The sequence below is a fragment of the Bradyrhizobium sp. Ai1a-2 genome (assembly GCF_000426245.1).
GTDB lineage: Bacteria > Pseudomonadota > Alphaproteobacteria > Rhizobiales > Xanthobacteraceae > Bradyrhizobium.
The window spans coordinates 57,176-114,846 of sequence record NZ_AUEZ01000002.1; the positions used below are offsets into that span (position 1 = coordinate 57,176).

General features: G+C 62.1%; 55 protein-coding genes (1 of these 55 cut by a window edge). 25 read left to right on the top strand and 30 right to left on the bottom strand.

Annotated elements, in window-relative coordinates:
• Together K288_RS44360 and K288_RS0101795 are read right to left on the bottom strand one after the other, a co-directional pair.
• Nucleotides 1-770 carry the 5' portion of a phosphotransferase family protein gene (locus K288_RS44360; protein ID WP_051334295.1) on the bottom strand. 322 nt of this gene lie to the left of the window's left edge, so the window shows 770 of its 1,092 coding nt (coding positions 1-770); it begins with the start codon at nt 768-770; the stop codon falls past the left edge of the window.
• 344 nt (nt 771-1,114) lie between these two features.
• Nucleotides 1,115-2,287 (bottom strand): nucleotide disphospho-sugar-binding domain-containing protein, encoded by a 1,173-nt coding sequence (locus K288_RS0101795; RefSeq protein ID WP_343207714.1) that lies wholly within the window; start codon nt 2,285-2,287, stop codon nt 1,115-1,117.
• A gap of 374 nt (nt 2,288-2,661) precedes the next feature.
• Here K288_RS0101795 and K288_RS0101800 point away from each other — a divergent pair, with 374 nt between their 5' ends.
• Nucleotides 2,662-3,948, top strand: coding sequence for a multidrug effflux MFS transporter (locus K288_RS0101800; RefSeq protein ID WP_084799441.1), 1,287 nt, complete (start codon nt 2,662-2,664; stop codon nt 3,946-3,948).
• 64 nt (nt 3,949-4,012) lie between these two features.
• Here K288_RS0101800 and K288_RS0101805 read toward each other — a convergent pair whose 3' ends face one another.
• Nucleotides 4,013-5,128: a branched-chain amino acid ABC transporter substrate-binding protein gene (locus K288_RS0101805; protein WP_027578037.1), complete on the bottom strand. Its 1,116-nt coding sequence runs from the start codon at nt 5,126-5,128 to the stop codon at nt 4,013-4,015.
• Nucleotides 5,129-5,399: 271 nt separating this feature from the next.
• On the opposite strand from K288_RS0101805, the gene K288_RS54605 reads away from it, so the two are divergent.
• The 3 genes from K288_RS54605 to K288_RS44365 all read left to right on the top strand — a co-directional run bounded on the left by K288_RS54605 (nt 5,400) and on the right by K288_RS44365 (nt 7,997).
• The gene (locus K288_RS54605) at nt 5,400-5,804 is read left to right on the top strand and encodes a DUF1127 domain-containing protein (RefSeq protein WP_244443028.1); all 405 of its coding nucleotides are present in this window, start codon (nt 5,400-5,402) and stop codon (nt 5,802-5,804) included.
• 919 nt (nt 5,805-6,723) lie between these two features.
• Entirely contained in the window at nt 6,724-7,632 is a 909-nt protein-coding gene (locus K288_RS0101820) for an aliphatic sulfonate ABC transporter substrate-binding protein (protein ID WP_244443044.1), read from the top strand.
• Between the two features lie 155 nt (nt 7,633-7,787).
• The gene (locus K288_RS44365; RefSeq protein WP_043159186.1) at nt 7,788-7,997 is read left to right on the top strand and encodes a hypothetical protein; all 210 of its coding nucleotides are present in this window, start codon (nt 7,788-7,790) and stop codon (nt 7,995-7,997) included.
• On the opposite strand, the gene K288_RS0101830 is transcribed toward K288_RS44365, so the two are convergent.
• The 11 genes from K288_RS0101830 to K288_RS0101880 all read right to left on the bottom strand — a co-directional run bounded on the left by K288_RS0101830 (nt 7,989) and on the right by K288_RS0101880 (nt 18,576).
• A complete protein-coding gene (locus tag K288_RS0101830; RefSeq protein ID WP_027578041.1) occupies nt 7,989-8,678 on the bottom strand; it encodes a DUF2848 domain-containing protein in 690 nt (229 codons plus the stop codon). The two genes, K288_RS44365 and K288_RS0101830, sit on opposite strands and share 9 nt — an antisense overlap.
• 37 nt (nt 8,679-8,715) lie before the next feature.
• On the bottom strand, nt 8,716-10,386 hold the full coding sequence (locus K288_RS0101835) for a thiamine pyrophosphate-binding protein (RefSeq protein ID WP_043159189.1): 1,671 nt from the start codon (nt 10,384-10,386) through the stop codon (nt 8,716-8,718).
• A 39-nt stretch (nt 10,387-10,425) separates the two neighbouring features.
• Entirely contained in the window at nt 10,426-11,928 is a 1,503-nt protein-coding gene (locus tag K288_RS0101840; protein ID WP_027578043.1) for a tripartite tricarboxylate transporter permease, read from the bottom strand.
• On the bottom strand, nt 11,925-12,377 hold the full coding sequence (locus tag K288_RS0101845; RefSeq protein WP_027578044.1) for a tripartite tricarboxylate transporter TctB family protein: 453 nt from the start codon (nt 12,375-12,377) through the stop codon (nt 11,925-11,927). The genes K288_RS0101840 and K288_RS0101845 overlap by 4 nt, the downstream gene beginning before the upstream one ends.
• 38 nt (nt 12,378-12,415) lie before the next feature.
• Nucleotides 12,416-13,381, bottom strand: coding sequence for a tripartite tricarboxylate transporter substrate binding protein (locus K288_RS0101850; RefSeq protein WP_051334296.1), 966 nt, complete (start codon nt 13,379-13,381; stop codon nt 12,416-12,418).
• Between the two features lie 41 nt (nt 13,382-13,422).
• Nucleotides 13,423-14,844 (bottom strand): UbiD family decarboxylase, encoded by a 1,422-nt coding sequence (locus K288_RS44370; RefSeq protein ID WP_051334297.1) that lies wholly within the window; start codon nt 14,842-14,844, stop codon nt 13,423-13,425.
• A 108-nt stretch (nt 14,845-14,952) separates the two neighbouring features.
• Complete coding sequence (locus K288_RS49370; protein ID WP_051334298.1) at nt 14,953-15,528, bottom strand: TIGR02444 family protein; 576 nt, start codon at nt 15,526-15,528, stop codon at nt 14,953-14,955.
• Entirely contained in the window at nt 15,525-16,130 is a 606-nt protein-coding gene (locus tag K288_RS0101865; protein ID WP_051334299.1) for a UbiX family flavin prenyltransferase, read from the bottom strand. The genes K288_RS49370 and K288_RS0101865 overlap by 4 nt, the downstream gene beginning before the upstream one ends.
• Nucleotides 16,120-16,500 carry a cupin domain-containing protein gene (locus tag K288_RS0101870; protein ID WP_027578047.1) on the bottom strand — a complete coding sequence of 127 codons (381 nt, stop codon included), beginning with the start codon at nt 16,498-16,500 and terminating at the stop codon, nt 16,120-16,122. The genes K288_RS0101865 and K288_RS0101870 overlap by 11 nt, the downstream gene beginning before the upstream one ends.
• An 18-nt stretch (nt 16,501-16,518) precedes the next feature.
• A complete protein-coding gene (locus K288_RS0101875) occupies nt 16,519-18,018 on the bottom strand; it encodes a 4-hydroxyphenylacetate 3-hydroxylase N-terminal domain-containing protein (protein WP_027578048.1) in 1,500 nt (499 codons plus the stop codon).
• A 27-nt stretch (nt 18,019-18,045) separates the two neighbouring features.
• A complete protein-coding gene (locus K288_RS0101880; RefSeq protein WP_027578049.1) occupies nt 18,046-18,576 on the bottom strand; it encodes a flavin reductase family protein in 531 nt (176 codons plus the stop codon).
• A gap of 55 nt (nt 18,577-18,631) precedes the next feature.
• Here K288_RS0101880 and K288_RS53450 point away from each other — a divergent pair, with 55 nt between their 5' ends.
• From K288_RS53450 to K288_RS0101895, 4 genes are all read left to right on the top strand, one after another.
• Nucleotides 18,632-18,841 (top strand): hypothetical protein, encoded by a 210-nt coding sequence (locus tag K288_RS53450; RefSeq protein WP_160168910.1) that lies wholly within the window; start codon nt 18,632-18,634, stop codon nt 18,839-18,841.
• On the top strand, nt 18,825-19,340 hold the full coding sequence (locus K288_RS53455; protein ID WP_051334300.1) for a MarR family winged helix-turn-helix transcriptional regulator: 516 nt from the start codon (nt 18,825-18,827) through the stop codon (nt 19,338-19,340). The genes K288_RS53450 and K288_RS53455 overlap by 17 nt, the downstream gene beginning before the upstream one ends.
• A gap of 132 nt (nt 19,341-19,472) precedes the next feature.
• Entirely contained in the window at nt 19,473-20,054 is a 582-nt protein-coding gene (locus K288_RS0101890; RefSeq protein WP_027578051.1) for an amino acid synthesis family protein, read from the top strand.
• A 22-nt stretch (nt 20,055-20,076) separates the two neighbouring features.
• Complete coding sequence (locus tag K288_RS0101895; RefSeq protein ID WP_027578052.1) at nt 20,077-21,273, top strand: amidohydrolase family protein; 1,197 nt, start codon at nt 20,077-20,079, stop codon at nt 21,271-21,273.
• A 15-nt stretch (nt 21,274-21,288) separates the two neighbouring features.
• Here K288_RS0101895 and K288_RS0101900 read toward each other — a convergent pair whose 3' ends face one another.
• On the bottom strand, nt 21,289-22,791 hold the full coding sequence (locus tag K288_RS0101900) for a 4-hydroxyphenylacetate 3-hydroxylase N-terminal domain-containing protein (RefSeq protein ID WP_244443029.1): 1,503 nt from the start codon (nt 22,789-22,791) through the stop codon (nt 21,289-21,291).
• Nucleotides 22,792-22,987: 196 nt separating this feature from the next.
• Here K288_RS0101900 and K288_RS44380 point away from each other — a divergent pair, with 196 nt between their 5' ends.
• From K288_RS44380 to K288_RS0101940, 8 genes are all read left to right on the top strand, one after another.
• Complete coding sequence (locus tag K288_RS44380) at nt 22,988-23,665, top strand: MarR family transcriptional regulator (RefSeq protein WP_051334301.1); 678 nt, start codon at nt 22,988-22,990, stop codon at nt 23,663-23,665.
• Nucleotides 23,666-23,832: 167 nt separating this feature from the next.
• Entirely contained in the window at nt 23,833-25,056 is a 1,224-nt protein-coding gene (locus K288_RS0101910; RefSeq protein WP_027578054.1) for an ABC transporter substrate-binding protein, read from the top strand.
• 72 nt (nt 25,057-25,128) lie between these two features.
• Entirely contained in the window at nt 25,129-26,007 is an 879-nt protein-coding gene (locus K288_RS0101915) for a branched-chain amino acid ABC transporter permease (RefSeq protein WP_027578055.1), read from the top strand.
• Complete coding sequence (locus K288_RS0101920; protein WP_043159192.1) at nt 26,007-26,843, top strand: branched-chain amino acid ABC transporter permease; 837 nt, start codon at nt 26,007-26,009, stop codon at nt 26,841-26,843. Before K288_RS0101915 ends, K288_RS0101920 begins: the two co-directional genes overlap by 1 nt.
• A complete protein-coding gene (locus K288_RS0101925; protein WP_027578057.1) occupies nt 26,840-27,592 on the top strand; it encodes an ABC transporter ATP-binding protein in 753 nt (250 codons plus the stop codon). The genes K288_RS0101920 and K288_RS0101925 overlap by 4 nt, the downstream gene beginning before the upstream one ends.
• Entirely contained in the window at nt 27,589-28,299 is a 711-nt protein-coding gene (locus K288_RS0101930; protein WP_043159194.1) for an ABC transporter ATP-binding protein, read from the top strand. The genes K288_RS0101925 and K288_RS0101930 overlap by 4 nt, the downstream gene beginning before the upstream one ends.
• The gene (locus K288_RS44385) at nt 28,296-30,011 is read left to right on the top strand and encodes an FAD-binding protein (RefSeq protein ID WP_043159197.1); all 1,716 of its coding nucleotides are present in this window, start codon (nt 28,296-28,298) and stop codon (nt 30,009-30,011) included. Before K288_RS0101930 ends, K288_RS44385 begins: the two co-directional genes overlap by 4 nt.
• Nucleotides 30,008-30,331 carry a 2Fe-2S iron-sulfur cluster-binding protein gene (locus tag K288_RS0101940; protein WP_027578059.1) on the top strand — a complete coding sequence of 108 codons (324 nt, stop codon included), beginning with the start codon at nt 30,008-30,010 and terminating at the stop codon, nt 30,329-30,331. The genes K288_RS44385 and K288_RS0101940 overlap by 4 nt, the downstream gene beginning before the upstream one ends.
• A gap of 58 nt (nt 30,332-30,389) precedes the next feature.
• Here K288_RS0101940 and K288_RS0101945 read toward each other — a convergent pair whose 3' ends face one another.
• On the bottom strand, nt 30,390-31,334 hold the full coding sequence (locus K288_RS0101945) for an alpha/beta hydrolase (RefSeq protein WP_027578060.1): 945 nt from the start codon (nt 31,332-31,334) through the stop codon (nt 30,390-30,392).
• Nucleotides 31,335-31,636: 302 nt separating this feature from the next.
• Here K288_RS0101945 and sdhA point away from each other — a divergent pair, with 302 nt between their 5' ends.
• The 3 genes from sdhA to K288_RS0101965 all read left to right on the top strand — a co-directional run bounded on the left by sdhA (nt 31,637) and on the right by K288_RS0101965 (nt 37,036).
• The gene (gene sdhA / locus K288_RS0101950) at nt 31,637-33,433 is read left to right on the top strand and encodes a succinate dehydrogenase flavoprotein subunit (protein WP_027578061.1); all 1,797 of its coding nucleotides are present in this window, start codon (nt 31,637-31,639) and stop codon (nt 33,431-33,433) included.
• A 334-nt stretch (nt 33,434-33,767) separates the two neighbouring features.
• Nucleotides 33,768-34,076 (top strand): hypothetical protein, encoded by a 309-nt coding sequence (locus tag K288_RS0101960; protein ID WP_027578062.1) that lies wholly within the window; start codon nt 33,768-33,770, stop codon nt 34,074-34,076.
• Between the two features lie 260 nt (nt 34,077-34,336).
• Nucleotides 34,337-37,036: a cache domain-containing protein gene (locus tag K288_RS0101965; RefSeq protein ID WP_244443045.1), complete on the top strand. Its 2,700-nt coding sequence runs from the start codon at nt 34,337-34,339 to the stop codon at nt 37,034-37,036.
• Between the two features lie 232 nt (nt 37,037-37,268).
• On the opposite strand, the gene K288_RS0101970 is transcribed toward K288_RS0101965, so the two are convergent.
• Nucleotides 37,269-37,994 (bottom strand): GntR family transcriptional regulator, encoded by a 726-nt coding sequence (locus K288_RS0101970; RefSeq protein WP_152535345.1) that lies wholly within the window; start codon nt 37,992-37,994, stop codon nt 37,269-37,271.
• 81 nt (nt 37,995-38,075) lie between these two features.
• Between K288_RS0101970 and K288_RS0101975 the strand changes: the two genes are divergently transcribed.
• From K288_RS0101975 to K288_RS0102000, 6 genes are read left to right on the top strand one after another with little or no spacing between them, the layout of a single operon-like run.
• On the top strand, nt 38,076-39,044 hold the full coding sequence (locus K288_RS0101975; protein ID WP_027578065.1) for a tripartite tricarboxylate transporter substrate binding protein: 969 nt from the start codon (nt 38,076-38,078) through the stop codon (nt 39,042-39,044).
• 56 nt (nt 39,045-39,100) lie between these two features.
• Entirely contained in the window at nt 39,101-40,240 is a 1,140-nt protein-coding gene (locus K288_RS0101980; RefSeq protein ID WP_027578066.1) for a mandelate racemase/muconate lactonizing enzyme family protein, read from the top strand.
• A gap of 60 nt (nt 40,241-40,300) precedes the next feature.
• Complete coding sequence (locus K288_RS0101985) at nt 40,301-41,152, top strand: fumarylacetoacetate hydrolase family protein (protein WP_244443046.1); 852 nt, start codon at nt 40,301-40,303, stop codon at nt 41,150-41,152.
• On the top strand, nt 41,145-42,107 hold the full coding sequence (locus K288_RS0101990) for an NAD(P)-dependent oxidoreductase (RefSeq protein ID WP_027578068.1): 963 nt from the start codon (nt 41,145-41,147) through the stop codon (nt 42,105-42,107). Before K288_RS0101985 ends, K288_RS0101990 begins: the two co-directional genes overlap by 8 nt.
• 9 nt (nt 42,108-42,116) lie before the next feature.
• Nucleotides 42,117-43,256: a mandelate racemase/muconate lactonizing enzyme family protein gene (locus K288_RS0101995; protein WP_027578069.1), complete on the top strand. Its 1,140-nt coding sequence runs from the start codon at nt 42,117-42,119 to the stop codon at nt 43,254-43,256.
• On the top strand, nt 43,249-44,283 hold the full coding sequence (locus K288_RS0102000) for a tripartite tricarboxylate transporter substrate binding protein (protein ID WP_051334303.1): 1,035 nt from the start codon (nt 43,249-43,251) through the stop codon (nt 44,281-44,283). Before K288_RS0101995 ends, K288_RS0102000 begins: the two co-directional genes overlap by 8 nt.
• 7 nt (nt 44,284-44,290) lie before the next feature.
• Here the strand turns inward: K288_RS0102000 and K288_RS0102005 are convergent, their stop codons facing one another.
• From K288_RS0102005 to K288_RS0102070, 13 genes are all read right to left on the bottom strand, one after another.
• The gene (locus tag K288_RS0102005; protein WP_027578071.1) at nt 44,291-44,473 is read right to left on the bottom strand and encodes a hypothetical protein; all 183 of its coding nucleotides are present in this window, start codon (nt 44,471-44,473) and stop codon (nt 44,291-44,293) included.
• Nucleotides 44,474-44,544: 71 nt separating this feature from the next.
• Nucleotides 44,545-45,510 carry a hypothetical protein gene (locus K288_RS0102010; protein WP_244443030.1) on the bottom strand — a complete coding sequence of 322 codons (966 nt, stop codon included), beginning with the start codon at nt 45,508-45,510 and terminating at the stop codon, nt 44,545-44,547.
• A gap of 158 nt (nt 45,511-45,668) precedes the next feature.
• On the bottom strand, nt 45,669-45,962 hold the full coding sequence (locus K288_RS0102015) for a hypothetical protein (protein WP_244443031.1): 294 nt from the start codon (nt 45,960-45,962) through the stop codon (nt 45,669-45,671).
• A 26-nt stretch (nt 45,963-45,988) separates the two neighbouring features.
• Complete coding sequence (locus K288_RS0102020) at nt 45,989-46,438, bottom strand: hypothetical protein (protein WP_027578074.1); 450 nt, start codon at nt 46,436-46,438, stop codon at nt 45,989-45,991.
• Nucleotides 46,439-46,450: 12 nt separating this feature from the next.
• Nucleotides 46,451-48,493, bottom strand: coding sequence for a sigma-54-dependent Fis family transcriptional regulator (locus tag K288_RS0102025; protein WP_244443032.1), 2,043 nt, complete (start codon nt 48,491-48,493; stop codon nt 46,451-46,453).
• Between the two features lie 121 nt (nt 48,494-48,614).
• A complete protein-coding gene (locus tag K288_RS0102035) occupies nt 48,615-49,109 on the bottom strand; it encodes a hypothetical protein (protein ID WP_027578076.1) in 495 nt (164 codons plus the stop codon).
• A gap of 312 nt (nt 49,110-49,421) precedes the next feature.
• Nucleotides 49,422-51,053 carry a molecular chaperone GroEL gene (locus K288_RS0102040; protein ID WP_027578077.1) on the bottom strand — a complete coding sequence of 544 codons (1,632 nt, stop codon included), beginning with the start codon at nt 51,051-51,053 and terminating at the stop codon, nt 49,422-49,424.
• 90 nt (nt 51,054-51,143) lie between these two features.
• A complete protein-coding gene (locus K288_RS0102045) occupies nt 51,144-51,989 on the bottom strand; it encodes an iron-sulfur cluster assembly protein (RefSeq protein WP_027578078.1) in 846 nt (281 codons plus the stop codon).
• Between the two features lie 5 nt (nt 51,990-51,994).
• Nucleotides 51,995-53,017 carry an amidohydrolase family protein gene (locus K288_RS0102050; protein WP_027578079.1) on the bottom strand — a complete coding sequence of 341 codons (1,023 nt, stop codon included), beginning with the start codon at nt 53,015-53,017 and terminating at the stop codon, nt 51,995-51,997.
• A gap of 123 nt (nt 53,018-53,140) precedes the next feature.
• A complete protein-coding gene (locus K288_RS0102055) occupies nt 53,141-53,512 on the bottom strand; it encodes an MmoB/DmpM family protein (protein WP_027578080.1) in 372 nt (123 codons plus the stop codon).
• 6 nt (nt 53,513-53,518) lie between these two features.
• The gene (locus K288_RS0102060; protein WP_027578081.1) at nt 53,519-54,589 is read right to left on the bottom strand and encodes an aromatic/alkene monooxygenase hydroxylase subunit beta; all 1,071 of its coding nucleotides are present in this window, start codon (nt 54,587-54,589) and stop codon (nt 53,519-53,521) included.
• Between the two features lie 56 nt (nt 54,590-54,645).
• Nucleotides 54,646-55,686 (bottom strand): 2Fe-2S iron-sulfur cluster-binding protein, encoded by a 1,041-nt coding sequence (locus K288_RS0102065; protein WP_027578082.1) that lies wholly within the window; start codon nt 55,684-55,686, stop codon nt 54,646-54,648.
• Between the two features lie 83 nt (nt 55,687-55,769).
• Nucleotides 55,770-57,440, bottom strand: a complete 1,671-nt coding sequence (locus tag K288_RS0102070) for an aromatic/alkene/methane monooxygenase hydroxylase/oxygenase subunit alpha (RefSeq protein WP_027578083.1) — start codon at nt 57,438-57,440, stop codon at nt 55,770-55,772.
• Nucleotides 57,441-57,671: the final 231 nt, after the last annotated feature.

Sequence of the window (57,671 nt, forward strand, 5' to 3'; positions counted from 1 at the left end):
GCCAGATCGAACAGCGGATCGCCCCGCGTGCCCATGTCCCAGTCGACCAGCGCGACCGGCGAGCGGCTCTGCGGATTCAGGATCAGATTGTCGAGCTTGAAATCGCAATGCAGCAGCGTCGGCCCCCGCTCGCGGAATGTCTGCCGCGACAGCCACTGCGAGATGTCCTGCAGCAGACCTCGCAACGCGCCGTCCTCAGTAACCAGCGCGCCGCGTTTCGACCAGCCGGCAATCGCGCGGGCGATGAAACCCTCGGGGCGGCCGAGATCCTCAAGTCCAACCGCGCGCGCATCGACCCCGTGCAGCGCGGCCAGCGTCGCCACCATCATCTCCGAGAGAACTTCCGGCGCATCCGCGCGTCGCTGCAGCGGCGACAGATCCGCGCCGCGGATGACGAGCCCGGCGCGATATTCGATCAGTTGGAAGGGAACGCCGATGACGCCGCGGTCGCCGCAGTAATGCAGCCCTCTTGCGATGAACGGAAGCGCATCGGCAAGCCGCGACAGGATGCGATGCTCGCGCGCCATGTCGTGAGCACCCGGCGGCAGATCGCCGTCCGGCGGACGACGCAGGACGGTCGGCGCGCCGTTGACGATGAGGAGATAGTTGCGATTGGCGAGGCCGCCGGCAAACTGCCGGATCGGCTGCGCCAGATCGACGCTCATGCCGTGCGCTTCCAGGTAGCGCGCAAGGCGATCCCAGTCGGACGGCGCGGTCTCCGCGGCCGACAACAGCCCCGGATTTTCGGGTGGCGACGGATCAGTCGGCACGCGCCCTGGCCTCCCCAAATTGGGGTCCTCGCCTTACCGCCGGTCGAACGGCGCGAGGACCATTATTGTCGGACCAAAATTAGCGCCAATGCTCCCAGACTTGCAACCGGGTAGAGAGCAAATTCAATAACGGCGATACGACTAGCCCATAATAATTTGTAATTGCTCAGTATTTTTCGAAGGACGTTTGAACCGCTCCGTTCCTTGTTTTGTCGGACAATTCGTAGGCGTGGTTTCGATCCGGAAGCGTCGCGCGAGCGTTGTTGGACTCATGCGCGCCTGATCGGCCAGCGCGCGCGGTCCGGCCAACACCGATAATCTCTATGTGGTGGTGGCTCGCAGCGTTAGCGCCGCGCGGCCTTCTTGGCGCGTGGGCGATCCTGAGAGGATGTCGCGATCGGTTCTCGAAGAATCCGGCGGATCTCCGCTGCGGTATCGATCTTGCGAATGTCGTCCGCCAACGAAGCCGCGCGCTCGCGATATTTCGGATCATCCAGCACCGAACGTACGGCGGGGCGCAATTGCTCTGCGGTGGGTGCGCTGGTCGCCAGATTGATGCCCACTCCCGACCAGGCGATGCGGACGCTGACATCGCCGCGGTCGCCTCCCGTTCCCGCCACGACGATGGGAACGCCATAACTCAGGGCTTGATTGACACTGCCGTAGCCGCCATTCGTGACGAATGCATCGGCTTTGGACAATGCCCACTCGAACGGGAGATACTGGGCAACCCGCACATTTCCAGGCAGCGTGCCGCTGAGCGCATCGATCGAACGTCCGCCGGTCGTGACCATGACGAGAACATCCGGCTCGTTGGCCAGCGCCTGCACCGTCGGCAGGACCAGTTCGCTGAAGTCGTTATTGGTCAACGTGCCCTGGGTGACAAGGACGACTTTGCGTGACCCATCCAATTCGTAGGCCCATGAGGGCACTGGCGCCTGGTTCGGCGTGATCGGCAGCGGGCCGACGAAGTGTACCGAACCCGGCAGCCGGCGACGCGACAGCTCGAACCGCGGCACCGTCAGCTGCAGATAGATATCTGGCAGCTCCACCATCGCGTCATATAGATTCAATCGCAGCGGCCTGCTCCCGATCTGGGCCAGGTACTCGTTCACGCATCGTCCTGCCGGACCAAATACCGATTGTTCGTAGGTTTGGAAGAGCGCGGCATACTCCCTTTGTTGCTGGTCGTTGCGCGCGGGCGGAATGCCTGCATCGTTCGGGGCGCCGTCATCTCGACGTGACAGAAGATAAGTCGTTCCAAGCAAGGCGACGGGCGGCCGCTGCGCGCGAGGACCGAGCAGCATCGGCAACACACCCAGCATGAGATGATCGCCGATGATGATGTCCGGAGGAAACTCCCGCATGACGGTCTCGATGCTCTCATATTGAGGCAGCATGAAATCGGCAAAACCCTGCTCCAGGATCAGCCGCAGCTGCTGTGCGCCGGGCGCTGCTCTCCTGATTTCAGGAAATAACTCGGCGGCGTTTCGCGTATCGATGTCGGCCGCCGGCACGAAACTGCGGAATGTGGCGCCGATCGCTTCGACGCGGTTTCGCAGATAGCTCGATGTCAGGCCCATGACCTCCCAACCGTCGGCGATCAGTATCCGCCCGACACCCAATACCGGATGGAGATGCCCCATCATCGGGGACGAGACGAGAAGCGCCTTCATGAATGGTCTCCGTTGAGCAACCGAGCTTACTGATGGCCCGTCGGCTGTGACGGCGCCAAGCGCGCGCGTCATTATTGTTCGATCGCTGTTACGGTTAGGTCACCGGAGCAGACGAACGCGTTACATCCGCAACAAATCCCCGTCGAAACAGCCTTCGATTACGGAAGTAACAGAGCAGGTGCCAACTGAAATCCGCGCGCAATATTCCGGTGACAATGTCGATCGAGATGCCTCGATCAACCGCTCAGCGGACAACAAACCCTCCGACAAGCTCAATCCAAATGACGGTGCCTCCAGGCAAAACGGACTCGATCGCATTCACCTGTCTGCTCGGTTTGATGGCCACGCTTCCGGGCTTCGGCACCGACATGGCGTTGCCGGCCCTTGCGGACACGGCCACTTCCCTAGCGGTTCCTGTACATAGCGCCGGCCTGACGATCAGCAGTTACATGATCAGCTTCGGCCTTGCGCCGCTGGCGTTCGGACCACTGTCCGATCGATACGGTCGCCAACCGGTGGTCGCGCTCGGCTCCATCATCTTCGTCATTGCCTCGGTCGGATGCGCGCTGGCGCCGTCGCTACCGGTGTTGATCGCGTTTCGCATCATCCAAGGGATCGGCGCGGCAGCCATGACCCTCGCGATCGCGATCGCCCGTGACACGTTCGACGATAGCGTCGTCCGCCAAAAACTGTCGAACATCGTCATGGCTATATACGTCTCCCCGATCGCCGCGCCGATGGTCGGAGCGGCCCTGCTCCAGCTCACGAGCTGGCGCGCGATCTATGCAAGCCTTGCGGCGCTCGGGATTCTCTTGCTGATAGGCCTGCGCTTTGGTCCTGATTACGGCCGGAAGCCGCGGCCGACGGCCCGCTTCAGCCTCCTGGCGCTTGTCGGAGATTATCGCTCCGTCCTGTCGCATCCGACCTGTCGCGCATATCTCTTTGCCGCCGCGGCATCCTTCGGAGTTCTCGCCGCCTATGCGACCGGATCGGCGCTTTTCCTTGTCCAGGTCGCGGGGCTGAGCTCAACTCAATACGGAATCATATTCGGACTGACTGCATTCGCCGGAATGGCTGGAGCGTTCGTCGACGGCCGACTCAACGCGCGTGGCGTCCCTTCACATTATTCCTTGTCGATCGGATTTACCATCCAGGTGCTTACATCGTCGGTCCTGCTGGCCATGACACTGCTCAACTGGACGCCAACCCCCATCGTTATCCTGCTATTCGTCATGCTCACATTCAGCGGAGGACTTGCGGCGCCAGGCCTCATGCAGGGAGCGCTGCAGCAGCTGCCGGAAATGGCGGGCACCGTCAGCGCCGCAACCAACAGCTTTGTGATGATATCAGGCTCAGTGACCAGCGCGCTTACGGCTGTTCTCTTCGACGGCCGGACGGCACTTTCGATGGCCGGCGTGATGGAATTCTTCTCCCTCCTCGCACTGCTGTTCTTGACCATGGCAATCGGGCGAGTCAGGCAACAGGCCCTGATGTCGTCTTGAGACGGGCATCCAAAAAGGGCCAACGAGCGAAGCTCGCCCGTTGGCCCTTTGACATCGGGCTACCTTACAGCCCCTTGTCGACCTGTGCATAGCCGCCCTTGGCGTCCCACTTGTAGACGACATAATCGATCGCCTTGATGTCCCCCTTCGAGTCGAAGGCTAGCTTGCCGAGCACGGTGTCCCATTCACCAGCCTTGATGGTATCGCTCACCTTCTTCGCGTCGGTCGTTCCAGCCTTCGCCACTGCCTGCGACCATACCTGGAATGCCGCATAGGTGTAGAGCGTATACCCCTCCGGATCGATGTTCTTGGCCTTGAACTTCTCGACGATCGCTCTTGCGGTCGGCTTTTCACGTGGGTCGGGACCGAACGTGAACAGCGTGCCTTCTGCAAGGGGACCGGCGATCGAGGCGAATTCCCGGTCGTTGATCGAGTCACCCGCCATCAGCACCGTCTTCAGGCCCTGATCCCGCATCTGACGCAGGATCAGGCCTGCTTCCGGATGATAACCGCCGACGTAGACCAGATCGATGTTGTCGCGCTTGAGCCGCGACACGATGGAATTGAAATCCTTATCGCCCTTATTATAGGACTCGAACATCTTCTCGGTCACGCCGGCCTTGTTGAGCGCCTTTTTGGTTTCCTCGGCGATTCCTTTGCCGTAGGTCGTCTTATCGTTGAGAATCGCGATGTTCTTGCCGGCGTAATTCTTGGCAATATAGTTCGCGGCGACCACCCCTTGCTGGTCGTCCCGGCCGCACACCCTGAACACGTTCGACAGCTTGCGCTCCGTGAGCATCGGATTGGTCGAGCCCGGCGAGATCTGCAGCACGTTGCCGTCGGCATAGGCTTCCGACGCCGGGATCGACGACGACGAGCAGTAATGACCGGCGACGAACGGAATTTTTGCACTGGCGATTTTCTCGGCGACCGAGCGCGCCTGCTTGGGGTCGCAGGCGTCGTCGTTGACATCAAGCACAAGCTTCCTGTTGAGGAGACCGCCGGCGGCATTGATATCGGCCACTGCCTGCTCGGCGCCATTCTGGAACTGGCGCCCGAACGCAGCTTCGCCGCCGGTGATCGATGAGGCCACCGCCACCCTGATGTCCTGGGCCAGCGCTGCAGAGGACAGCACAAGTGACATACCTAGTATAAGACCGAAGAGCTTGACCACTTTCATGCGAAAGTCCTTGGTGTTGTTTAGAGAGACGGCGACTACGCCGAATTCTTCATAGCATGGTCGGCTCACATCGGCGCGATGTCCCCTGCATTTTTTTCCAAGGGCGCCGGCTCCATCGAGAGGAGGTGGCGCAACCTCTGTGATCCGTGACTAACCAGGAAAGCAGCCACGGCGCGGTGTTACGGCCGTAGCCATATTTTCCGCCGTCGGAATGCTCCGGAAACATGGACGCGTCAGAGTCCTGCAGCTTGATATTTTCCGGGAGATATCGATGCTGTACACAGAACAACTGCTCAATACTCGACCCCAGTCGCGGAGTCGCGCGCCATACCGCAATGATCGACGCGCCGCGCTGGAACGATCGTCCAATTATGACTCCAATTATGACAAGGCGCAGATCTTACTGCCGTGGCGAGACCTAGCTCAGCCGGATCGACAGTCCGGTCAAGAGGCGGCGGTTCGCGCGGATTACCCGACACAGACGCAACAGGCGCCAGAGGTTCGGCGATGGTACGTCTCGATCGGCGCGATGGTGATGTTCGTGCTGTCCAAGATGCGCGACGAGCTGGAGATACGCCGGGCCATGGCGGAGCTCCGGGAGCTCGACGACCGAATGCTGCGCGATATCGGGCTATCCCGCTGCGATATCGCTTCCGTCCGCAGGCGCGAAATCTAGCGGATCGCGCAGCGCGCAAAGACCACTATCGCTGATGATCAACGTCGGGCGCCATGCGCCCGCCGAGGTCACGCGCTGAGGCGGTTTGCGTTTAAATAGGACAGCACCACCATGATGCACAGACATATGCGATGGATCCCGGCCGCACAACCGGGCGGAAATCGGATTCCGACCTCGAGCCTGGTACGAAGATTGGTTCGCGCCCAGAACGACCCGGCGAAGCAACGTATACGCGCATGGCTCACGAATATCTCTGACGAGAAACTCCTGAACTTCGGACTCTCGGCAGCCGATATCGCGCTCTTGCGTGCGCCGAACCGCAACGAGGCTCCTCCGCCAACAGAGCAGATGACAACAAGGGCGACGCGACCGGCGTTGTTCTGAAACGCTTGACGCGAAACGCAGGCGTTGACGGACCGTGAGCAATCCTCAGCGGAGCGAATCGCGCCGACGCTTCATCGCGGCCGAAGTCGATCGGCTTCGTCTGGCCGAAATCGGGTAGCGGCACTCTCCGGTTACCGCTACCGAACCGACATCGATCGTGCGCAAGTCGTCCTGAACAAGCAGGTGGCCCTGACGATTGACCCGGCCAGGATGAACGCCGGCCGCTTCCCCTCGACGAATTGCTTCACCTGCGGCGAGTTGAAGACCTCAAAGGGCGTTACGTGAAACGCAATTCTCGTGACTTCCGCTCTCGGAGAATTTTGCACCACATCGGACGATTTCTCCGCAATTGCCAGCGAGCCGCGATTAATCGCAAATGACATCCCGGATTCATCTGCCGGATCTGGATTGACGCATTATTTTGGGAACTAACGACATGCTGTTCTCGCCTCGCCCGCTCCCGCAAATTCCAGCCGCATCCCGGATCACATCCGTCACGCGCCGGCTCGCCATCGGCGCGCTTGGCTTGCTGGCGATGGTCTCGCTGGCGCGGCCTGCGATCTCGGAGGAAATCCGGATCGGATATCAGAAGTCTTCCACGCTCACCGCGATCCTCAAGACCAATGGTGAACTGGAGAAGGCGCTCGCGCCGCTCGGCATCACCGTGTCCTGGCACGAATTCACCAGCGGATTGCCGCTGCTCGAGGCCATCAATGTCGGCAGCGTCGATTTCGGCGCCGACGTCGCCGACACCGTGCCGATCTTTGCGCAGGCCGCGGGCGCCAAGCTTGCCTATGTCGCTGAAGAAGCCGCATCGCCATCGGCGCAGGCGATCCTGGTTCCGAAGGACTCGCCCGTCAAAGCCGTGACTGATCTCAAGGGCAAGAAGGTGGCGGTGACGAAAGGCGCCGGCAGCCATTTCCTGTTGCTCGCCGCGCTCGCCAAATCCGGTCTCACCTTCAAGGACATCACGCCCGCCTATCTGACGCCGGCCGACGGCCGTGCAGCGTTCGTCAGCAACAATGTCGATGCCTGGGTGGCCTGGGATCCCTTCCTCACCAGCGCAAGCCGCCAGTCCGGCGCGCGCGTCCTCTCCGATGGCGGCAACGGCCTTGCCAGCTACAAGCGCTATTATGTTGCCTCAGCAGTGTTCGCCGATCGTCGTGACGACGCGCTCAACGTGATCTTCAGCAAACTTGCCGAGACCGGCAAATGGGTCAAAACCAACCCCAAGGACGCGGCCACCATTCTCGCCGGCCTCTGGGGCATCGATGCCGCGGCGGTGGAAGAAGCCAACAGCCATCGCTCCTACAAGGTCGGCGCGGTCACCGTCGCTGGGCTGTCGGAGCAGCAGCGCATCGCGGATGCGTTCGTCGCCGAGGGGCTGATCCCGAAGAAGGTCGATACCAGCAACGTCAAGATCTGGGCGCCGAAGGGGTTCTAACTAGCGCCATCCGGACCCGCCGATCGAGAGGTGCTGCTACGCACGGCTGGAACCCGCTTCGACTTTGAGCTCCAGATGTGATCTCGATCACACTGTAATCGAGCCAACCGCGCTAACGTCTCCCGCGCCTACCGAATGCGTGCGGGGACAAATCGATGGACGACGAGTTTTGCAGAGAAAGAGCGCGCGCGGTTCGCGCGATTGCGGAGCAAGCGGATCCCTTCATCAAGCGGCGCCTGCTCCAGTTGGCTCACCACTATGAGCGGCGCATCCGGCTGTCCGAAGGCGCCAAGAATGATGGAGACTCAGAGCACAAGGCGCCGACCGAGTTCGAGATGAAGCTCGGGCGCGGGGATCTAGCCTAGCACCGGCAGGGTGATGATCTCATACCCGTGGCTGATGCTGCGCTTCAGGACGGGATCTTCGATCACATAGTCGAAGCGGCTGGCCGGGCGGATGCCACCCTTGGCGGCGAAGGTGCCGCAGAACATGGCGCAGCCATCGGGCAGTCCGGCACTGCCAAATCCGCCCTCGATCAGATCTGACACCGGCAACATTCCGCTTAGCGCGCCTTCCTGATAAAGCACACGCTCGCCGTCGATCGTCGCCCAGGATCGCAGCATGATCTGGTCCCAGTGGCCTTCGATTTCAGCGAGATCCCACAGCATCGGCGCAACGGGCTTGTCGCACATCTGCTTGGACACCGTGATGTTGTAGGTTTCGACCTTGCGGTCAGTGTGATCAGAGCCGACGCCGACGAGCGTGCGGCCTTCGAAGCCAAACAGCACGAACTCGACCTCTCCGCTCGAGTCGGTGCCGGTGCATTCGATGCTGCCGGCGGTCGTCAGCCTGCGCGCGGCACATCGGTAATAGATCGGGGTCGAGGCCGGGGGCGCGATGCCGATCGCTGCGAGCTCGGCAATGTGCTTGTCGCGCGCGACCGGATCGCGCCCGGTCCAGCCGGCGATCACCGCCTGTGTAATCGACAGTTTGAGCGGCGTCGCGACGTTGTTGGCAAGCAAAGTGAATTCGATATCGTTCTTCATGTCTCTTCCATGTGGGCGCGATTTTTTAGCCGAACTTTTACAGGCTGCGATCCGGGGTGAGTTGATTGCGATTGACGCGCAATTCGATGATGGTCGGCCGATCCGCTCGGGCCGCCCGCGCAAAGGTATCGGGGAACTGCTCGTGGTGATCGACGATCTCGCCATGCGCCCCATACGACTTAGCCAAGGCAGCGAAATCCGGATTCAGCAGATCCGTACCGCTCGGACGATTCGGGAAATGATTTTCCTGATGCATCCGGATCGAGCCGTACATGCCGTTGTTGGCGATGATGACAATGATCGGAAGCTTGTGCTGAACCGCGGTCGCGAACTCCTGTGACGCCATCATGAAGCAGCCATCGCCGGCAAGACAGACCACGGTCCGGTTGGGGTAACGCAGCTTCGCTGCGATCGCGGCCGGCAGCCCATAGCCCATCGAGCCGGACTTCGGCGCAATCTGGGTGCCGAGCTGCCGATAGCAGTAATAGCGATGCAGCCAGATCGTATAGTTCCCGGCGCCGTTGGTGACGACGGCATCGTCGGGCAATACGCGATTGAGATGGGCGATCACTTTGGACAGGTCGAAGCTCGCCGTCGCCGGCCGTGGCGACTGGTAATTGACCAGAGCCTGGCGTGACTCCTCGCGCCAGGTCGCCCACGGCCTTGCATCGAGCGGCGGAAGCTTCGCGAGCGCGGTCACGAAACTGGACGATTTCGACTGGATCGCGAGTGTCGGATTATAGGTCCTGCCAAGCTCCTCGGCGCCCGGAAACACGTGGATCAGGATTTGCTTCGGCGTCGGCACGTCGAGCAACGAGAAATGGTTGGTGGTGACATCGCCAAGCCTGTCCCCGATCACCAGGAGCAGGTCTGCCCCCTTGACGCGCTCCATCAAGGCCTTGCTGCAGCCGAGGCTGAGATCGCCGACATAGTGCGGGCTCCTGTTATCCAGCACGTCCTGCGACCGGAAGCCTGCGACGACCGGCAGGTCGTTGCGCGTGACGAACGTCTTGAATTGATCGGCCGCCTCCGGCGTCCAGCCGAGATTGCCGACGATGACGAGCGGCTTCCGGGCCCGACCAAGCAGTTCCTGCACCTGCGCCATTTGCGCTTCGGACGGCGCGGACTCGACAATCTGCGCAGGGAGCGCATCGGCGACATCACTCGTGCGACTAAGGATGTCTTCAGGAAGCGACAGCACCACCGGCCCGGGACGTCCCTGCATCGCGATGTGGAAGGCACGATTGACGAACTCCGGAATCTGGTCCGGCGACTGGACCTCGCCGACCCACTTCGTCATGTCGTCGAACGTCCTGACGTAGTTGATCTCCTGGAACGCTTCGCGGCCGCGGTGGCTCGACGGCACCTGTCCGATGATCAGGATCATCGGCGTCGAATCCTGCCAGGCGGTATGCAACCCGATCGCGGCGTGCATCGCGCCGGGACCGCGGCTGACGACGCAAACGCCGGGGCGCCCGGATATCTTGCCGTCCGCTTCTGCCATATGCGAGGCCGTGGCCTCGTGACGGCAGGTCACGAATTGAATGCCTGCATCGAGCAACGAGTCGAAAATCGGCAGCGCGCTTTCGCCGGGCACGCCGAACATTCGATCGATACCATTGATGCGCAATGCGGAGACCAATAGCTGGCCGCCGCTGCGCAAGGCCGCGACCCGACTGGCCGGCTGTGCCGGATCATGCTTGTTCACGGGCTCGTTCCTGACTGCTTTACGGCGCCCTGCGCCCGCTCATTCCTGGAATACTTCGACACGGCGCTGCCGGACCGCCGGCATCATGATCGAGATCAGCAGGGCTACCGAGACCAGGAGCAGCGCGAGACTGATCGGCCGCTGCAGGAAGATCATGGGATCGCCATGCGAGGTGATCAGGCTGCGCCGAAAGTTCTCCTCGACCATGGGGCCGAGCACAAAGCCCATCAACAGTGGCGCCGGCTCGGCGTCGAGCTTGCGCAGGACGTAGCCCAGCAAAGAGAAGCCGACCGTCATGTAAACGTCGAAGCTCGAATTGTTCACCGAGTAGACGCCGATCGCGCAGATCACGACGATGGCGAGATAAAGCAGCCGGTAGGGCACCGCGAGCAGGCGAACCCAAATGCCGATCATCGGCAGATTGATGATCACCAGCATTGCATTGCCGAGGAACATGCTGGCGATCAGGCCCCAGAATAGATCGGGCTGGCGCGAGATGATCATCGGTCCCGGCGCAATGCCGTGCAGTGTCAACGCACCGACCATCAACGCCATGGTGGCGCTGGTCGGGATACCCATCGTCAGCAACGGCACGAATGAAGTCTGCGCCGCGGCATTGTTGGCACTTTCGGGTCCCGCGACTCCTTCGATGGCGCCATTGCCGAACCGTGACCGGTCCTTGGCGACGCGCTTCTCGAGGGCGTAAGCGGAGAACGACGCGATGGTCGCGCCGCCGCCCGGCAGGATACCGAACAGCGTGCCGAGCGCGGTGCCGCGCAGAACCGCGCCCCAGGCGCCCCGCAACGCCTTGAACGACGGCCAGATGGTGCCGATCCGCATCTGGTTGACGATGCGAACCGACGCCCCTTCGAGATTCGAGATCACCTCGGCGACGCCGAACAGCCCCATCACAAGCGCGACGAAATTGATGCCGTCGGACAATTCAACAAGCCCGAACGTCATGCGGGCTTCGCCGGTGTTGAGGTCCATGCCGACCATGCCGAGCAGCAGGCCGAGAAAGATCATCGCGATGGCGTGAAACGCCGAACCGTTGGCGAGCACAACGGCCGAGACGAGCCCGAGCACCATCAGCGAGAAATAGTCCGGCGAGGCGAATTGCTGCGTCATCAAGGCGAGCGGCGGTCCAAGAAGCGCGATGACGACCGTGCCGATGCATCCCGCGATGAACGACCCGATCGCAGCAATCGCGAGCGCCTCGCTCGCCCTGCCCTGCTGCGCCATCTTGTAGCCGTCGATGGCGGTGACCACGGAGGTGGATTCGCCGGGAATGTTGACCAGGATCGCCGTCGTCGACCCGCCATATTGGGCGCCGTAGTAGATGCCGGCCAGCATGATGATCGCCGAGACCGGACTGAGCGCATAGGTTGCTGGCAACAACAGCGAGATCGTGGCGACCGGTCCAAGGCCAGGCAGCACGCCGATCAGCGTGCCGCAGATAGCGCCGACCAGGCAGAAGAACAGGTTGATCGGCGTCGCGGCGACGGCGAAGCCATGGCCAAGCAGCGCGAAGACATCGGTCATGGCAGCAGGTCCACCGGGATCTTGAGAAGCCAGACAAAGATCACGGCTGACGCGGCCGCGAGCAGCACGCCGATCACGAGGCTTTGCCGCCAGCGGGTTTCGACGGACGCGAAATGGGCGATCGCCACCTGCGCCAGGATCGCAATGATCAACCCGGCGCGTTCGACCAGCACACCGAAAGCCGTGAAGGACAGCAGGATGCAGATCAACGGCCGCAGATGGAACGATCCAATCGGGCTCCCTTCGGCGAGCAGTCCCTTGACCGCGAGGCAAAGCCCCATGACCATCAGAACGAGCGCAAGCCCGAGCGGGAAGTAACCCGGCCCCATCTCCAGGACGGTGCCGACTGAAAGGGTTCGGATATAAAGCAGCGCCACGGTCGCGACCGCTACCAGCAGCAAGCCGGAATAGAAGTCGGTATTGTTGCCGCGCCTGGCAGGTGACGTCATGTTGATACTGCCTCCCCGCTGACCTGTCCCGAGGCCAGTCAGTTCTTCTTCTCGGCGATTTCCTTGAGGAGCTCGCGCCACTGCTCGACTTCGGCGGCGATCTGTGCCTTGTATTCGTCCGGCGTCGTGAACACGGTCGAGGCGCCGACCACCGCCATGCTCTTCTTGACCTCGGGGTCCGCCGCCATCTTCTTCAGCACGTCGGATAGTTTGGCGATGATCGGGTCCGGCGTGCTGGCCGGTGCCATCACGCCGTTCCATGACTCGACGCTGTAGCCGGGCGTCACCGTTTCAGAGACCGTGGGCAATTGCGGCGCGAACTCGTTGCGCTTTGCCGACGTCACCGCCAGCGCACGCACCTTGCTGGCCTCCATCTGAGGCAAGGCATCAGTCATGTTGGTGAAGGACAGGTTGACCTCGCCCGACACCACGGCGGCCGTGGCCGGCGAACCGCCCTTGAACGGAACGTGGGTCATCTTGGTCCCGTTGCGCGCATCGAACAGCTGCACCGAGTAATGCATCAGGCCGCCGGCGCCGCTGGACCCATAGCTCAGCTTGCCAGGGTTGGCTTTGGCATAGGCAACGAGATCCTGCATCGTGTTGATCGGGAGCGACGGGTTGACGATCACGGTCTGCGGAATCGTGCTGACGACACTGACCGGCTTGAAGCTCTTCACGGGATCGTAGGATGTCGTTTGCGCGACCGGAGCGACTGAAATGGCACCCACGCTGCAGATGCACAGCGTGTAACCATCGCCAGGCGACTTTGCCACAAGGTCGGAGCCGACAATGCCGCCGCCGCCGGCGCGATTATCGACGATCACCGTCTGCCCCAATTCCTTCTCGAGGTATCGCGCGGTGATGCGCGCCACCGAATCGGTGTAGCCGCCGGGCGCGTAGGGCACGACCAGCTTGATCGTCTTGCTCGGCCACTCCTGCGCCGATACCGCCGTGGCACTCAATGCCATGCCTGCCGACAGAATGGCCGCCGCAATTCGCATCATATTTCGTTTCCTCGCGTGTGATCTATTTTGGTGAAAATGATTCAGGTGATGTTCGATCCCGCAAGGCCGAGAGCGTTTCTAGCAATCGCCTCGCCCGCGGTGAATTCGCTGAGTTCGACCGGCGTCGGCGCGAACTCGACCCGCCGAAACTTGTCCTGATCCTCGAACGGCACCGTGGCGTCGATGCCGAGCTTGGTGCGCACGCCCTCTTTGCTGACGCGCACATATTCGTGGCCGCGCGCACCCGGAATCATGAAAAGGTCGGCAGATGCTTCCATCCGCGTCGCCACCGCATATTCCACGTCGATGGGATCGCGGATGTCGATGTCGTGGTCGACCACGGTGATGAGATCGAGATCCTTCAAAGCGCCGAACGCCGCCAGGATCGCGTTGCGCTGAAGCCCGTTGTGCTGCCGGCTCTGCTTGTGGACCTGGATCACCGCGTGGAAGCGATGCAGACCGCCGGACGTCATCTCGACGTCGGTCACGATCGGAATCGCCGACTGCAGCACCTTGAGCAGGCTGGCCTCCAGCACGTATTTCCGCAGGATGATGGTCTCGCGCCCGAAGCCGTTGATGACGTGGTAGATCGGCCGCAGGCGATGCGTGACGGCGGTAATCTTCAGGACCGGCGCATCGGCCGCCGGCGCAGCGAAACCGACGAACTCGCCGAATGGTCCCTCGGGCGCCACCTCGTCAGCGAGGATCTCGCCTTCGAGAACGAACTCGCTCTCCGCGGGCACCAGGATGTCCTGCGACACCGCCCTACCGACCGTGAGCGGCCGGCCAGCGAGCCCACCCGCGACCGCAAGCTCGTCGGCGCTTTCCGGCATCTGCGAACCCATGGTCGCCGCGGTGAAGTGCAGTGCGAGGTCGGCGCCGATGCAGACCGCGACCGGCAGCGACCTGCCCTGCTCCTTGGCGCGCTCGAATGCGAGCCGCAGGTGACGGCCGAAGTCGAGCTTGATCGCGATGCGGTCAGGTCCCAGAAGCTGCAGGCGATGATAGGAGGCGTTGTAGATGCCGGTGACCGGATCCTTCACCACCACGATGCCGGCGGTGATGTAGCGCCCTGCATCGCCCGGCGCATGAAACAGCGCAGGAATGATCTTCGTAATGTCAAAGCCCGTGCGCAGCACCACTTCCTGAACCGGAACCTCGCTCACGAGCTCCGGCTTCAGCGGACCGCCGAGGGCGCGCTGCACGAGACCCCGGATGCCCCTGAAATCCAGCCCGAAACCGGCTTCGCAGTTTTCCCTCGAACTCAGGAGATTGCCGACGACCGGAACGTCGGCGCCCTTGACCGACGGAAACAGCAAGACCTGCTTGCCGTCGTGCTTCTTCAGCATCGCGGCGAGTTCGAGATGCGGATCGACCTGTCTTTCATAGGTGAGGATGCGGCCACGCTGTGCCAGACGGGCCAGCGCCGAACGGAAACGCGTATCGAGAACCTCGGGCTGCAAGATCGATCCTATGAAAAATTGCCAAACAAGAATAGCTAAGCAATAAAGCTAGTCAAGCCTGCTTGCTAGGCACAACGTGGTGAAGATGTGCGCGCGGTGCGCGCAGACTTAGCTGGAAACTGCGCGCGCTTGATCGACGATCAATTCGATCAGCGCGAGCTGCGCCGCGCTCGGCTCGCCTCCGCGCCGTTGCAGCGCGAAATCAATCACGGCTCGCAACGCGCTGATGATGGTCTCACGCTGCAGTGCACGCGACTGCGATGGCAGCTTCGCAAGCCATTGCGCGAGCACTTCATTCTGCAACCGTTCGGCGGACAGTTCGGCGGCCTTGATGCTCGATCGCAGCTTCTCGCTCTGCTCGTTCGGCGCCGGCGCAGGTCCCGACTTCAACGTCGTGCGCAGCCGGCGCAGCGGAAGCACGATCTGCTCGCGCCAGTCGCGACAGGCCGCGTCCATCCCCCCAATATCTGTCGGCGTCAGCGCGATCCCACGGCGGACGGCGGCGAAGGTCGCCATCAGCAACATCATGACGTCGACGCCGCATTCGTTCTGCAATTGAAGGCAGGCATCGGCGATGCCGGGCTTGGCATAGAGCTCCAGCGCAAACGACCAGCTTTCCGTATCGATCGCCTGGCTCACGCCGGCCGTGGCGCCACGCTCCGCTCCTGGCGCTTCGCCGCTCAACGCGGCTCCTTGGTATCGACAGGCGCAAGCCCCTGCCAACGGCTGACCACATCGTTCGAGATATCAAAGAGGTCGAGGACACGGCCGAGCGTGTGGTCGACCATTTGCTCGAGGCTCTCGGGGCGTGCGTAGAACGCCGGCACCGGCGGATAGACAATGGCGCCGATTTCGGTCGCAGCCACCATCGACCTGAGATGTCCGAGATGCAGCGGCGCCTCGCGCACCATCAGCACGAGCCGGCGACGCTCTTTCAAGACCACGTCGGCGGCGCGGGTCACCAGCGATGACGTCACACCGCTTGCGATCTCGGCAAGGCTCCGCATCGAACATGGTGCGATCACCATTCCGAGCGTCTTGAACGAGCCGCTTGAGATCGAGGCGCCGATATTGTCGACCTGATGGACGACATCCGCCAAGGCCATCACCTCCGAGACCTTGACGTCAAGTTCCTGGGTCAGCGTGATCTTGGCCGAGCGGCTCATCACCAGATGGGTCTCGATCGGCGTCGACTTCAATAGCCGCAGCAGCCGGACGCCATAGATGGCGCCGGATGCTCCGGTGATGCCGACGATCAGACGCCTCGGCTCGCCCTCAGGCCGGATCGAAATAGTGGATCTCCATCAGAAGGCAGCCGGTCACCGACTTGAAAGGTCCATGATAGACGCCCGGCGGACGGCAGGCATAGGTATTCGGCTTGAACGACTCGCCGCCATTGCCCTGCTCGTCATTGCCGACGATGAGGTCGCCTGAGAACAGGAAGACCTCTTCCCAATATTCGTGCACGAACGGCTTGGTCGTGTAAACGCCCGGCTCGAACCGAAGCAGGCGGGTGCGGCTGCCGCGCTTGTTCGCCTCATCCAGTGCGCCCGAGAGGATCTTCTGCTGGATGCCGGCCGGATAGCCCGCGGGCGTCTCCCACCCGCTCGACATATCGATGGCGCGAAACTCGTCGTGAAGCTTGTTGATTGCCATTTTCGACCTTCCTGAAGTTTAGGCGACCGCCCGGGACGATGAAGCCGGTTTTTGCTCATTGGTCAATTCGTCCGCCAGATCGTAGCTCGACAGCATCTTGTCGAGCAACGCCGCCGACTTCTGCCAGTCATAGGTGCGGAAGGCATGCCCCTTGGTGACGAAGGTTGCACCGGCATAGAACATCTCGTATTGCGCATGCCGCGAGGCGAATTCCGATCCGACCGCGTCCCAGGCGAGCTTGTAGAACTTCACCTTGTCCACCGCGCCGGCCGCCGGTGACTGCTGGGTCTTGCCGATCAGCTTGGCCAGATCCGGATTGTCGAAATCCCTCACGGAGGACGGCAGCATGATCATGCCGCCGCCGGCGAGCTCGCGCAGCGCGTTGATGATCTTGGCGTAGAGCTGCTGCGTCATGGTCTGCGCCCCGTAGAGCATCTGCCGATCCGGCACGAAATAGGCGCCGCGCTGCTGGCCCTTGGTCTCCATCGCGACCATGAACGCTTCCACCATGCTGACTTCGGCCGCGAGCTGGCCGAGCGTCTCCTTCACCTGCGGGAAACCGATGATGCCATTGGTTTCGGCGATGCGATGCGCGATCCCGGCGAGGAAGCGCAACTTGATCGAGAGACGGATCATGGCCTGATAGTTCTGGTAGACGTGCGCCGGCGTAACATGGAACTGCTTCTGGCACATCGCGATGTCGTCGACGATGAACACCCTGTTCCAGGGCACCTTGACGTCGTCGAAATACAGAACCGCATCGTTCTCGTCGAAGCGGCTGGCCAGCGGGCTGTCGAATATCGCCCCCGCTGCCGCCTCGTAGGATTTACGCGAAAGGATCTTCAAGCCCTTGGCGTTCATCGGGATCGCAAACGAGAGCGCGTATTTTTCATCGCCCGGCTGCAACGGCTGGATGCAGGTGACGAACACCTCGTTGGCCATGATGCCGCCGGTCGCCAGCATCTTGGCGCCGCGCACCGTGATGCCGTCGGCATCGCGCGACACGATGCCCGCGGTCAGGTATGGATCCGCCTGCCCGGCGGCGCTCTTCGAGCGGTCCGCCTGGGGATTGATGATGACGTAAGTCAGGTAGAGATCGTTGTCGCGAGCGTAGCGGTAATAGTCCGCAAGCGCCTTGGCACGCTCCTTGTCATAGGCCTCGAAGACCTCGAGCCCCATATACATGCCCGCGATGCACGAGGCGACATGGTCCGGAGCGCGGCCCATGAAGCCGGCATGCAGTTCGGTCCAGGCTTCCAGGCCGCGCCGGCGCCTGACCAGCGCGTCGTAGCTGCCGGGCAACTCCCAGATGCGGTTGGCGCGTGTGCCGGTCTCGGTCTCGAACGTCATCAGATCACGATTTTCCGGCGCGCTCTGGAAGTCGAACATCCGACCGACCGAAGCCACCGCGCCGCGGAACGCCGGATGGGTGGTGACATCGGTCACCAGCTCGCCATCAAGATAAACTTCGCGTCCGTCGCGTAGGCTCGCAATGTGCTGTGCGCCAGTCTTGATCATGAAGGCCTCGAGATCCCTTGGATGGATTTAGTAGTGCATTGGAAGCGGCCATTCCGGGCTGCTTTCGGTTCCGGCAAGGCTGCGATAGGCCCCGCCGAAGAATATAAGCGGTTCTTTGGGAGGATGGGCGGAAAACCGCACGACCTTCCCGACGAAGATCACGTGGTCACCCCCGTCATAGTGCGCATACGGTACGCATTCGAAATGCGCCAGCGCGCCGGCAAGCAGTGGTGCCGACATATGGCCGATCGTGTGCTCCACTGAAGACCATTTGTCGCCGAGCGCCCGAGCGAACTGATTCGACAGATGCTCCTGATCATGGCCCAGGATGTTCACGGCATAGCCCTTGGCCTCCGTCATCGCGGTCAGGCTGAATGCCTTGCGGTCGATCGAGAACAGGATCAGTGGAGGATCGATCGAAACGGAGTTGAACGAACTCATGGTCAGCCCGATCGCGCTTCCGTCCGCGGCCTGCGCCGTGATCACGGCAACCCCAGTGGCAAACTGCCCCAACGCCCGGCGAAAGGCACGCGCATCGAGATCGGAGGTTGCGGTCATCAGGAGTCACAAGCCCATAATTAGCTTTATAACAAAGCTATATTATCGAGGCAAAATGACCGCTGTCAAGCAAGCCGGCGCCGAACTTTGCAGCAGCGCAACGCAAGGTGTTCGTGCTTGTGCCAGACGTTATATCGCGTTGCAACAGCGAGGAACTCATGCCGACGAAGACAAGATCACGGACGACCAAGACCAATCGGAAGTCACACAAGCCTGGAATCGAGCCAACGGTCTCAAGCCCGCATTTGATGGTGGACGGTTCTGACCGGGCGTTCCGACAATTCATTCATGATGCGCTCGCCTTCTTTGCAAGGTTGCAGACGGTACGGAGTCAACTCGGCGCAGTAATCGGTCTGTCCGGAACGCAATATACGGTGCTGATCGCGGTCGCACATTTAAGCGACAAGGCCAGGAAGATTGGCGTGAACCAGGTCGCCGAACATCTGCACTTCAGCGGGGCGTTCGTGACAATCGAGATCAACAAGCTTGTCGCCAGGGGGCTTATCCACAAGCACGTCGATTCAGAGGATCGGCGGCGAGTCATCCTCGCGGTGAGCCTAAAGGGCCGAACCCTGCTTGCCGAACTGGCGGCGGTGCAACGTCCAGTCAACGACATGCTGTTTCGCGGATTGTCGGCGACCGATTTCCGGAAAATGCGCAAACTGATGTCCGGCATGGTCGATGCCGCGGACGAAGCCGCACGCCTGATCGAGACTACATTGCGTGGCCACCGGCGGGCGCAATGGGATCGTCTGGCCTCCTGATCGGACAACCCCGGCTCCCGCGCTCCACCCCGGGCCGGTAACCCTGCGCTCTCGCTTCGCAACTAAGCTATTGCCCAAACATATTTGATGCGGCAGGATTTGCGGCGGCAGTTTTGGGAGAGATGGCTTAAAATGAAACTCGATGTCAGGCGCCTGCTCTGTTTCACCGATCACAAGGAGGTCGAAGCCGGCCGGCGACACGCCGAGCCACTGCGCCGCGTTGCCGCGGTCGCCATCATCCAGAATCCCTATGCCGGCCGCTACGTCGAGGATCTGTCCGAAGGGACGGCTGCCAGCGCGGAGATCGGCGCGGTGCTGGCCAAGCTCGCGATCGAGGCGCTCGGGCCGCACAAGGCTGAAAGCTACGGCAAGGGTGGCGTCGTCGGCCTTGGCGGCGAACTTGAGCATGCCAACGCCCTGCTGACTACGACCTTTGCGACGCCGCTGCGCGAGGCCGTGGGCGGCGGCAAGGCCTGGATCCCCTCCTTCACCAAACTCGCGGCGCCGGGATGCCTGATCGACGTGCCGCTGGCCCACAAGGACGCCCTTTACGTCCGCTCACACTACGACGGCGTCTCGGTGACACTGCCGCCAGATGCGCCGGCCGCCGACGAAATCGCGCTGATCGTCTGCCTGGCCAATCGCGGCCGTCTCAACGCGCGCGTGGGAGGCCTGTCCGCCGACGCCATCGTCGGCGAGGACGGGCTGCACTAACCTGAGCGAAACGGAACACCCCATGCGCACCGCGATCGTCAACATCGGCACCATCGTGACCGGCGACCTCGCCATTCCCTTCGCCAAGGGCGACGGCATCCTGATCAACGATGGCTTGATCGTCCAGATCGGGACGCTTTCCGCCGACGCGGTCGCGGCTTGCGACGTAGTGATTGATGCGGCCGGAACGACTGCGGTGCCCGGGTTGATCGACAGCCATGTGCACATCACGTTCGGCGATTACACGCCGCGCCAGCGCGTCGTCGGCTATCTCGAAAGCTATCTGCACGGCGGCACGACCACCGCGATCACCGCATCGGAAGTCCATGTGCCGGGCCGGCCGAAGGATGCGGCGGGCGTCAAGGCGCTGGCGCTGGCCGCACGCGCCTGCTTCCTGGATTATCGTCCCGGCGGCGTGCGCGTTCACGCCGGCTCGGTCATTCTCGAGCCTGGCCTCACCGAAGGTGACCTCGAGGACCTCGCAGGCGCCGGCATCTGGCTCGCCAAGGCCGGGTTCGGCGCCTTCGCCACGCCTTTCGACTATGCACCACTGATGCTGGCGGCGCGACGATTGGGCATGGTGACCACCATGCACACCGGAGGCTCGTCGATCCCCGGCTCGTCAGGCATCTGGGCCGAGCATGTGCTGGCGTCCAATCCGACAGTGTCCTTTCACGTCAATGGCGGTCCGGTGGCGATGCCGGAGGCCGGTTTTGCCCGGCTGGTCAACGAGAGCACCATTGCCTTGCAGCTCTGCACCGCGGGCAATCTGCGCACCGCGCTGCTGACGGCCAAATTGCTCGACCAAGCGGCACAGCCGGAGCGGTTGCTGATCGCAACCGATACGCCGACCGGAAGCGGCATCATGCCGCTCGGCATGTTCTACACGATCAGCCATCTCGCGAGCCTCGGCGGCATGCCGCCGGAGCAGGCGATCGCCGCCGCGACCGGCAACAATGCGCGCGTCTATCGGCTCAACACCGGCCTGCTAGAGCCCGGCAAGGAAGCCGACGTGCTCCTCATCGATGCCTGCGCCGGCGGCTCGCAGGACGACGCCTTGTCGGCGTTGCGCAACGGCGACGTCCCGGCAGTATCCGCTGTGTTGACAGCGGGCGTTCCGCGCTTCGTGGGTCGCAGCCGCAACACGCCGGCCGGCATCCGCAATGTGCGCGTCGCGGAAAACCGCCTGCCCCGCGACTTCTCAGGCGCAGCACATTAGCGTTTTTGACGCACTTTAGTTGTTGAGATCCGGCAACTGGTATTTGCCCGCCAATCGGTCGGCCAGGCTGGAGGCGCGATCCCAGTCATAGGTGCGATAGCTGTGGCCGCGCGTGACGAACTGCGCGCCAGCGTAGAACATCTCATACTGCAGATGGCGCGAGGCGAATTCCGAGCCGACCGCATCCCAGGTCATTTTCAGCATCTTGACCCGCTGCTCGCCGCTCATCGCCGGCGAGATCTGAGTGAGCGCGATGATGTCGGCCAATTCCGGATTGGCGAAATCCCGCACCGATGACGGCAGCATCAACAGCGCCCCACCGGCCAGTTCACGGATGGTGCTGATGATCTGGGGATACATTTCCTGTGACTGGACCTGCGCCGCATAAAGCAGATGCTTGTTGGGCAGGAAATATTCGCCGCGCATGGCGCCGCCGGCCTCCATGCCGAACACCATGCCCTCGATCAGCGCCGCCTGCGACGCGAGTTTGCCGAGCGTATCGACCACCGGCGGGAAATTGATGGTGCCGATGGTCTGCGCGATCCCGCGCGCGAGGCCGACCAGAAACCGCAGCTTGACCGAAAGCCGGATCTGCGCCTGGTAGTTCTGATAGATGTGCGCCGGCGTATCGTGCAGCTGCGCCCGGCACATGTCGGTGTTGCGCAGCAGGAAAACGCGTTCCCATGGCACCTTGACGTCGTCGAAGAACACCAGGGCGTCGTTCTCGTCGTAGCGATAGGCCAGCGGATTGTCGTACTCGCTCACCGCGTGCGCCTCGAACGACTTTCGCGACAGCATTTTCAGTCCCTTGGTGCCCATCGGCAGCGCACAGGAGAATGCCAGATGCTCCTCACCCGGCCGGAGCGGCTGGCCGGACCCGACAAACAGCTCATTGGCCATGATCGCGCTGGTGGCAAACAGCTTGGCGCCGCGGATGGTGATGCCGGAGGCATCCTCGTCGACGATGCGGGCCACCATGTCTTCGGCGCCCTTGCCCTGGCTGCCGAACGCCTTGGAGCGATCGCCCTGCACGTTGTTGATGACGTAGGTCAAAAACAGGTCGCTCTTGCGGGCGTAGTCGTACCAGTCCCGAAACGCCTTGGCGCGCTTCGGGTCATAGTTCTCGAAAACCTCGATGCCCATCATCATGCCGGACATCGAAGACGCGACGTGGTCCGGCGACCGGCCGAGATAGCCGCATGACAATTCGGCCCACTCCACCAGCGCCTTTCGGCGCTCGACCAGATCCTCATAGCTCCGGGGAAGCTGCCAGGCGCGGCTGATGCGGCGGCCCGCGCCGACGTCAAAGGTCATCCGCTCCAGGTTGTCGGGATGCGCCTGGTAGTCGTACAGCACACCAGCCGACTCGACGGCATGACGGTAGGCAGGGTGCGTCGATACATCCGCGACGCGCTCGCCGTCGAGAAAGACCGCCCTGCCGTCCCGCACGCTTGCGACATGCTCGGCGCCGTTCTTGACCAAACCGCCCGCAGCCGCCCCGGATGATGCCTCGCCCATCGCCATCCCCAAAAAGAACACCGAACAAATGGCACCTTGTGCCGGCTCGGTGTAGGACTAGATAGCTAATATCCGAAGCTATTACGGACTGAATGTCAAGGCGGCAATAAACGCTGTGCTCATCCGGGACACGAGCATTGCAATTGCTGTTAGGAGCGTTCAATCTTCCGAGCAACCCAATCAATGAGATGATCCCTTGGCCAAGACAGCAGCGCGCGCCATCACCACCAAGCCCGGCGCCGGACGCATCGCCCATCGCGCTGCGCTCACCACCTCCCGCCCCGAATTGCTCGTAGACGGCTCCGACCAGCAGTTTCGCAAACTGGTGCACAGCCTGTTCGGATTCCTGGCCCGGCATCAAACACTGCGCGACGGCCATGCCGCCGTCATCGGTCTTCCCGGGATCGAATACACCACGCTGATCGCGATCCGGCATCTGGCGGCGCAAGGCGACGTCCACGTCAAGACCGTCGCCGACCACCTCCATCTCAGCGGCGCCTTCGTTACCACCGTGACCAACAAGCTGGAAAGCAAGGGCTTGATCGAAAAGGCGGCGCATCAGGGCGACCGCAGACGGCTCTCGCTCAGCGTCACGTCGCGGGGCGGCGAATTACTCGAGCGGCTGGCGCCGACGCAAATGCAGGTCAACGACGCGGAATTCGGCTGCCTGAGCGCGCGGGAATTCGAGCTGCTGCTCGACCTGGTGCAGCGCCTGGTCGAGTCGAGCGACCGCGCTATCGCGCTGCAGCGATACCTGGCTGAAACCAATGTTCAGCCGATCGCCGCGCCGTCGCGCAAATCCGCGTCGAAGCCGCGTAAGACCGGCAAGGCGCGACAGGTTGCCGCAAACTTCACCGCAGTGCCGAAAAAATAGCTTCCAAAGAGAACTAATCTGCAAAGCTGCGAAATTTTCGTTTGTCAAAGAGCCAAATCTATTGGAGCATTGACGACGCCGCGGGCCAATGGCACGCCGCGTGCATTGCATGCTTCCGAGATCGGCTGCAGTAGGCAGCCAAGGTTAACAGCAACGGAAAAAAGTCGATGTTGAAAGTCATACTGAACCCGTCGCGGCTGCTAGGCGCCCTCGCCGTGATCTCGCTGAGCGTGGGCAGCGCGTTGGCACAAACTCCGGAGATCGCACTTGGTGCGATCGTGCCGAGCAGCGGCCCGTTCGCCGAATGGGGCCGCAGCAACAGCGTCACGCTGCGGATGCTTGAGAAGCAGACCAATGATGCCGGCGGCATCAACGGCGCCAAGTTGAAGATCACCATTCTCGACGACGGCGCCAAGCCGGCCCAGGCGGCGAGTTCGCTGCGCAAACTGGCGGGCGACGAAAAGGTTCTCGCCGTCGCAGGCCCGCTGACCAGCAGCGCCGCCGAAGTGACGTTTCCGGTCGCCAACGAGATGAAGGTGGTCGCGACCTCGCAGGCCTCCTCGAAACCGGGAGTCGCCAAGCTGAACCGGCCGTGGGCGTTCCGCAACACGATCGACGAAGGCGTGCTTGCCAAAACGACGGTGCCCTATTTCAAGAAGGCGTTCAACATCAAGACCGTCGGCATCATCTTCGATGCCAAGGACGCCACCGCGGCGACCGTCGGCAAGGCGATCATGCCCGCCGTGCTAAAGGCGAACGAGATCGCCATCGTCAACGAATCCGACCCGCTGTCGTTCAACACCGGCGATCTCGACGTCAGCGCCCAGGTCACCAAGCTGAAGTCGCTGAACCCGGACGGTGTGGTCGTCAGCGCGGACTATAGCCAGGCCATCACCGTGCTGCGCGAGATGAAGCGCCAGGGCCTGATCAAGCCGGTGGTCGGCGCCACCCAGCTGATCTCATCGGCGATCCTCAAGGCCGCGCCGGAAATTCCGATCATTGCGCCGGCGACCTTCTTCGCCACCATGAAGGGCGAAGCGGCCGAGAAGTTTGTCGCCAATCTGCAGCCGCTGCTGCGCAAGGAAAGCGGTTTTCCGGCCGAGATCGAACCAAGCATGTATGACGCCAACATCTACGAGATCGTCAGCATGTATATCGATGCGATCAAGAAGTCCGGCGTGACCGGCAAGCCTGCGGACGTCGAGGGCGACCGCGCCAAGATCCGCGACCATCTTGCCAAGCTGGAGGGCTTCCAGGGTCTCGGCGGCCCGATCGGCTTCAACGACGACGGCGACGCGATCAAGGCGTTCTACGTGCTGCAGGGTCAGAACGGCGCCTGGGACACCAAGGTTCGGGGCTGCAGCTCCGCACCCAACCACGCCGGCTGCTGACCGACGTGGCAGCCATTCGGTGGCCGGGTTCGCCCCGGCCACTCTCTTTAACGCTCATCCGACGATAACTTCATGCTGTGGCAGCAACTCGTGAACGGCCTCACGCTAGGAGCGATCTATACGCTGCTGGCGCTGTCGTTCTCCATCGTGATGGGAATTCTCGGCATCCTCAATCTGGCGATCGCCGAACTCTTCATGATCGGCGGCTATTTCGGATTCACGCTGATCGCCGCGAACTTTCCCCTTCCCGTCGCCGTGCTCGGCGGCATGGCGGGCGCCGCCATTGCCGCCATGCTGATCGAGAAGATCGGCTATCAGCCATTGCGCGGCGCTCCGGTTGTCACGCCGATGCTGAGCACGCTCGGCTTCTCGATCATCCTGCAGAACGTCGCGACAAACGTCTGGGGCTCCGACCCGTTGCAGCTGCCTGACGAATATCTCGGGCGACAGTATACGCTCGGCCCGGTCAATATCGGCGAGATGCAGCTCATCGTTGTCGGCGCCACGATCGTGCTGGTGACGCTGGTCGCCTACACCGTGCAGCGGACGACCATCGGCCGTGCGCTGCGCGCGGTCGCTGAAAACCGCGAGGTGTCGCGGCTGCTCGGCGTCTCGGCGGACCGGCTGACCTTGTTCGCCTTCGCGCTATCAGGCGCGCTCGCCGGCGTTGCCGGCGTCCTGATCGCTCTGCATTACGGCGCCATCACGCCATATCTTGGCGTCGAGATCGGGCTGAAGGCGGTCGCTGTGATGGTGATCGGCGGCACCACCAACATCTGGGGCGCGCTGCTCGCGGGTCCCCTGATCGGCGTGGTCGAGGTGCTGACAGTGGCCTATGGCGGCTCGCAGGTTCGCGACTTCGTGGTGTACGGCTTCATGATTCTGATCCTTTTGCTGCGCCCACAAGGCCTGCTCGGCGGCGTGCGTTCCGACCAGGGCCAGCGCGTGTGATGTCGACTTATTATGCCAGCCTGTTCGCTGAAGCCGGCATCCTGCTGCTCGGCGCGCTCAGCGTTTACATCATTCTCGCGACCGGCCAATTGTCGCTCGGCAACGCGGCCTTCATGGCGATCGGCGCCTATCTGAGCTCCTACCTCACGGTCGAACTCGGCATGCCGGTCACGCCGGCGCTGATCGTCTCGGCGATCGCGGCCGGCATCATCGGCGTGATCGTGGGCTTCCCCGCACTTCGGCTGAAGGGAATCTATCTTGCGATGGCCACGCTCGGCTTCGGTGAGATGATGCGCAGCTTCTTCATCAACTTCGCGGCAATGGGCGGGTCCGGCGGCTTCCATGGCATGGCGCACATTTCGGTCGGCTATATCTGGGCGTGGGCCGGCGGAATCCTCGTGGTCCTGATCCTCGTCGAGCGCTCGCGCGTATGGCTCGAGATGCAGGCCGTACACGACGACGAGACCGCCGCAGGACTGGTCGGACTGAATACCGTGGCAATCAAGGTCAGCGCGTTCGGGATCGGCGCGGCCGTTGCTGCGATCTCCGGCGGGCTGTTCGCCCATCACCATGTCTATATCGAGCCCGCCAATTTCGGCTTCGAGCGCTCGATCGATTTCGTGCTCGCGACCATCCTCGGCGGCTCCACGCTCGGGCTCGGCTCGCTGATCGGCGCGATATTGCTGGTCTTCCTGCCCGAGTTCCTGCGGCCGATCGCGGACTGGCGCCTCGCTGCCTTCGGCACGCTGCTGATCCTGGTGCTGCTGGTGCGCCGACAGGGCATCGTCGACCGCACGCTGTTGCGCGGGCTTGCCTTCCGGAAGGCGGCATCATGAGCGCGCCGCTCCTTCAACTTAACGACGTTACGAAAAGCTTCGGCGGCATCCATGCGCTTTCCGCCGTGACCAGCGGCGTGCCTGAGGGCAAGATCGTGGGCATCATCGGTCCGAACGGAGCCGGCAAGACGACGCTGTTCAACGTCATCACCGGTGCCTATCGCGCCGATTCCGGCGTTGTTCGCCTGAACGGCACGGCGTTGAACGGCCTGCCTCCGCACAGAATCGCGCGCGAGGGCATTGCGCGAACCTTCCAGAATATCCGCCTCTTCCCGAGCATGACGGTCTGGGAGCATCTGCTCGTGGCGCAGCCGCATGGCGAGGCCTGGTGGCGCCGATTGCTGCCGGTCGGCTGGGGCGATCCCGCCGCGCAGGTGCGCGCTGAGGAGGTGATGGAGTTCTTCGGCCTGACCGGCCTGCGCGACCGCACCGCCAGGTCGCTGCCTTACGGATTGCAGCGCCGGGTGGAGATGGCGCGTGGCCTCACCGCGCGGCCGAAACTGTTGCTGCTCGACGAACCCGTGGCCGGCATGAATCATGACGAGGCCGAAGAAGTCCGGCAACTGATGCTGAAGCTTCGCGCAACCGGATTGACGATCCTTCTCATCGAGCACGACATGAACTTCGTGATGCGGCTCTGCGATTATCTCTACGTGCTCGATTTCGGCGTGCTGATCGCGGAGGGCGCGCCGAGCGAAGTCCGAACGAATCCTCGCGTCCTCGACGCCTATCTCGGTAAGGACGAATGATACTCTCGGCACGGGGGCTGCAGGTTCGGTACGGCGCCATCACCGCGGTGCGCGGCGTGGACATCGACGTCGCCGAAGGCGAGATCGTCGCGCTGCTCGGGGCCAATGGCGCGGGCAAGAGCACGATCGCCCGGGCGATTGCAGGCCTACTGCCGTTCCAGGGCGAGATCGTCTACAAGGACCAAAAGCTCAGGCCGAACGACGCTGAACGCAACGTTCGCCGCGGCATCGTGCTGGTGCCCGAGGGGCGCGGCATTCTCGGACGCATGACGGTCGAGGAGAACCTGGCGATGGGGATCTACACCCGCGCTGACAAGAGCCAGGCAAGCGCCGACCTCAAGCGCATGCAGGAGCGCTTTCCGATCCTGGGCCAGCGGCGTCACAACGCGGCCAGCCTGCTCAGCGGCGGCGAGCAGCAACTGCTGGCGACGGCGCGCGCGTTGTTGTCGAAACCACGGCTGCTGCTCTTGGATGAACCATCGCTCGGCCTTGCGCCTCAAGCCACCGCCTATCTCTTCGGCGTCATCGCCGAGACCCGCGCCGAAGGATTGTCGGTGCTGTTGGTCGAGCAAAAGGCGCGCCAGACGTTGAAGGTGGCGGACCGGGCATATCTGCTTGAGACCGGCCGCGTGGTAGCATCGGGCCCGGCGCAGAAGATGATCGAAGATCCCGCTGTCTCGGACGCCTTCTTGGGAGGACCGGGTTGAATTCAGTCGAGAACTCCAGCCCGACGCATCTCGAGACCGACGTGCTCGTGATCGGTGCCGGCGGCGCCGGCATGTACGCGGCGCTGGAAGCTGCGCGTGCTGGTGTGTCCGTCATTCTCGCCGACCGCAGCCTGATTGGTCGCGGCGGCGCCACGGTGATGGCACAAATGACGGTGGCGGCTGCGCTTGGCGAACAGACGCCCAATCATTGGGAATACCATCTGGCGGATACACTCGCGGCGGGCCGCGGCCTGTGTGACGAGCGCCTCGCCGCGCTGCTTTGCGAGGACGGGCCGCAGCGGCTGCGCGAGATGGATGAGTGGAAGGTGGGTTGGGCGCGGGAGGACGGCCACATCAAGCAGGCCCAGGCACCGGGCCACGACCGTCCCCGCTGCGCTTACGTCGATTTTCTCTCGACGGGCCCCGCGGTCTCGAAGACGCTGCGCACCCGGCTGAAAAGTGCGAGCGGTGTGCGCCTGATCGGCGATCTCGCGATTGTCGATATCGTGGTACAAGATGGCGAGGCCTGCGGAGCAGTCGCGCTGCACCTGCCGACTGGTCGCGCGGTGACACTCGCCGCGAAGGCCGTGATCATCGCGACCGGCGGCCTTACCGGTCTCTATCGTCGCAACAGCGCCTCCGCCAACATGGCCGGCGATGGCTATGCGCTGGCCTTGCGCGCCGGAGCGGAGTTGATCGACATGGAGTTCGTTCAATTCTTCCCGATCGGCCATCTGGCACCACGTCTGATCGGAATGGATCCGATCATGTGGGATCCGTTCCGCTACAAGCTAGGCGGCAGGCTGCTCAACTCTGAACGCCAGGAGTTCGAGACGACCTATGCGAGCGAGGATTCGCGCAGCGACGGCCGCTATGTCCTGACCCGCGATCTCGCGACCTATGCGATTACCAAGGAAGTGGAGGCCGGTCGCGGCAGCCCGGCGGGCGGCGCCTATCTCAGCTTCCGGCACGTACCCGAGGCGGAGATACGCCGCGCATTCGGACCCGTCGTGGATCGTCTTCTTGCCAACGGCATCGACCTTGCCCGACAGGACGTCGAGGTCGCGCCGATCGCCCACTACACCATGGGCGGGGTTCGGGTCGACGAGACGCTGCAGACGCGCATACCGGGACTTTACGCTGGCGGCGAGGTGGTGGGCGGCGCCAATGGCGCCAACCGGCTGTCCGGGAATGCGATTACCGAGGCGCTGGTCTTTGGCGCGCGCGCCGGGTTCAACGCCGCGGAGCGAGCCAAGGCACGAAACCTGTGCTGGTCAGCGGAGGCGGCTCGCCCCGTGCTTGGTCTGCTGCGCAGCGCGACAAAACGCGATGCGCCCAATCCTTCGGCCGCCATTGCCGGGCTGCAGACGGTGATGGCCGACAAGGTCGGTCCTTTCCGGACGGAAGCCAAGCTTCGCTCGGCGCTTTCCTCGATCCTGCAACTCAGCCAGGAGATCGGCAATGTTCCGCTTTCGACCGGAGCAGCATTCGACACCACGATGGTCGACTGGCTCGACCTTCGCAGCATGCTCCTGGTCGCGCGATCAGTTGCCGAAGCTGCGCTGACTCGCAGCGAAAGCCGCGGCGCGCACCAACGGGAAGACCAACCAAGACTATCCGAGGACTGGTGCGTCAACCAGATCATCAGCCTGTCACAAGGCGGTATCAGCCTGCGCAGGATCGCGCCGGCCAATGGAAGGCCAGTGGCATGAAGACAACTCTGCGCATTCGGCGCGGCAGCGCCGGGGAAACGCCGCGGTTCGAAGAGTTCGACGTCGCGTTCGAGCCGGGCCAATCCGTGCTCGATGGCCTTCGCATGGTACGTCGACTGATCGACCCCACCCTCGCCTATCGGTACTCCTGCATCAACGCCAACGCGTGCAAAGAGTGCATGATGCTGATTGACGGCACAGTCGACTACGCCTGCACCGTGCGCCTCAAACAGGGCGTCATGACGCTGGCGCCCCTGCCAAAGAAAGCGCTGATAAGAGACCTCGTCACCGAAATCGCACCGCCGGACGAGCGCCTGTAGTCGCGTTTAGAACCGCCCGCTTCCTGATGCAGGCACGGCCGTCCGCTCGCGCGGATCTCTATTCGGAGTGCCTGGACAGGAAGTCGATCATAAGACCCGCTATCTCATCGACCTTCTCGTCGAGCGCGAAGTGACCGGCGTCCAGCAGATGAAGCTCGGCGTCCGGCAGGTCGCGCCGGAACGCCTCTGCGCCCGGGGCAATGAAGGATGGATCATAGCGTCCCCACACGATGAGCGTCGGCGGCTTGTGCTCGCGCAGAAACGCCTGCCATGCGGGATAGGAAGCCACGTTCGTGCGATAGTCGTAAAGCAGGTCCGCCTGGATTTCGCGCTGCCCAGGTCGGGACAGGAACGCATATTCATCGGTCCATGTATCGGGATTGTAACGCTCGGGATTGGGGCTGTTGCCGATGTGACGGACCTTGGCGCCTTCCAGCGAGGTGAAAGCGTCGACCTGCTCCGGGTGGGCACCACGATCGGCCCAATATTGCGCAATGCCGCTCCATTTGGCGCCGAGTCCTTCCTTGTAAGCGTTCGCATTCTGGATCACCAGCGCGCGCACCCGCCCGGGATGAGCCGCCATGATACGATAGCCAACCGGGCCGCCATAGTCCTGCAGATACAGGATATAGCGGCCGATCTTGAGCTGCTCGAGCAACGCGTTGGTGGTCTGAGCGAGATGGTCGAAGGTGTAAGCGTAACGCGAGGGCGGCGGCGCTTCGCTGTGACCGAACCCCGGATAATCGGGCGCGATCAGATGATAGCGCGTGGCTAGAAGCGGAAGCAAAGTGTCGAACATCCGCGAGGAGGACGGAAAGCCGTGCAACAGCACGATCGTCGGCGCATCGCTCGGTCCCGCTTCGCGGTAGAAGATGCCGACGCCATCCACCTCAGTACGATGATACGTAATCGTCGCCGAAGTCGACGGCAGAGCCGCGGCCTGGGCCGCGTCATGGCCGATGGCCAGCGCCGCGACGGTCGACAGGACGGTTGGGAGTTTCATATTCGTACCTCCAGCAAGGCGATTGGTCGATTGCGACCGAGACGCGCGAAGACACAAGTCGTCCAAACAGCGACGCGACGGCGTTTTCCATCGCTATCGCTGAATATAGGTCCGATCTCCATCCTGAAAATTCAAATAATCAGATACGTATCATCTCATCCGGCGATATCGAAAATCTCTCTGTGCCAGGATGGATTTTGTCATGGCCAGGCTGATGGAATCTGGCCCGCTCGATGCCATATTGGGCTGCGTGGCGAGAACAGTCGGAGAAAGCCAGTTCGCAAATTTCGGAGAACGGCAAAATGGCCAAGGCGTACGAAATCATCGACCACAATTATGATGTGGTGATCGTCGGTGCTGGAGGCGCCGGATTGCGTGCAGCACTCGGAATGGCATCGTCAGGTCTCAAGACCGCCTGCGTCACAAAGGTGTTTCCGACCCGTAGCCACACCGTCGCCGCGCAGGGCGGCATGGCCGCATCGCTTGGAAACATGGGCGATGGCGACGATTGGCGCTTTCACATGTACGACACGGTCAAGGGCTCCGACTGGCTCGGCGACCAGGACGCGATCGAATACATGTGCCGCGAAGCTGTGCCTGCGGTGCTGGAGCTGGAGCACTTTGGTGTGCCCTTCTCGCGCACCAAAGATGGGCTGATCTATCAACGTCCGTTTGGCGGACAGACCATCGAGTACGGAAAGCAGATGGCCCAGCGCACCTGTGCGGCCGCCGATCGGACCGGCCACGCCATCCTGCATACGCTCTATCAGCAGTGCCTGACCCATAGCACGGAGTTCTTCATCGAATATTTCGCGTTGGACCTGCTGATGGATGATGACGGCGCCTGTCGTGGCCTGTTGGCATGGAACATGGAGGATGGGACCATCCACCGCTTCAATGCTCACCGCACGGTGCTGGCCACCGGTGGTTACGGCCGCGTCTACTTCTCCTGCACCGCCGCACACACCTCTACCGGCGACGGCAACGCGATGGCCCTGAGGGCCGGATTGCCGCTCGAGGACATGGAATTCACGCAGTTTCACCCGAGTGGCATCTACGGCTCCGGTTGTTTGATCACGGAAGGGGCGCGCGGCGAAGGCGGCTATCTCACCAACTCCGAGGGCGAGCGCTTCATGGAGCGTTATGCGCCGAGCGCGAAGGATCTCGCCGGACGCGACGTCGTATGCCGCGCCATGACGATCGAGATCAACGAAGGGCGCGGCTGCGGTCCGCGCAAGGACTATATCGAACTGCATCTGGAGCACCTCGACCCGGAGCTCCTGCACACACGTCTACCTGGCATCAGCGAGACCGCAAGAATCTTCGCGAGCGTCGACGTCACACGTCAACCAATTCCGGTGCTGCCAACCGTGCATTACAACATGGGCGGAGTTCCGACCAATCTGCATGGCGAAGCCATCACCTCTCGCCATGGCGATCCGGAAATGGTCGTGCCAGGACTGATGGCAATCGGGGAAGCGGCTTGCGTTTCGGTGCATGGCGCGAACCGCCTTGGCTCCAATTCGCTGCTCGACATCATCGTGTTTGGACGCGCGGCCGCTCACCGCGCGATCGAGACCTTGCGTCCTCTGGAAGGCCACGCGCCGGCGCCCGACAGGGCGACCGACCGTGCCATCGCGCGTCTCGATCGTATCAGGTGGTCGAAGGGTGAGGCTCGCGCCGGCGACATCAGGCTGGCCATGCAACGCACCATGCAACAGTACTGCGCCGTGTTCCGCACCGGCGCTCTGCTGGACGAAGGTCTGGAAAAACTTGACGAGGTGATCGCCAAGATGCGGGATGATATTGGGGTGGCCGATCACACGATGATCTTCAATACGGATCTGGCCGAAACGCTCGAGCTGGATAACATGCTCGCGCAGGCGAACGTCAGCCTTCATTCGGCGATCGGCCGCAAGGAGAGTCGCGGCGCCCATGCGCGGGAAGATTTCCCCAAGCGCGATGACGAAAATTGGCTGAAACACACCTTGTGCTGGCTCGATGATGATGGCCGCACGCATCTCGATTACAGGCCCGTGCATTTGCAGCCCCTCTCAAACGAGGTGCAGTCAATCCCGCCAAAAGAGCGCGTGTACTGATTTGAGGACCTGACGCTCAAAGACCATGTCTTTGAGTGCCCTGCCGTCACGACTTCTGGCACGACACCTGCGCGGCTTTGTAAGAACGATCGGCTGACCGGCAGAATTCACGCCTGTCGATAGGCTATCATCCTGCCCCCAATCAGACCCGCGGGATCAGAAAACGCGCATCGATTACGGATGTAGCCGCTCAGTTCGCACGCGTCATGATGCGGTAGCAGAATTGGTCAAGATTCCATGCAAGCACAGGAATCGATGAGCCGCGCACCGCAAAACCGACGGAGCGCTTCACGAAAGAGCTCGATACGAGATCGGACGAGAACCGGGTGCACGAATGATGTTTTCGGATGTTGCCTACTACCTGTTCACGTTCTTCAACGCGCTGCGGATCGTTTCCTATCTGCCGCAGATCTACAAGATCGCGCACGATGCCAATGGCGCCTCAGCCATTTCCTATTCGACCTGGTTTCTCTGGACTGCTGCGAACGGATCGACGGCCGTCTACTCCTTCTCCAATCTCGGAGACATCTCGCTGGCCCTGACCAACGGGTTCAACGCGCTGTGCTGTGCGGTCGTAGTCGCGCTGACGGCGTTCAAGCACCGCCGGTGTCATTCTGGGATGAGGTCGGGCTGCGAGAACTAGTCATATCTGCTACACGCCGGATGACCCACACAGCGCTGAGCCTGAACGGACCGGCGGCGACCACCACCGGTACCAGGGTTCCCGGCCGCTGCTTCCGTTACATCTGTAACCGCTCAGTCTGGTCGAGTCATGATCCGGTAGCAGAGCTTGCCAACATTTGAAGACAGCGCAGGCGCATCTGGCAGCGTCCTTGCATGGCGAGCGCGAGGAGGTGGAATGAACGTCATCCCGTGCGGCGGAGACAGAAGCGTTTGTCCGAAGTGACATTTACACAACGTTATAAACAAGGTCGCGATCAGGATGATTGTCCTGCACATCGCCGGCGGGATTTCGCCAGCGATCGAAATCAGAGCGCCTCTGGCTCGGCGGGCATTGCAGGATCGCGGCAGAAGGCAAGGAAGGAAGTGACCCTTTTATCACGCCTATTCGTGCTGGTGGCCATCGCGTTGATCCCAGCGATCGCAATACAAGCCTACAATGAATTTCAACTGCGTCGCGCGCGCCAGGTCGAAGTGCAAAACCAGGCGCTCAACTTGGCGGAGCTTGCCGCGGCGGAACAGCGGCAGATCATCCAGGGAATGCATCAAGCCCTGATCGCGTTATCGGAGCTTCCGGCGATAAAGGCAAAGGACACGGAGGGATGCACGGCCTACCTCGCCAGGATCATGCGACGATATCCGGGGTTCATCAGCTTCATCGTGGTTGACACGAACGGCGACGCCTTCTGTGACACAAACAATGGTTACAAGCGATCGACCGCGGCGGGAAGACCCTACTTCGCCGACGTGTTGAAAACCGGCAAATTCACAGTCGGCGAGTTCGCAATCGGCCGGCAGACCGGCCGCAGGGTCCTTCATTTTGCGTTGCCCTTCTATGGCGACGATGCCCGGCTCGGCGGCGTCGTCATAGCGGCTCTCGGCCTGGACTGGCTTGCCAACTCCATCGCGCAGCAGGATGTGCCGCCGGGGGCTGCACTTGCGATCATGGATCGGAACGGCACGTACCTGGCCCGTTATCCTGACAACGCCCGCTTTGTCGGCCGGAGGATCTCCGAGGATAACGATCGAAAGCCTGACCATCGGAGCACCGTCAACATCACCGACCTCGATGGTGTGGAGCGCATCGTCGGCTATTCGATCCTGCACGATGGGGGGCTCGTCATTGCCTTCGGCCTCGACAAAGCCCGGGCATTCACGGAGATCCAGCACGGCACGCAGCGAGGCATCTTCCTGATCGCGCTGAGCACTGCACTGGTATTGAGCCTGACCTCGTTGGGTGCTCGGCGGTTTATCCATCGCCCGCTTGGGCAGCTGGTCGATGCCGCAAACCAGTGGCGGCTCGGCGAACTCGCACGACGCGTGGATGTCGAAGGAACATCCGAAATCGTGCGGGTGGCCGACGCCTTCAACACCATGGCCGACGCGCTCGAACGCCGTGAGCACGAATTGTCCGAAGCAAAGGAGAGAGCCGAGGAGGCCGCCGCTCGGATCACGATGATCTTCGAGAGCACCACCGACAGCGTGCTCATCGTCGATGGGGACTGGCGGGTCAGCTATCTCAATGGACCGGCCTCGGAAAGTGTCGCCCACGGCCGGGACATCATCGGCATGCCCCTTTCAGAAGCCTTTCCGGTCGTCGCCGATCTGGAAGCCTTGAAGAAAATGCAGGAGGCAACGTCAGAGCGACGGCCGTTCTATATCGAAATGTATTGCCGGCGAATGAAGGCCTGGTACACAATCAATGCCTTTCCCTCGAGCCACGGCCTTGCGATCTTCCTTCGAGACATCACCGATCACAAGCAGACGGTGGAGGCTCACCGCCTGGTGGAGGAGCAGCTCCATCAGAGCCAGAAGATGGAGGCCGTCGGCCAACTCACCGGTGGCGTAGCACACGACTTCAACAACCTGCTTACGGTGATCTCCGCGAACCTCGAACTCATCGAGGATGCCGCGGATGTTGGCAAGATCCGACAATACGCCGCAGCGGCGCGACGCTCCGTCCATCGAGGAACGAAGCTTACGACACAACTTCTCGCCTTTTCCCGTGGGCAGGCATTGAAGCCGGAATTGGTCAACGCCAATCGACTCCTTTCCGAATTCCAGGGAATCATCCGCCAAGCCGTCGGCAATGGATGCGAAGTCGAGCTGCTGCTCGATGAAGAACTATGGACGTGTCGTGTTGATCCCTCTCTTTTGGAGACCGCTCTCCTCAACCTGGCCCTGAATGCACGCGATGCCATGCCCAATGGAGGTGTGCTGCAGATCGAAACCCGGAACATAGTCCAGGACAAGAGCTCGATGTCCGGCTGTCCGCCCGGATCGTATGTGAGACTGTCCGTCGCGGACACCGGCTGTGGAATGACCCCGGACGTGCGGGATCGCGTGTTTGAGCCATTCTTCACGACCAAGGATGTCGGGAAGGGTACAGGACTCGGGCTCAGCATGGTCTACGGTTTTGTTCGGCAGTCCGGCGGACATATTGCGATCAACAGCGCGCCCGGAGTCGGAACTACGATCGATTTGTACCTACCGAAGGCTGTACAAGCGGGCGAAGCTCTACCAGCGTGCACTCAACCCCAGGCCATACCGACCGGCACGGAGCGAATTCTGCTCGTTGAAGACAATGAGGATCTGCTGGAGGCCACGGCAGCTATGCTGACCACGTGCGGCTATCGCGTTTCTTGCGCCCGGAATGGCATGGACGCGCTCCGGATACTCCAGAGCGGTCAAGGTTTTGAGCTCTTGCTGAGTGATATCGTGATGCCAAACGGAATGAGCGGGGTCGAGCTTGCTCGCGAAGCGAGGAAGCTGAGAAAGGATATCAGAATCCTTCTCGCCTCCGGCTATGCGGCAGATGTATTGGAACGACACAATGCGGTCGGTGAGTTTCCAATCGTCGAAAAGCCCTTCCGCCTGGCAGACCTGGCCCGGCGTCTGCGCTCGATGTTGCGCGAAGCATGAGCGCAGCCCGAACCGCACTGAGTGAAGGTGGTGCCTGATCGAAGGGCTTCACTTTGCGTTCCGCGGGAAAAATCCGACTGGAGCGTCTCCTGTGGCGACACCGTAGAGCGCCGCGCGCAGCTGCGAGTGACTAGAGCGTGATGACTTTTCTTCGAATCGTCATCACGCTCTAGCTCTTTGTTTGAGCATGATCTTTTTCGGAAAACCGGTCTCCACTTTTCCGGATCATGCTCTAGCCGGACGGTCGCCTCAATTGTCCCGTCGAATCTGCAAGACTCGCGAGGTAGTGCGCAGCTTCACTGATATCGGCGACGATTTCACGCTCGGCGCCATCGGCGTCACCTGCGATGATAGCCTTCAGCGCCGCGGTGTGATGATCCCAGCCCTTCAGCAGGACCACATATTCGGGGATCACGAAGGACAGCACCGGCCCGCAGCGCAGCCACATGTTCTCGATGGTCTCGACGAGCAGCGGGATGCCCGACATCGCATAAATGCCGAAGTGAAACTTGCGGTGATGTTCGAGGTAGCTCTCGAGCTTGCGTGCAGCGATCAGCGACTGCATCGTCGAGAGCCGCTCTTTCAGCTTTCGCAGCGTGGCGTCGTCATGCCGGCGCAAGGCGGCCTCCCGCGATGCGCGGCCTTCCAAAGCGCAACGCACGACCGTCAGGTCCGAAAGCTCACCGCGGGATAGATGCGGCACGATCGCGGAATTGCGCGGCCCCTGTTGCAGCACGCCTTGCGCTACCAGACGGGTGACGGCGTCGCGTACCGGCGTGATCGACGTCCCGAAACTTTCGGCCAGTGAGCGCAAGGTCAAGACCGTGCCGGGCTCGAACCGCCCGGCCAGCAGCGCATCCCGCAACTGCGCGTGTGCGAGGTCCCACAGCGGTTCACGCTCGATTCGTTTCAATGCCGTCATACAACGCTCGGTATCGCGGCGCGCGACGTCGCGCAAATCCCCCTCATCCAGGCGCCCCGTCTTGACGCACCGACGATGTTTGTTATAACAAACAACAAAACGGGAGGAAACACAAGCATGCGAAAAGTCGCCGCAATGGCCCTGGCAGCCGTGATCCCGCTGCTCCAGGCGCCCGCCAGCCACAGTGAGTCGAGCTATCCCCAGCGAGACATCACCTTCATCGTGCCGTGGAACGCCGGCGGCTCGAATGACGTCGCGGCGCGGGCGCTCGACCCGATCCTGCGCGAGCATGGAATCAAGATCGTCATCGAAAACGTCGTCGGCGCGACCGGCGTGATTGGCATGCGCCGGGTCGCGAGCGCAGCGCCGGACGGTTACACGCTGGGCATGGGGACCAGTTCGACGCTGGCGCTGATGGCGCAGGGCAAGGCGCCGCTGACGAATGCTCAGTTCACCCACATCGCGCGCGTCTCGACCGACCCGTTGATGCTCCTGGTCTCGACCAAGGCCGAGCAGAAATCGCTCGACGACTTCATCAAGTACATGAAGGGCAATCCCGACAAGGTCACGATCGGCACCCCCGGCAATTACAATCTGAACCACATCTTCGCCTCGATGACCGCACGCGCGGCGGGCGTGAACTTCGTCAACGTGCCCTACACCGGCGGATCGAAAGTGGTGGCCGACCTGCTCGGCCAGCACGTCGATTCCGGCGTGTTGAAGCCGTCGGAAACGCTTGGCCAGATCCAAGAAGGCCTGCTCAAGCCGATCGGCATCTTCGCCAATGAGCGGCTGGAGATGTTTCCGGACGTCCCGACCTTCAAGGAGAAGGGCTACGACGTCTTTCCCTACGGCCCCGTCGTCCAGATGGCTTACGTCGTTGGTCCCGCAAACCTCCCCGACTACGTCCGCACCAAGCTGATCACGGCATTCCGCGCCGCCATTCAGGATCCGCGCTTCAAGGAATTCGCCAAGAAGAATGCGTTCCTCGTCGACGACCTCACCGGCGATGCGCTGACCAAGGACGTCGACAGCATCGCAGCGGCGCTCGGCACCGTGGCGTCGCAGGTCTTTCCGAAGGAATAACGCGGCGGCATCCTGCCCAGTTCTGTCCCAACCCTCTCCAACCAAGGTCCACACGCTTGTCCATCAAGAAGATCACCTGTCACGTCGTCGCCGCTCCGGTGCAACGTCCCTTCACCTCCTCGCGCGGCTGGCTCTACAAGACACGCGGCACCTGCCTGGTGGAGATCGAAACCAGTGACGGCATCGTCGGCTGGGGCGAATGCTACGGCCCGTCGGCGGTCGCAAAAGCCTTTATCGAAACCCAGCTTGCCCCGCGCGTGATCGGTCACGATCCCTTCGACGTCGAGGTGATCTGGGAAGATCTCTACAACCGGATCAAGGATTACGGGCCGAAGGGCATGTCGATCGCGGCTATCAGCGGCATCGACATCGCGCTCTGGGACATTATCGGCAAGGCCTGCAACAAGCCATTGCACAAGCTGATCGGCGGCGCCTTCCGTACCGAGGTCGACGCCTACGCCACCGGGCTCTACTTCACCGACATGAACAGGCTGGTCGACGAAGCTGTCGAAGAAGCGACCGGCTACGTCGAGGCCGGGTTCAAGGCGATCAAAATGAAGATCGGGCTTGGATCGGTCAAGCGTGACTTCGAGCGCGTGAAAGCCGTACGCGAGGCGATCGGCCCCGGCATCAAGCTGATGGTCGACGCCAATCATTGCTTCTCCGTATCAGCGGCGATCCGCCTCGGCCGCAAGCTCGAAGATCTGGACATCGAGTGGTTCGAGGAGCCTATCTCGCCGGAAGACATCGATGGCTATGTCGAGGTCTCGCGCGCGCTCGACATGGCGGTCGCAGGCGGCGAGAACGAATTTACCCGCTGGGGCTTTCGCGACGCCATCGTGCGCAAGGCGATGGACATCGTGCAGCCCGACGTCTGCGCCGCGGGCGGCATCACTGAATGCAAGAAGATCGCGACCCTCGCTACAACGCATGGCGTGGAATGCGTGCCCCATGCGTGGGGTTCTGCAGTCGGCCTTGCCGCCACCATCCACTTCCTGGCATCGATCCCCAACCAGCCGCCGAGCCTGTTTCCGATGCCACCGATGCTGGAATTCGAGCAGGAGGAAAACCCGTTCCGCGATCACCTGGCGATCGAACCGATCGTTCAGGTCAAGGGCAAGGTCGCTGTCCCAACCAGCGCCGGACTCGGCATCGAGGTCGATCGCGGCGTGATCGATCGTTACCGCGTGGCGTGAACCAATGGCCCGTTCATGAAATTCGTCACCTTCAGCGAGCAAGGCTTTTCGCGCGCCGGCGTGTTGCTGGACAACGGCACAGAAACGATCGTCGACCTTGCGCATCCGGCGATGCGCGAAACCCTCGGCGGCGCGGCACCACAGATGCAGGCTCTGATCGAAGCCGGCCTGACTAAAGTGGAGCAACGCATTCGCATGCACGGCTCTGCCGCGTCGGCACGGCTTTCGCGCGAAGCGGTCACGCTGATGGCTCCGCTGCCGGCGCCGCGGCGCATTTTTGGAATCGCGCATAACTACCGCGACGCACTGGCCGAGCGCGGCATGGCGCCGCCCGAGAAACCGGTGCTGTTCATGAAAGCACCGCGAACCATCATCGGGCCGGAACAACCCATCGTGCTGCCCGCAACGATCGGCGGCGTCACCTACGAAGCCGAACTCGCGGCTGTGATCGGCACGCGCGCCGAGAACGTCAGCAAAGAGCGTGCGCTGGATCACGTGGTCGCCTATGGCTGCTTCAACGACGTCAGTGCGAGCGAGATCATCAAGGCCGACGGCCATTTCGACCGTGGCAAGAACTACCCGACCTTCGGCCCGTTCGGACCATACCTCGCCTCGCGCGACGAGGTGCCGGATCCGCACGCGCTTACCGTGACGCTGAAAGTGGATGGCCGCACGCTACAGTCCGGGTCAACGGCGAACATGCTGTTCGATGTCGCCGACCTCGTCTCCTGTCTGTCGCGGCAACAGGCCCTCGAACCCGGAGACATCATCGCCACCGGCACGCCGGCCGGTGTGGCCGGGCTGCACAAGCCGCCGGCATGGCTCAGACCTGGCTCGACCGTCGAGGTCGAGGTCCAAGGGCTCGGCCGCCTGCAAAATCCGATCATCGAGGGGCCCGCACCAGATGCCTGAGAAACCCGTCGTCCTCTTGACCAACGCCATGCACCGCGACGGCGAGGCGATCCTGATCCCGCACGTTCGGCTGATCGTCGCGCCGGACACCAGACCGGAGACGCTGCGCCAATGGGCTGCAGACGCCGACGGCATCATCGTGCGCGCGAAATTGCCCGACGATATCGTCGATCATGCGCCGCGCCTCAAAGGTATCGTCCGTCACGGCGTCGGTCTCGACTTCATCCCGGTCACAGCTGCCACCGCACGCGGCGTCGCGGTTGCGAACCTGCCCGGAAGCAACACCAACGCGGTGGCCGAATACGTCATGTCCGCCTTGATGCATCTGCGCCGGCCGTTGCAGCGCGTGGATGCGATGATGCGCGCCGAAGGCTGGGCGACCAGCCGCGCGATGGCAGACAGCCTTACCGAGTTGAGCGGAACCACGCTCGGCATCCTCGGCGTCGGAACGATCGGGCGCCGCATCGCCAGCATCGCGCGCAACGGTTTTGGAATGACCGTGCTCGGCACGTCGCGCCGCAAAGGATCGCTGCCGCCTGATGTCGAGGAAGTCACGCTCGTGGAGCTGTTTGCACGGAGCAACGCCGTGGTGGTCTGCTGCGCATTGACCGACGAGACCCGCAGGCTCGTCAGCCATGATCTGCTGGCGCATATGCGGCCGCAATCCGTCCTGGTGAACGTCTCGCGCGGCGCGGTGATCGACACGGCCGCCATCATCTACGCGCTGCGCTCAGGCAAGCTCGCCGGTGCCGCGCTCGATGTGTTCGATGTCCAGCCGCTCCCGCCCGACGACGCGCTGTTCGATTGTCCCAATCTGCTGCTGACGCCGCATACCGCGGGGATCACCGCCACCAGCGGCCGTGCGATGGCAGTTGGCTCGGCTGAAGAAATGCTTCGAATCCTGCGCGGCGAGCAGCCGCTCAATCTCGTCAATCCCGAACACAAAGCGGTCTGAGGTCTCACAATGCGTATCACATCGATCAAGGCGGTCCCGATCTCCTATCCCGTACCGCAGGGCCAGAACGTCCGGTTGGGCATCGGCCGTGCGGTGAAGCGCGACGCGGTGCTGGTCAAGGTCACGACGGACGAAGGCCTTGTCGGTTGGGGCGAAGCCCATCACGGCCGCTGCCCTGGTGCGATCGCCAAGCTGATCGACACCACGATCTCCGAACTGGTCGTCGGCATGGATGCGATGAACGTGGTCGGCGTCTGGCAGCGCGTCTACCAGATGCAGTTGGCGAGCCACGGCATGGGCTATGCCGCCGCAATGGCGCTCAGCGGCCTCGATCTGGCGTTGTGGGATATCCGCGCCAAGGCCGCGGGCTGGCCGCTGTACCGACTGCTCGGCGGCGCCTCAAAGCCGATCAAGGCCTATGCGGGCGGCATCTCGCTCGGATGGCAGGCGCCGGAGTCGCTGGCGCAGGAGGCGCTGGGCTACGTCGCGCAGGGCTACCGGGCGATCAAGCTTCGCGTCGGCGACAATCCGCGCGACGACGTCGCCCGCGCCACGGCGGTGCGCGAGGCAGTCGGAGATAGCATTGAAATTCTGGTCGACGCCAACACCGGCTACACTGTCGATGACGTGCGTCGCGTGATGCCCGCCTATGACGAGCTGCAGATCGGATGGCTCGAGGAACCGTTCCCGGCGCAGGATTATCGTTCGTACCAGACCGCCGCCTCGCTCGGCTCGACGCCGCTGGCGGCCGGCGAAAACCACTATACGCGCTTCGAATTCACCCGCCTGATCGAGGATGGCGCCGTCAGTTTTGTGCAGCCGGATCTGTCCAAGACCGGCGGCGTCACCGAGGCGATGCGGATCGCCGGGATGGCCTATGCGTGGAAGCTGTCCTTCAATCCGCACACCTCCGCGACCGGCATCAACATGGCGGCAACCATCAACGTGCTCGCGGCCGTCGATGCCCCCGGCTATTTCGAGGGCGACGTCGCCAAGCACAATCCGTTCCGCGACGAGGTCGGCGGCGTCCCTTACAAGCTTGACGCCGAGGGTTGCGTCAAACCGTCTGAAACACCTGGCCTCGGGGTCGAGATCAACGAGGCTTTCATCAACGCGCATCCGCTGATCGAGGGCCCCTGCTATGTCTGAACCGCTGCAGGCTGAAGTCAAATCGCGCGCCACGCGTCTTGCTTACTTCGCCTGCGGCGCGTTCCTGCTTCTGTTGACGGGCGCGGCCTCCGCGCAGACGCCTGTCGCGCCTGCAACGGCCGATCCGGACACCTACCCCAGCCACACGATCCGCTACATCGTTCCCTACCCACCGGGCGCGTTCAACGACACGCTGGGCCGGATCGTGTCGCAAAAACTTCAGGAGGCATGGGGCGTTCCCGTCGTCGTCGAGAACCGGCCGGGTGGCGGCACGCTGATCGGGACCGACGCAGTCGCGAAATCCGCACCCGACGGATACACACTCCTAGGCGTGGCGTTTCCGTTCGGCTCCAACCCGAGCATTTACAAGAGCCTGCCTTACGACACAGTGAAGGATTTCACGCCGCTGATTCTTGCAGGTCAGACACAGAACCTTCTCGTCGTAAGACCCGACATGCCGATCCATACGGTCAAGGATTTCGTCGACTACGCCCGAAACAACCCCGGCAAGGTCTCCTACGGGTCGACGGGCATCGGTTCGTCGAACCACCTTTCGATGGAGCTCTTCAAGAGCATAACCGGGATCGACATCGTGCACGTCCCTTACAAGGGGAGCGCACCGATGGTGAACGATCTGCTCGGCGACCACATCGATGCGGCGTTCGACAACACGCCAAATGTGCTGCCCCAGGTTAATGCCGGAAAGTTGCGCGCACTCGGCGTCAGCAGCACGGCTCGCTCGACGCTTGCGGGAAACGTTCCGACGGTTTCGGAAGCTGGCGTTCCCGGTTACGAGGTCACGGTCTGGTTCGGCATCGTCGGGCCGGCCGGGATGCGGCCGGAGATCGTCCGCAAACTGAATTCAGAACTCAATGCGATCCTCGGGATGGACGACGTCAAGCGCCGATTCCAGGAGCAGGGCGTCGACCCCGTCGGCGGCTCCCCGTCGCAGTTCGCCGATCACATTCGCAGCGAAATCCAGAAGTGGGCCAAGGTCGTCAAGGACGCCAATATTCAGCCGGAGTGAGTGCACGTCACTGTGTCACTGCGCTTCGCTCGAAAGATTTATTCTCGGCGATGAACCTTGCGGCCAGCACCAGGGCGCCCATCGAAAACTCCTTTCCGTGCGCGGCGATCATTCGCTCGGAAAGCTCCGCCAGTTCCTTGAAGAACTGATCCTTGCTTTCGGCTTCTGTCGGCGATCGGGTGCCTGTCATGATGTCCCTCCTGATGATAGCGGCAAGGCTCTCCGTCTCGAGCCGGATCAAGCTGTCTGGACCGGGTCCAGCTATTTGAAAATGTGCGGGGGAAACGTCACGATCGCCGCCTCCCCGTCGCCTGTTCCGAATGCAAGATGCTGACCATCGTGGGACCATTGCAAGGCGTGGACAGGGCCTCGACCGGGCGGCTTGACGACCAGCTCGTCGGGTTCTCCGATCCTGGCAACGACGACCATGCCGTCGCCGTAACCCGCTGCGACCAGCTGACGCTCCGGGTGCATATCCACCGCCTCGACGAGGACGAATCTGGCGCGGCCGGTCGCGCGATTGATCGGCTGTTCGCGAGCGTCGCCGAGGCTGGAAACGTCCCATGCGATCATCCGATAGCCTCCGCTCGTGACAAGGATGCGGGAGTCCGCACTCCACGAAAGAGACGCAACTCTCGCAGGATAGCCGGGAATGCGGACGATCCGCGCATCCGCAAGGCGCACTAACAGGACGCCCGTTCTTGCGACGGACATGGCCAACCAGCTTCCGTCAGGGCTCCATGACAGGTTCGAGATTGACCCTATCTCGAATGAAGCCGTCGGCTCGGGTCGTGGTCCGAAGGCACGAATGAGCAGACAACTGTCGGCTCCCACCGCAAAGCGCCGACCATCCCGTGACACGGCCATTGCCGATGCGTTTCCTCCCGCGCGCTCCTGGAGCCAGCCGACGTCGCCATTAGAATCGTAATATATGACCGACCCGCCGGAAGCGGCCAGAATGCCCCCAGCCTGCACCGGGACGACGAGATCAATCGCCGAACCATGGTTTGCTGCCAGATGCGTGACACCGGTTGCCGACACGTTGAGCAACCGGCTGCGATCGCTCGCGATAAAGCCCGAAGTCCCGATCGGGGCGAGATGAAACGGAGCATCGCTGATCGCGACTTTCGTCAACGGTGGCACCGGTTTCCGTCGCGGTGAAATCGTTGTCCGGCCGCCGTCGAGCGCGACGCGGCAGCGATCTTGTGGCGGCTCGATGTCGGTCACGGGAGCTATTGCCAACGCGCCATCGGCGAGCGCGAACGCAACCGCCTGCTCCGCAGGATCGAACGCCACACTGGTGACGGGCGCGCCGACCGTCCAGTGCCGTCCTAGCAATTCATAGAGCGCTACGGTCTCTGCTTCCATCGTGTCCATCGATCGCCTCACGTTCGGATAGACTCGCCTGCGGCGGCAATCCACCTGTCCAGTTCTTCGAGGCGTTGCTCCAACGCTGCGCAATGAGCGTCGCACGCCGCCATTCCGGCATTTGCATTCTGCAAGCGTCCGCGTGCGTCCTCGAGGGCCTTGGTAAGCGCATGCGAGGTGCCCGTCGCCGCCATCTCCCGCTCGATCCGCTGAATCTCGAATTCCGCCCCGCCGCCAAGCTGACGGTTCAGAAGGTTGCGCGATTGGGCGGACGAGATCTCCTGAACGACCAGCAGCCGCTGCTTCAGCATTTCGACGAGGGTCTGAGGATCACCACTCATGCGTCCGTCTCGATCTGAACCAGGATTCGCTGCAGGCCACCGACATCAGATACGAAGTGTCGCTGCGCATCATTGATGTGAGATTGCAGCGAGTCCCACAGATCGACCCTCAGCAACCGCGCCGGATCTCCGGCCATCGTCTCGAGGGCCTGCAGGCCGAACTGATGCCGCAAGCCGATACCCTGCAAGACGAAATCGGTCAGCTCGCGTGCATGCGTTTCGATGAAGGGACGCAACAGCGGATGTGCGCCGTAACTGACGCCGCGCCTTGCGAGTTCGGTCTCGATGAACACGATGAAATGCCGCACCAGGAGATCTCGGCTTTCGCCGACCAGGTGCACCATGAAGGTTACGTCGCTGTCCGCGCGCGCAAGGATCTGCGACGCCAGCGTTGCTGCGGCGACCGGCTCTCCTTCGCCCCTCTGTTCTTCCCAAACAGTTGCCATGCCGACCCGTCCTCAGGTCCGCGAACGGTATTGATGCAATTTGCGATACAGCGTGGCGCGCGAAAGCCCCAGCTTTTCGGCGGCAGCGGCAATATTGCCGCCGGCGTTTGCGACGGCCCTCTCGATGGCACGACGCTCCATTTCGTCGAAGCGCGCGATCTCGCCCTCTCCCGACGTCGGGCCATGCTCCGCCGGCAAACGCGCCTGAAGTTGCTGAGCCGCGGCTTCCCGGAAATCCTCCGGCAGGTCCCTGGGAGTGACTATGCCGGTGAGCGTCATCAGCACAAGGTTCTCGATCAGATTGCGCAGCTCGCGCACGTTTCCCGGCCAGCTATAGCGCCGCAGCAATTCCATCGTGGTTGCCTCGAAACGCAGCGGTTCGGTGCTGTAGGTCGCAGCGAACTGTCTATTGAAATGATCGATCAGGACCTCGACGTCGCCCGTGCGCTCGCGCAGCGGCGGGATGATGAATTTGACGACACCGATCCGGAAATACAGATCCTTTCGGAAACGTCCTTCCGCCACTTCCTGCTTCAGATTCCGATTGGTCGACGCTACCAGCCGAACGTCCACCGGGCGCGGCTTGCTGTCACCGAGCCGATATACCACGCGCTCCTCCAGCACACGGAGCAGATAGGGCTGCAGATCCAGTGGCAGCTCGCCGATCTCGTCGAGGCTGAGCACGCCGCCATTGGCAAATTCAAACCGTCCGGGCCTCCCCTCGCGCGTGGCGCCGGTGAACGCGCCTGGCGCGTGCCCGAACAATTCGCCGCCGAGAAGCTCTTTCGATACCGCACCGCAATTGAAGGCAACGAAGGGCTCCTTGCCCGTCTTCTGGCTGGCCGCGTGGACCAGACGTGCGAATAGTTCCTTGCCGACGCCCGTCTCGCCCTCAAGCAGGATTGCCGTCCGGCCGAGCGCCGCCCGCTCAACCTTCTCGACGGTTTGCAGCAATGCTTCACTGCATCCTACAATCGCCTCCTTGGCCGACATGACTGCCACGTGGGCCGTCGGCGACATCTGGAATACAGCAGGGTTCGCGCGCGGCCTCGATGCAAGCACCAGCATCGCGCCCTTCACCACCCCGTCGACCACCAATGGCTCAATCCGCTGCTCGCGCAGTTCCTCAGGCAGCCCCCTGGCAAGGTCTTTGACCAAAAAGCCCTCGCTGGTCGGGACCAGCTGTGTTCCGATGCTCAGGTCCTGCGACTGCGCAATCCGCCGCCAACGAACCGACGCCATGTCGTTGTGATGAACGACCCTGCCGAACCGATCGAGAATTACGACGCCGTCCGCGCTGTTCATCCCGGGCATTCGAGAGATGCTGGCCTCAAGCAGCTGCATCCTCTCGATGCGAATCTTCTCCGACAGAGCAAGCTCGATATGATTCGCCGCGACGACCGCCAGCGCCACATTGTGCCGGTGAAAGATCGCCTGGGGTCCCGAGAAATCGACAATGCCGATGATGCGGCCGTCGATCGGACTGCGAATGGGGCTGCCGACGCAGGTCCATGCCTTGATGCCCTCGGAAAAGTGCTCGGCAGCATGGACATGAACCGGTTTTCCTGTGACGAGCGCTGTGCCGATGCCGTTGGTGCCGGTGACCGTCTCGCCCCACGCAGCGCCGATCTCGAGGCGAATATCGTGCCCTGCATCAATCGTCCGCTGATCGCCCCCCACATCCAGCACGACGCCATTGCTGTCGGTGATGACCACCATCGTGGCTGCGTCGCCCAGCACCTGCGCGACGCGACGGAAGGTCTCCGCGCTCGAACCAAGCAAGTCATCATTCTTCAGCCGCAGCTCATAGAGATCATCCGGCGAGGCGACGAGATTGCTGCCCTTGCAATGAGCATTGACCCCGGACTTGACGCTGCGCTGCCAGGAATCCTCAATGACGCCTCGCACCGGCGCGTTCTCGCGCCTGAGGTCTCCGAACGTCAGAAAGTTTTCCCACGCCCTGTTGGTCTCTCCCTCATCGTATGGCCGCCCCTGCTCTGTGTCCGTGGCGCCCGGCACCTTGTAGCCTTCCAGGGAAAACGGCGGCTTAGCCATGAGCGTTTCCGTCAGCATTGGAGCACCATACGTATGTTGGCAAACAGCAACCCGATCGACAGAAACGACCTGAGCCGGACCTGATCGGGATCTTCATCCCGACAGGCCTGCTTTGCAGAGATCATTCGACGCTCTTGGCGATCGCATCCAACCCGAGACGACCTGCGATGACCTGTTCCAGGCACTCCTCGGACGCTTCGTCGGGCACGCTCACTCCCTCAAGGTCGGCGAGAGCCTTGCAGAGCTCCGCATCCAGCGGATCGAAGATTCCATTCTCGCGCGTCGCCAGAGCGAGGTACCGCGATTGGCCCGTTCCACGCAATTCGCCGACAAAATGGAGTTGCCGCCCCGACGCGAGATCAGCGATCACGACACGGCCGTTAAGACTGATCCGCACATAGGGTTCCATTTCCCTAGGGCGGCTTGGCGGCGTCAACCAGACCTTGCCTGATGGCTGGGGTTGCGGAGGAGGTGCGGGATTGCGCAACTGCTGCCAGTGCCCACCCGTCAGATGATTGGCGACCGCGTCGATCTTCGTGCGGTTCTTCTGAATAAAATCCTTCGCCGCCACCTCTTCCCGGTGCGGAACGTCGCGCTTGGAAATGATGTGGACCATGTTTTCCTCCCGCCCCGGTTGGTCGGATGGCCGCGGAAGCTTGTGCATCGCCTCCTTCGGCTCACGCCGGAGCTTTTAAGATTGTAGCCCGTTCTAGATAGTTGTCACCGTCCAATCGTTCGACCACAAAGATTACGCCGCAGCGTGCTTACGCATAGCCTCTCCTTCCCCGGTGATGATTTCGATGCCGCGACGTTCGATCCGCGCATCGCTGGGCACTCGGTTTCTCAATAGAACTGAGTATCTGGCCGCAATATCCCGCTCGCCGGATCCGTGGACGGCGCGGCGGAACACGGACCGCGGACACATGCCTCAAGCGCGTCCAAGCTTCTCGGCCCCTCCGCCCAGTGCCGGTCCTTGTGTCGGATCGAGGTACTCCGGCACGTCGGCAACAAGCGTGTTGGTGGTCAGCACCAGCGTGGCGACGGAAGCCGCGTTCCGAAGCGCGGTATAGGTCACACGGACCGGATCGACGATGCCGGCTGAAACCATGTCGATGAATACACCGTTGGCGGCGTCGAACCCGACGCCCGCCGGCGCGCTCAGCAGATCGGCCACGACTTTCTCCGCATCATAGCCCGCATTCCGCGCAATGAATGCGGCGGGGCGCGATAGCGTTTCGCGCACCAACTTGATGCCCTCGCCCAAGTCGCCATTGACGTTGCCGAGTGTACGCACGACCACCGGCGCGCACTGCGCCAATGCGGCGCCGCCACCCGGCACGATGCCCTCTTCGGCTGCGGCACGCGCCGCACTGAGCGCATCGTCGATCAACTGGATCGTCCGCTTCTGCTCGACCGGCGTGACGCCACCCGCAAGGATCACGGCCGTTCCGCCTGAGAGCTTCGCCAGCCGCTCCTTCAGCTTGTCCTGTTCGATGTTCGGTGGCGCCAGATCGTATTGCTTGGCTACCTGCTGGCGCCGCGCCGCAATCGCCGCATCGTCGCCGCCGCCGCGAATAATCACCGTTTCGCGCGCACCAGCCCGAACCTGCCGCGCGGTGCCGAGATCGGCAAGGCCGGCCTCTTCCAGCTTGCCGCCAAGCTCGCGAGCTATCACCCGTCCCCCGGTTATGATGGCGAGATCGTCCATCATCGCCTTGCGCCAATGGCCATAGTCCGGAGGATTGACCACCAGGATCTTGCCGCGGTTGCCATCGCCAAGCAGCGTAACGACGACTTCGGGCCCAATCTCTTCAGCGACGATAACTAGCGGCCGCCCGGTCGAGGCGACCGCCGCGCGCACCGCCGACAGCTCGCCCGGCGTTTTGATCTTGAGATCGGTCAGAAGAATATAGGGCTGATCCAGCACCACTTCCATCTTCTCGACATCGGTCACCATGTGGTGGGAGATGTAACCGCGGTCGAACGACATGCCTTCAACGACTTCGAGCGTCGTAGTGGTCGTCAGCCCATAATCGGAACTGATGATGCCGTCCTTGCCGACACGCTCCACCGCCTCCGCAACGAGACCGCCCAGATGAGAGTCGGTCGAAGCGATCGTCGCTACCGCCTGCAGCGTCTTGCGGTCCGATGCGCCAATTGCCGAACTCTTCAGGGTCTCGACAACGACCTCGACGGCCCGGTCGATTCCCTTGCAGAGATCGACCGCCTTGGCGCCGCGCTCCAGGGCCGCAACGCCTCCTTGAATCAGGCCGTTTGCGAGCACCATCGCCGTCGTCGTTCCGTCGCCGGCAACTTCGTTGGTCTGCATCGAAACCTCGCGCACCACCTGTGCGCCCATATTCTCGAAACGATCCGGCAATTCGATTTCGGAGGCGATGGTGACGCCATCGCGTGACACAATGGGCGTGCCGATGGGCCGGTCGACCATCGCGTTCATGCCCTTTGGACCGAGCGTCGATTCGACCGCGGCGGCAAGCTTCTGGACTCCGCGCGCAAGAGCGCGACGCGCTTCTATGTCATGTAGCAGCACTTTCGGCATTGCGTTTCACTCCCACGTGGTCGTCTTTTGTTTATCTCTGGAGCGGACTTGCTGACCGCTCCCATTGTTCGCTCCTGCAAGCCGCTTACATCATGCAAGCGCCGCGGAATTCTCGGCCGTCACGGGCGGGTCGACCGACCGCGCGGCACAGCCACTGCCGCAGCCTCCGCACGGCGCCACGTCGACCGGCGTCTGTCCCGCATTGTCCCCATCAAGTTCGCGATAGCGCGCCGCAAGAAGGCCCCTGCACAACGCGCTGTTGAACTCCATGTTGATGCGCACTCCCCGCAGCCGCTGCAGATAGGGGGCAAGTTCGTGGCGCGTGATAGGACTCCCCTCGTACGTGACGAACGCCTGGTCGTCTGGCAGCCAGGCAAGGCGTCGTTCAACCAGAAGTTCGCGATAGCGTGGCTTCTGGTGTGCCGCCTCCTCCGAACCGAACTCCACCCTGTCGTAGCTGCTTAGATTCATCTGACAAATCGCCTGGTCGTCATAACCGGCCTCGCGCAACGCCAGCACCATGACCTCCTGGCGTCGCTCGAACGCCTTGCGGCGGAACTTCTCACGCACCTCTTCGAGGGAGCCGCCAGACGCAAAGTCCCTGAGTGCGTCGCCGAATGATTTGCCTTCCCTGACGCCGCGATTGATCTCATCCGCGACCATGTGATCCAGGAGGCGCGGTCGCGCCTCGCGAACCCAAGGCAGCGAGGACACCGCCCGACGCATGTCGTCGGCCATCAGGAAGGCAAAATTCGCCGAGCACCAGTATGTCGGCAAGCGAAAGACGATATCGACGCCGCAATTGTCATCGACGGTGACAAGTTCGACAAATCCGAGTTCGGTGACCGACTCGTCCAGCTCGGGATCCGTGACTAGCGCGAGGCGTTCCCACACCTCGCAGGTCCTTTGGTCATGATGCAGAAGGACAGCGTCCATCGTTGTCACTCCGCCGCGGTCGCGTGCGCGCTTCCCACCAGCTTGCCCCTCTGCGCCTCGATGTCCACGCCATAGAGGCGCGCAGCGTTGAGGCCGAGGATCTTCCTCTTTGCCTGCTGCGTCAGGTCGACACCGTGCTCCTGCTTCAGATCGTCGGGCAGCTCGAAGTTCCAAAATTTTTCGACAAGCCAGCGTGGCGTCCAGATCGCGTAGTCGCTGCCGAAAAGGAGCTTGTCCTCACCGACCCAGAACAGGAGCTCGCTGATCACTTCGGCGAAATAACGCGGACGACCATGGATGAACGGCAGCGCCACTGCGAGGCCACCGTAGACGTTCGTCTCCTGCACCGCGATCCAGCAGAAGTCGTCCAGTCGCGGCAGGCCGCAATGCTCAATGATGAAATTGAGACCCTGGAAGTCGGTGGCTGCGTGATCGACGTCGTGAACATCGAATGCATCCTTGTCCAAGGGGATGATGGTCGGCCCCTTGTGGACGTGGATATTCGTAATGCCGAGTTTCTGGCAAAGCTCGAAGCAACGATAGGCGTATGGATCCGTGAGCTTCCAGCCCCGCGATTCGCCCTTCCACTCGGCCGTATAGAGCTTCACGCCCTTTATGCCGAATGTCTCCTTCATGTAGTGAATATATTCGAGCGCCCGCTCGCCATCGCGCGGGTCGAAGGCGCCGTTGACGATAAAGCGATCCTTGTACTTCTTCGCCATCTCGGCGTTACGATCGATGGTGTTAAAGCCGTTCTTGTAGAAATCGGTCAGGTACGTCGACTGTACGATGGCCATATCGTCCGGGCCGTCGACAAACAGGTCGTGGTACATCTGCTCGGCGCTGTACTTCTCGAACTGCTCCTTGGGCCAGAGTTTGTCCGCCGGGCTGAGCGCGGTATGGTAGGTATAGAAGCAATCGATGAACTGCTTGCCGTGAATGTTGCGCTGGTTCGACGGACTGCCATCCCAGAAATGAGTGTGCCCGTCGATGACGAAGACTTCCTCGCCGGTAGGGGTTATGAACATGATAATCTCCAAGGTTTTGCTAAGTGCTTTTCCATCAACGTCGGGACGGCCGACCGTGCGAGAAAGTGGTAGAGCCACAACCGTCGGGATGCGGCTCCACCCAGGCTCGGGAGGTGCAAGAGCTCACTCGATGTATGCGAAGACCTCTTCCATGTTGCCGAACAGCGTCACTGTGTTGTCGTCGATACGCACCATTCGGCCGTAGTGGGTCGAGGTATTCACTTCGAAGATCTCGGCCGTCATGTCCTTGCCGAGAATCTCGCTGATTTCATCCATCTTGAAGACCAACTTGCCCTCGCCGTCGATGCGGATCAGGGCCGGCTGATAGGTCACGGTCACGTTCGGCTTCTTCGCCATGAATTCGGCGATCGCGCGCGCTTCCACGCTGTCATTCATCGTGATGCCGCACTGATGAGAAATCGTCCGGTCGAAGACGATGTCTCCCATCTTCTGGAAGATGTTGTGGTTGGTCGCAGTTCTTGAAGCAACGGACATTGCAATTTACTCCTTGGGAAGGACGAGGCCGAGCTCGCCGAGAATCTTCTTGATGCGTTCGACCGACTGTGCGCGGGCGTCGGCGTACTGCACCGGCTTCGAATGCGGCTGCGACCAGATCGGCTGCAGGCCGGCGGCCGCCTTGTTGGCGAGCGCCACGTGCTTGTCCACCCAGCCCTGGAACAGGTTCTTGTTGTGGGCGGCATGCTGATTGTCGGTCACCAGGAGATGCAGCAGGTCCATCGTGTTCGCGAGATTGCGCTCGTAGTCGGCCTCGGCCGCCGAGATCACCGACGGCGTGATGAAGTCGCCGTTCGACGAGGCGACCTGCATCAGGAAGCCGCTTCGGAAGAGTTCGCCGACGAGCGGCTCGAATACGACGTTGATGGCAAGGTACTGCTCAAGATAGTCGGTCGACCCCATGATCGATTCGACCGCTTCCCGGGTGCCCTGCCAGCCCTTGTCTTCCAGCCAGGTGCGCTTGCCCGCCGCGTCGTCGAAGCCGGGAATGTCCATTCCGATCTCGGCGAGATAGAGCGTGATGTCCTGGGCAAGGCGGAGCTTGTAGGACGAGTTGGTCAGCGTCGCGTTGTTGATCATCTGCGTATAGCCGTAGCGCTGAGCCTGCATCAGCGAAGTGCCGAGGCCGAACTCGACATGTTTCCATGCGCCAAGGTGGTTCTGCAGAATCTTGACCCAAGCCTTGTTGAAAGCCTTCGGCGCGCCGGACTTCCGGCCGTTGGCGATCACCGATTGAACCATCGCTTCGATCTTGGACTGGCGCTGGTAGTGGGTGCGCTCCCACTCCTGGTCGGGAGCACGGAACGCATGCCAGTTCGAGCTCAGCGCCGCCGTGTTGTCCTTGGTGTAGGCGCCCTTCCCATCGGGGAAGGAGATGATCCAGTCCTGCAGCAAGTAGCGTTCCGGATCCGGCTGCACATCGACGGTCACGTCCTCGTAGTGCGTCGCCCGCTTGCTGCGCGGCTCGAAATACCTGTACCTGCGGCTGTCCGAATCCGGAAACACCGCGGCGCCCGCTGCGCCGGATCCCACTGAAACACTTGGAACTGCAGTCATCGTCTTCCTCCTCCCATTGGTGGCTTTACACTTGCCGGATCGGCACTCGGAAAGTCTCAGTTGCTGGCTGGCGTGAACTTGTCGAAGAAGATGCGGTCCGACTCGACGTCGTTCATTTGCAACACCGGCGTCAGCGCCTCGATCATCGGCGATGGTCCGCAGGCATAAACGTCGACCTCTTCGCCGTATCCGGAGTTGCGCAGGTGTGCCCCGACCGCTTCGTGCACGAAGCCCTTTTCCCCGCGCCAGGCTGTGTCGTCGACCGCGTGAGAGAGGACAGGCACGAACGTGAAATCCGGATGCTTTGCGGAGAGTTCTGCAAAGCGATCAAGGTAGAAGAGATCGTTTTGCGTCCGGGCCCCGTAGAAGAAGCGCACCGGACGCACTTCGCCGGAGTTGATGTGATCGTGGAGGATCGACCAGAGAGGCGACATTCCCGATCCGCCGCCGACCAGGATCATGGCTCCGTTTCGGTTTTCTCGCCGGAAGCAGGTGCCGTACGGTCCCCTGATCCCAACGCTGGTTCCGAGGGCGAGGTCTCCGTCGAGGCGGGAGGAGAAGCGTCCGTTCGGGTACTTTTTGATGATGAATGCGAGTTTTTGGCCTTCGATCGGCGAATTTGCCATGGAAAACGAGCGCGTAATCGTCTCTGCCCCCGGGAGCGTGATGTCGACATATTGACCCGCCCAGAACTTCAGAGGTTGCTCCAGCGAGATCTCGAGGTACCTGATGTCGTGCGTCAGCGCGGCGACGGTCGTGACTGTGCCCGTGAAGTCCTTGACGGCGATCGCTTTCGACAGCACCTCTTCGTCATAGTTGAGGAGTTCTACTTCGAGATCCGAGTAGGCCAGCGTGCGGCACAACAGGATGTAATCCTGACCGCGCTCCATCTCGTTGAGGGCGAACGTCGAGTATTTCTTCAACTCCACATCACCGTCGGTAAGGATGCATTTGCACGCCGAGCACTGTCCCTCCTTGCAACCATGCGGCAATGCGATGCCCTGGCGGAAGGCGGCGTTGAGAACGGTTTCGTTCTCCTCAACCTCGAATTCTATGCCTACCGGGTGCAGGCGAACGACATTGGGGGGCGCGCCCATGGGGCCTCCTCGAACCAAGGCTTGCAACTCTTCAGGGGATTGATCGGGAAGGAGCCAGCCGGAGCTGGCTCCTTCCGTTTGGTTTAGTTGCAGGGATTGATGGTGAATCCCTTGCGATACTCGGCGAGATGCGCCTCTCGATCTTCCGGGCTCATTCCGCGCAGCGTCATCAGCGGGCTCTTCAGGGTGTGCCCGCGGAGATCGTCAAGCGTCCACATCTCCTTCTCGTCGAAGCGCAGGTGGGGCTGCGGGACCAGCGTCTTGCCGTCGGTGCGAACGAAGCCGAGGTCCTTGATCGCGTCGGCGAGGTCCCAATCATGGTAGCAGCTTTCCCATTCACGCCGTCCGCTGAACCGCCCCATCGCTGGCGTCGGCCGTCCCTCATATTCGTCGGCGAATGCCTGCACGGCCGTCCAGCGATCCAGCTCGTGCGCGAAGGTATAGAGCTGGCCGTCGATCTCTCCGGTGACGATGTCCTCGCGGATCAGGCAAGGCACCAGGCACGACCAGCAGCGATGCGGATAGACGTAGCCGACGTCGCTGTTGAACAGGATGTTGGTCTGGCCGCGATGCGACAGCTTCTCGTACCATTTCCAGAAATCGCCGAACTGGGCGTACCAGCCTGGATATTTGTGCTCGAACCACTCGAAGTCCTTGTCGGTCTGAGCTTCGATCCGCCAGAAGTTCACGGGCCAGCCAACCGCGAAGAATTGCGCGACCCTGTGGACGTAGTGCTTCTCGGTCAGGCGCTTCCAGGCCGTCTGGACGTCGTCATGATGGATCTTGATGCCGTATTTCTCGAGCGGCAGCATATAGGTGCGGTAATAGTCCTCGAAGATCCAGCGATGCCACATCTCCACGTAGGACTCTTTGTTCTTGTCGCGATTCGTGGTTCCATACTCGATGAAGGTTCCGATCGCGGCATCGACGATCGCGTGGTTCTGCCAGAAGGCATAGCGCAGGTCCCGCTCGATCAGCACATGGTTCTCGGGCTCCTTGAGCATGGACATCAGCAGCGAATGGCCGTTGCCGATGTGCCGGCTTTCATCCGACTGCACGGAAAGGAACACGGTCGGGAGCGCGTAGTCGCCGTTGCGGGCGGCTTCGGATGGCATCGCTACGAACAGCGTGTTCGTAAAGGCGGTCTCGGCCACAACCGTCAGATAGATGTTCGCCGAGGTGATTGCGTCACCGGTGATGAAGCCCTCACCGAACTGACGGCCGATCGTTGTGGCATAGCACTTGCCGAACGCCTCTTCCGTGATATCGAACCCGGCCGGATCGATGTAGTTCTCCATGTACCACTTCTTGAGGTTCATCTGGATCGTCGAGTGACGGAACTCGTCGACCATCTGCATCGTGAAGCCGGTGCGCAGATCCTCACCTGGAGCGAGACGGCCGACCATGGCCATCGAGCGCGCCGCCGAGATCTCCGGGAACGGGATGATCGCCAGGAACAGCTTCATCCACTCGACCCATCGCGGCTCGACGTTGCGGAACATGTCGCCGCGCAAGGCAGCATCGAGCGCGCCGTAGACGCGGTTGTCCTTTTCCTCCTGCATCGGGAAATAAGAGCGAAGGACCTGCTTCATCGGATCCTTCGGAGCCTTTGTGATCTTGTAGTCCGTGGGGAAGGTCATCGCCTCCTGGACGTAGGAAGGATTCCAACCGAGATCTGCAATCTTCTTTGCAGCCTCACCAACGGGAATGCCGCGCTGGGCCGTGATCTTGTTGAGTGTTAGCGTACCAGACATCTAGCCTATCCTCCTGATCGAGTCAGAAACCACATCGATATTCCGCCTGCCCCACGCCTCCACGGCCGGGCAGTGCTTACCCGTGCGTTACGGGCCACCTCGCGGTCGTTCTCACGACCGGACGTTTGATATCGGCAAGGGTCTCAGGATGACTGTGGAGCGCTTCGCGGGTGATCAGCGGCGATCCTGGAACCAGCGGCTTCCCGATCGCAGTTGTGTTGTCCCGCACAA

Excerpts from the sequence above, each read along its gene's own strand:
- K288_RS0101940 (WP_027578059.1), top strand. The coding sequence starts at position 30,008 with ATGAAGACAACTCTGCGCATTCGGCGCGGCAGCGCCGGGGAAACGCCG.
- K288_RS0102040 (WP_027578077.1), bottom strand. The coding sequence starts at position 51,053 with ATGCCGAAAGTGCTGCTACATGACATAGAAGCGCGTCGCGCTCTTGCG.
- K288_RS0101875 (WP_027578048.1), bottom strand. The coding sequence starts at position 18,018 with ATGATCAAGACTGGCGCACAGCACATTGCGAGCCTACGCGACGGACGC.
- K288_RS0101870 (WP_027578047.1), bottom strand. The coding sequence starts at position 16,500 with ATGGCAATCAACAAGCTTCACGACGAGTTTCGCGCCATCGATATGTCG.
- K288_RS0101890 (WP_027578051.1), top strand. The coding sequence starts at position 19,473 with ATGAAACTCGATGTCAGGCGCCTGCTCTGTTTCACCGATCACAAGGAG.
- K288_RS0102065 (WP_027578082.1), bottom strand. The coding sequence starts at position 55,686 with ATGGGCGCGCCCCCCAATGTCGTTCGCCTGCACCCGGTAGGCATAGAA.
- K288_RS0102000 (WP_051334303.1), top strand. The coding sequence starts at position 43,249 with ATGTCTGAACCGCTGCAGGCTGAAGTCAAATCGCGCGCCACGCGTCTT.
- K288_RS0101800 (WP_084799441.1), top strand. The coding sequence starts at position 2,662 with ATGTCGATCGAGATGCCTCGATCAACCGCTCAGCGGACAACAAACCCT.
- K288_RS0101920 (WP_043159192.1), top strand. The coding sequence starts at position 26,007 with ATGTCGACTTATTATGCCAGCCTGTTCGCTGAAGCCGGCATCCTGCTG.
- K288_RS0101990 (WP_027578068.1), top strand. The coding sequence starts at position 41,145 with ATGCCTGAGAAACCCGTCGTCCTCTTGACCAACGCCATGCACCGCGAC.
- sdhA (WP_027578061.1), top strand. The coding sequence starts at position 31,637 with ATGGCCAAGGCGTACGAAATCATCGACCACAATTATGATGTGGTGATC.
- K288_RS0102025 (WP_244443032.1), bottom strand. The coding sequence starts at position 48,493 with ATGGCTAAGCCGCCGTTTTCCCTGGAAGGCTACAAGGTGCCGGGCGCC.
- K288_RS0101840 (WP_027578043.1), bottom strand. The coding sequence starts at position 11,928 with ATGACCGATGTCTTCGCGCTGCTTGGCCATGGCTTCGCCGTCGCCGCG.
- K288_RS0102005 (WP_027578071.1), bottom strand. The coding sequence starts at position 44,473 with ATGACAGGCACCCGATCGCCGACAGAAGCCGAAAGCAAGGATCAGTTC.
- K288_RS0102060 (WP_027578081.1), bottom strand. The coding sequence starts at position 54,589 with ATGACTGCAGTTCCAAGTGTTTCAGTGGGATCCGGCGCAGCGGGCGCC.
- K288_RS0102045 (WP_027578078.1), bottom strand. The coding sequence starts at position 51,989 with ATGGACGCTGTCCTTCTGCATCATGACCAAAGGACCTGCGAGGTGTGG.
- K288_RS53455 (WP_051334300.1), top strand. The coding sequence starts at position 18,825 with ATGGTGGACGGTTCTGACCGGGCGTTCCGACAATTCATTCATGATGCG.
- K288_RS0101820 (WP_244443044.1), top strand. The coding sequence starts at position 6,724 with ATGGTCTCGCTGGCGCGGCCTGCGATCTCGGAGGAAATCCGGATCGGA.
- K288_RS54605 (WP_244443028.1), top strand. The coding sequence starts at position 5,400 with ATGCTGTACACAGAACAACTGCTCAATACTCGACCCCAGTCGCGGAGT.
- K288_RS0101925 (WP_027578057.1), top strand. The coding sequence starts at position 26,840 with ATGAGCGCGCCGCTCCTTCAACTTAACGACGTTACGAAAAGCTTCGGC.
- K288_RS0102035 (WP_027578076.1), bottom strand. The coding sequence starts at position 49,109 with ATGGTCCACATCATTTCCAAGCGCGACGTTCCGCACCGGGAAGAGGTG.
- K288_RS0101995 (WP_027578069.1), top strand. The coding sequence starts at position 42,117 with ATGCGTATCACATCGATCAAGGCGGTCCCGATCTCCTATCCCGTACCG.
- K288_RS0102050 (WP_027578079.1), bottom strand. The coding sequence starts at position 53,017 with ATGTTCATAACCCCTACCGGCGAGGAAGTCTTCGTCATCGACGGGCAC.
- K288_RS0102055 (WP_027578080.1), bottom strand. The coding sequence starts at position 53,512 with ATGTCCGTTGCTTCAAGAACTGCGACCAACCACAACATCTTCCAGAAG.
- K288_RS0101880 (WP_027578049.1), bottom strand. The coding sequence starts at position 18,576 with ATGACCGCAACCTCCGATCTCGATGCGCGTGCCTTTCGCCGGGCGTTG.
- K288_RS0101930 (WP_043159194.1), top strand. The coding sequence starts at position 27,589 with ATGATACTCTCGGCACGGGGGCTGCAGGTTCGGTACGGCGCCATCACC.
- K288_RS0101960 (WP_027578062.1), top strand. The coding sequence starts at position 33,768 with ATGATGTTTTCGGATGTTGCCTACTACCTGTTCACGTTCTTCAACGCG.
- K288_RS44365 (WP_043159186.1), top strand. The coding sequence starts at position 7,788 with ATGGACGACGAGTTTTGCAGAGAAAGAGCGCGCGCGGTTCGCGCGATT.
- K288_RS0101895 (WP_027578052.1), top strand. The coding sequence starts at position 20,077 with ATGCGCACCGCGATCGTCAACATCGGCACCATCGTGACCGGCGACCTC.
- K288_RS53450 (WP_160168910.1), top strand. The coding sequence starts at position 18,632 with ATGACCGCTGTCAAGCAAGCCGGCGCCGAACTTTGCAGCAGCGCAACG.
- K288_RS0101830 (WP_027578041.1), bottom strand. The coding sequence starts at position 8,678 with ATGAAGAACGATATCGAATTCACTTTGCTTGCCAACAACGTCGCGACG.
- K288_RS0102015 (WP_244443031.1), bottom strand. The coding sequence starts at position 45,962 with ATGCTGAAGCAGCGGCTGCTGGTCGTTCAGGAGATCTCGTCCGCCCAA.
- K288_RS0101910 (WP_027578054.1), top strand. The coding sequence starts at position 23,833 with ATGTTGAAAGTCATACTGAACCCGTCGCGGCTGCTAGGCGCCCTCGCC.
- K288_RS0101805 (WP_027578037.1), bottom strand. The coding sequence starts at position 5,128 with ATGAAAGTGGTCAAGCTCTTCGGTCTTATACTAGGTATGTCACTTGTG.
- K288_RS0101900 (WP_244443029.1), bottom strand. The coding sequence starts at position 22,791 with ATGGGCGAGGCATCATCCGGGGCGGCTGCGGGCGGTTTGGTCAAGAAC.
- K288_RS0101945 (WP_027578060.1), bottom strand. The coding sequence starts at position 31,334 with ATGAAACTCCCAACCGTCCTGTCGACCGTCGCGGCGCTGGCCATCGGC.
- K288_RS0101845 (WP_027578044.1), bottom strand. The coding sequence starts at position 12,377 with ATGACGTCACCTGCCAGGCGCGGCAACAATACCGACTTCTATTCCGGC.
- K288_RS0101975 (WP_027578065.1), top strand. The coding sequence starts at position 38,076 with ATGCGAAAAGTCGCCGCAATGGCCCTGGCAGCCGTGATCCCGCTGCTC.
- K288_RS0101850 (WP_051334296.1), bottom strand. The coding sequence starts at position 13,381 with ATGATGCGAATTGCGGCGGCCATTCTGTCGGCAGGCATGGCATTGAGT.
- K288_RS0101915 (WP_027578055.1), top strand. The coding sequence starts at position 25,129 with ATGCTGTGGCAGCAACTCGTGAACGGCCTCACGCTAGGAGCGATCTAT.
- K288_RS0102020 (WP_027578074.1), bottom strand. The coding sequence starts at position 46,438 with ATGGCAACTGTTTGGGAAGAACAGAGGGGCGAAGGAGAGCCGGTCGCC.
- K288_RS0102070 (WP_027578083.1), bottom strand. The coding sequence starts at position 57,440 with ATGTCTGGTACGCTAACACTCAACAAGATCACGGCCCAGCGCGGCATT.